58 protein-coding genes (1 of these 58 cut by a window edge) are annotated in these 55,968 nt (G+C 59.7%); 39 read left to right on the top strand and 19 right to left on the bottom strand.

Translation table 11 applies throughout. The features are described 5' to 3' along the window. Positions 1-536, top strand: the 3' portion of a protein-coding gene (locus AC13Q5_RS26710) for a zinc-dependent alcohol dehydrogenase family protein (protein ID WP_488503747.1). The gene continues 475 nt to the left of window position 1, outside the view; 536 of the gene's 1,011 nt are visible here — the last part of the coding sequence; the start codon falls outside the window, past its left edge; its stop codon occupies positions 534-536. 24 nt (positions 537-560) lie between these two features. Here AC13Q5_RS26710 and AC13Q5_RS26705 read toward each other — a convergent pair whose 3' ends face one another. Continuing rightward, complete coding sequence (locus AC13Q5_RS26705; protein WP_488503746.1) at positions 561-1,583, bottom strand: LacI family DNA-binding transcriptional regulator; 1,023 nt, start codon at positions 1,581-1,583, stop codon at positions 561-563. Between the two features lie 636 nt (positions 1,584-2,219). Here AC13Q5_RS26705 and kdpF point away from each other — a divergent pair. The 12 genes from kdpF (at position 2,220) to AC13Q5_RS26645 (ending at position 14,958) form a co-directional block, all read left to right on the top strand. Next, positions 2,220-2,309 carry a K(+)-transporting ATPase subunit F gene (kdpF, locus tag AC13Q5_RS26700; protein WP_041678183.1) on the top strand — a complete coding sequence of 30 codons (90 nt, stop codon included), beginning with the start codon at positions 2,220-2,222 and terminating at the stop codon, positions 2,307-2,309. Positions 2,310-2,336: 27 nt separating this feature from the next. Next, positions 2,337-4,040: a potassium-transporting ATPase subunit KdpA gene (kdpA, locus tag AC13Q5_RS26695; protein WP_488503745.1), complete on the top strand. Its 1,704-nt coding sequence runs from the start codon at positions 2,337-2,339 to the stop codon at positions 4,038-4,040. A 12-nt stretch (positions 4,041-4,052) separates the two neighbouring features. Continuing rightward, on the top strand, positions 4,053-4,214 hold the full coding sequence (locus AC13Q5_RS26690) for a hypothetical protein (RefSeq protein ID WP_159444778.1): 162 nt from the start codon (positions 4,053-4,055) through the stop codon (positions 4,212-4,214). Between the two features lie 48 nt (positions 4,215-4,262). Continuing rightward, entirely contained in the window at positions 4,263-6,350 is a 2,088-nt protein-coding gene (kdpB, locus tag AC13Q5_RS26685; RefSeq protein WP_075853139.1) for a potassium-transporting ATPase subunit KdpB, read from the top strand. Positions 6,351-6,362: 12 nt separating this feature from the next. Next, on the top strand, positions 6,363-6,968 hold the full coding sequence (locus AC13Q5_RS26680; RefSeq protein ID WP_075853140.1) for a K(+)-transporting ATPase subunit C: 606 nt from the start codon (positions 6,363-6,365) through the stop codon (positions 6,966-6,968). A gap of 59 nt (positions 6,969-7,027) precedes the next feature. Next, positions 7,028-9,739: a sensor histidine kinase gene (locus tag AC13Q5_RS26675; protein ID WP_075853141.1), complete on the top strand. Its 2,712-nt coding sequence runs from the start codon at positions 7,028-7,030 to the stop codon at positions 9,737-9,739. Further along, complete coding sequence (locus AC13Q5_RS26670; RefSeq protein ID WP_488503744.1) at positions 9,736-10,428, top strand: response regulator; 693 nt, start codon at positions 9,736-9,738, stop codon at positions 10,426-10,428. The genes AC13Q5_RS26675 and AC13Q5_RS26670 overlap by 4 nt, the downstream gene beginning before the upstream one ends. A gap of 99 nt (positions 10,429-10,527) precedes the next feature. Further along, the gene (locus AC13Q5_RS26665) at positions 10,528-10,983 is read left to right on the top strand and encodes a PTS sugar transporter subunit IIA (RefSeq protein WP_488503743.1); all 456 of its coding nucleotides are present in this window, start codon (positions 10,528-10,530) and stop codon (positions 10,981-10,983) included. Positions 10,984-11,145: 162 nt separating this feature from the next. Next, the gene (locus tag AC13Q5_RS26660) at positions 11,146-12,174 is read left to right on the top strand and encodes a sulfate ABC transporter substrate-binding protein (RefSeq protein ID WP_488503742.1); all 1,029 of its coding nucleotides are present in this window, start codon (positions 11,146-11,148) and stop codon (positions 12,172-12,174) included. A 6-nt stretch (positions 12,175-12,180) separates the two neighbouring features. Then, on the top strand, positions 12,181-13,038 hold the full coding sequence (gene cysT / locus AC13Q5_RS26655) for a sulfate ABC transporter permease subunit CysT (protein WP_075853145.1): 858 nt from the start codon (positions 12,181-12,183) through the stop codon (positions 13,036-13,038). Then, on the top strand, positions 13,028-13,900 hold the full coding sequence (gene cysW, locus AC13Q5_RS26650) for a sulfate ABC transporter permease subunit CysW (RefSeq protein ID WP_075853146.1): 873 nt from the start codon (positions 13,028-13,030) through the stop codon (positions 13,898-13,900). The genes cysT and cysW overlap by 11 nt, the downstream gene beginning before the upstream one ends. Positions 13,901-13,911: 11 nt before the next feature. After that, positions 13,912-14,958: a sulfate/molybdate ABC transporter ATP-binding protein gene (locus AC13Q5_RS26645; protein ID WP_075853147.1), complete on the top strand. Its 1,047-nt coding sequence runs from the start codon at positions 13,912-13,914 to the stop codon at positions 14,956-14,958. A gap of 3 nt (positions 14,959-14,961) precedes the next feature. Here the strand turns inward: AC13Q5_RS26645 and AC13Q5_RS26640 are convergent, their stop codons facing one another. The 3 genes from AC13Q5_RS26640 to AC13Q5_RS26630 form a co-directional block, all read right to left on the bottom strand. After that, on the bottom strand, positions 14,962-15,759 hold the full coding sequence (locus tag AC13Q5_RS26640; protein ID WP_488503741.1) for an NAD-dependent epimerase/dehydratase family protein: 798 nt from the start codon (positions 15,757-15,759) through the stop codon (positions 14,962-14,964). A gap of 103 nt (positions 15,760-15,862) precedes the next feature. Beyond that, positions 15,863-16,705, bottom strand: a complete 843-nt coding sequence (locus tag AC13Q5_RS26635; protein ID WP_488503740.1) for an endonuclease/exonuclease/phosphatase family protein — start codon at positions 16,703-16,705, stop codon at positions 15,863-15,865. Between the two features lie 123 nt (positions 16,706-16,828). Beyond that, positions 16,829-18,292: a phospholipase D-like domain-containing protein gene (locus tag AC13Q5_RS26630; RefSeq protein ID WP_075853150.1), complete on the bottom strand. Its 1,464-nt coding sequence runs from the start codon at positions 18,290-18,292 to the stop codon at positions 16,829-16,831. A 334-nt stretch (positions 18,293-18,626) separates the two neighbouring features. On the opposite strand from AC13Q5_RS26630, the gene AC13Q5_RS26625 reads away from it, so the two are divergent. From AC13Q5_RS26625 to AC13Q5_RS26605, 5 genes are all read left to right on the top strand, one after another. Further along, complete coding sequence (locus tag AC13Q5_RS26625; protein ID WP_075853152.1) at positions 18,627-18,896, top strand: DUF2934 domain-containing protein; 270 nt, start codon at positions 18,627-18,629, stop codon at positions 18,894-18,896. Between the two features lie 275 nt (positions 18,897-19,171). Next, positions 19,172-19,366, top strand: coding sequence for a hypothetical protein (locus AC13Q5_RS26620; RefSeq protein ID WP_488503739.1), 195 nt, complete (start codon positions 19,172-19,174; stop codon positions 19,364-19,366). Positions 19,367-19,404: 38 nt separating this feature from the next. Beyond that, the gene (locus tag AC13Q5_RS26615) at positions 19,405-19,719 is read left to right on the top strand and encodes a plasmid stabilization protein (protein ID WP_488503738.1); all 315 of its coding nucleotides are present in this window, start codon (positions 19,405-19,407) and stop codon (positions 19,717-19,719) included. A gap of 193 nt (positions 19,720-19,912) precedes the next feature. Continuing rightward, positions 19,913-20,650 carry a glutathione S-transferase gene (locus AC13Q5_RS26610; RefSeq protein WP_488503737.1) on the top strand — a complete coding sequence of 246 codons (738 nt, stop codon included), beginning with the start codon at positions 19,913-19,915 and terminating at the stop codon, positions 20,648-20,650. A gap of 3 nt (positions 20,651-20,653) precedes the next feature. Then, positions 20,654-21,220 carry a methyltransferase family protein gene (locus AC13Q5_RS26605; RefSeq protein WP_075853156.1) on the top strand — a complete coding sequence of 189 codons (567 nt, stop codon included), beginning with the start codon at positions 20,654-20,656 and terminating at the stop codon, positions 21,218-21,220. Positions 21,221-21,222: 2 nt separating this feature from the next. Here the strand turns inward: AC13Q5_RS26605 and ligD are convergent, their stop codons facing one another. The 3 genes from ligD to AC13Q5_RS26590 all read right to left on the bottom strand — a co-directional run bounded on the left by ligD (position 21,223) and on the right by AC13Q5_RS26590 (position 24,308). Next, positions 21,223-22,110, bottom strand: coding sequence for a non-homologous end-joining DNA ligase (gene ligD, locus AC13Q5_RS26600; RefSeq protein ID WP_488503736.1), 888 nt, complete (start codon positions 22,108-22,110; stop codon positions 21,223-21,225). Positions 22,111-22,200: 90 nt separating this feature from the next. Continuing rightward, the gene (locus AC13Q5_RS26595; protein WP_457891747.1) at positions 22,201-22,995 is read right to left on the bottom strand and encodes an SDR family NAD(P)-dependent oxidoreductase; all 795 of its coding nucleotides are present in this window, start codon (positions 22,993-22,995) and stop codon (positions 22,201-22,203) included. Positions 22,996-23,162: 167 nt separating this feature from the next. Continuing rightward, a complete protein-coding gene (locus tag AC13Q5_RS26590; protein WP_488503735.1) occupies positions 23,163-24,308 on the bottom strand; it encodes a glycosyltransferase family 25 protein in 1,146 nt (381 codons plus the stop codon). A 53-nt stretch (positions 24,309-24,361) separates the two neighbouring features. Between AC13Q5_RS26590 and AC13Q5_RS26585 the strand changes: the two genes are divergently transcribed. The 8 genes from AC13Q5_RS26585 to AC13Q5_RS26550 all read left to right on the top strand — a co-directional run bounded on the left by AC13Q5_RS26585 (position 24,362) and on the right by AC13Q5_RS26550 (position 33,042). Next, a complete protein-coding gene (locus AC13Q5_RS26585; RefSeq protein ID WP_075853160.1) occupies positions 24,362-24,757 on the top strand; it encodes a RidA family protein in 396 nt (131 codons plus the stop codon). 422 nt (positions 24,758-25,179) lie between these two features. Next, positions 25,180-26,868, top strand: coding sequence for an ABC transporter substrate-binding protein (locus tag AC13Q5_RS26580; protein ID WP_457880248.1), 1,689 nt, complete (start codon positions 25,180-25,182; stop codon positions 26,866-26,868). Positions 26,869-26,890: 22 nt separating this feature from the next. Further along, positions 26,891-27,874 (top strand): ABC transporter permease, encoded by a 984-nt coding sequence (locus AC13Q5_RS26575; protein ID WP_488503734.1) that lies wholly within the window; start codon positions 26,891-26,893, stop codon positions 27,872-27,874. After that, positions 27,871-28,773 (top strand): ABC transporter permease, encoded by a 903-nt coding sequence (locus AC13Q5_RS26570; RefSeq protein WP_488503733.1) that lies wholly within the window; start codon positions 27,871-27,873, stop codon positions 28,771-28,773. Before AC13Q5_RS26575 ends, AC13Q5_RS26570 begins: the two co-directional genes overlap by 4 nt. After that, entirely contained in the window at positions 28,770-29,585 is an 816-nt protein-coding gene (locus tag AC13Q5_RS26565; protein ID WP_488503732.1) for an ABC transporter ATP-binding protein, read from the top strand. Before AC13Q5_RS26570 ends, AC13Q5_RS26565 begins: the two co-directional genes overlap by 4 nt. Next, positions 29,582-30,508, top strand: coding sequence for an ABC transporter ATP-binding protein (locus AC13Q5_RS26560; RefSeq protein ID WP_488503731.1), 927 nt, complete (start codon positions 29,582-29,584; stop codon positions 30,506-30,508). The genes AC13Q5_RS26565 and AC13Q5_RS26560 overlap by 4 nt, the downstream gene beginning before the upstream one ends. Positions 30,509-30,521: 13 nt before the next feature. Beyond that, a complete protein-coding gene (locus AC13Q5_RS26555; RefSeq protein ID WP_488503730.1) occupies positions 30,522-30,992 on the top strand; it encodes a GNAT family N-acetyltransferase in 471 nt (156 codons plus the stop codon). Between the two features lie 22 nt (positions 30,993-31,014). Further along, entirely contained in the window at positions 31,015-33,042 is a 2,028-nt protein-coding gene (locus AC13Q5_RS26550; protein ID WP_488503729.1) for a beta-N-acetylhexosaminidase, read from the top strand. Between the two features lie 80 nt (positions 33,043-33,122). Here AC13Q5_RS26550 and AC13Q5_RS26545 read toward each other — a convergent pair whose 3' ends face one another. Further along, positions 33,123-34,343 carry an ROK family transcriptional regulator gene (locus AC13Q5_RS26545; RefSeq protein WP_488503728.1) on the bottom strand — a complete coding sequence of 407 codons (1,221 nt, stop codon included), beginning with the start codon at positions 34,341-34,343 and terminating at the stop codon, positions 33,123-33,125. Between the two features lie 278 nt (positions 34,344-34,621). Between AC13Q5_RS26545 and AC13Q5_RS26540 the strand changes: the two genes are divergently transcribed. From AC13Q5_RS26540 to AC13Q5_RS26525, 4 genes are all read left to right on the top strand, one after another. Further along, positions 34,622-34,870 carry a hypothetical protein gene (locus tag AC13Q5_RS26540; protein WP_075853168.1) on the top strand — a complete coding sequence of 83 codons (249 nt, stop codon included), beginning with the start codon at positions 34,622-34,624 and terminating at the stop codon, positions 34,868-34,870. Positions 34,871-35,396: 526 nt separating this feature from the next. Next, on the top strand, positions 35,397-36,152 hold the full coding sequence (locus AC13Q5_RS26535) for a gluconate 2-dehydrogenase subunit 3 family protein (RefSeq protein ID WP_075853169.1): 756 nt from the start codon (positions 35,397-35,399) through the stop codon (positions 36,150-36,152). A gap of 10 nt (positions 36,153-36,162) precedes the next feature. Continuing rightward, positions 36,163-37,929 carry a GMC family oxidoreductase gene (locus AC13Q5_RS26530; protein ID WP_488503727.1) on the top strand — a complete coding sequence of 589 codons (1,767 nt, stop codon included), beginning with the start codon at positions 36,163-36,165 and terminating at the stop codon, positions 37,927-37,929. Continuing rightward, positions 37,926-39,155 (top strand): c-type cytochrome, encoded by a 1,230-nt coding sequence (locus AC13Q5_RS26525; RefSeq protein ID WP_488503726.1) that lies wholly within the window; start codon positions 37,926-37,928, stop codon positions 39,153-39,155. Before AC13Q5_RS26530 ends, AC13Q5_RS26525 begins: the two co-directional genes overlap by 4 nt. Before the next feature lie 66 nt (positions 39,156-39,221). Here AC13Q5_RS26525 and AC13Q5_RS26520 read toward each other — a convergent pair whose 3' ends face one another. Next, positions 39,222-39,854 (bottom strand): lysozyme inhibitor LprI family protein, encoded by a 633-nt coding sequence (locus tag AC13Q5_RS26520; RefSeq protein ID WP_488503725.1) that lies wholly within the window; start codon positions 39,852-39,854, stop codon positions 39,222-39,224. 281 nt (positions 39,855-40,135) lie between these two features. Here AC13Q5_RS26520 and AC13Q5_RS26515 point away from each other — a divergent pair, with 281 nt between their 5' ends. After that, entirely contained in the window at positions 40,136-40,642 is a 507-nt protein-coding gene (locus AC13Q5_RS26515; RefSeq protein ID WP_488503724.1) for a hypothetical protein, read from the top strand. 107 nt (positions 40,643-40,749) lie between these two features. Here the strand turns inward: AC13Q5_RS26515 and AC13Q5_RS26510 are convergent, their stop codons facing one another. Continuing rightward, positions 40,750-42,018: an FAD-dependent monooxygenase gene (locus tag AC13Q5_RS26510; RefSeq protein ID WP_488503723.1), complete on the bottom strand. Its 1,269-nt coding sequence runs from the start codon at positions 42,016-42,018 to the stop codon at positions 40,750-40,752. Between the two features lie 39 nt (positions 42,019-42,057). On the opposite strand from AC13Q5_RS26510, the gene AC13Q5_RS26505 reads away from it, so the two are divergent. Both AC13Q5_RS26505 and AC13Q5_RS26500 read left to right on the top strand, forming a co-directional pair. Next, positions 42,058-42,540 (top strand): MarR family winged helix-turn-helix transcriptional regulator, encoded by a 483-nt coding sequence (locus AC13Q5_RS26505; protein ID WP_488503722.1) that lies wholly within the window; start codon positions 42,058-42,060, stop codon positions 42,538-42,540. Positions 42,541-42,712: 172 nt separating this feature from the next. Then, entirely contained in the window at positions 42,713-43,675 is a 963-nt protein-coding gene (locus tag AC13Q5_RS26500; protein ID WP_488503721.1) for a S1C family serine protease, read from the top strand. Positions 43,676-43,732: 57 nt separating this feature from the next. On the opposite strand, the gene AC13Q5_RS26495 is transcribed toward AC13Q5_RS26500, so the two are convergent. The 6 genes from AC13Q5_RS26495 to ltnD form a co-directional block, all read right to left on the bottom strand. After that, the gene (locus AC13Q5_RS26495) at positions 43,733-44,503 is read right to left on the bottom strand and encodes an SDR family oxidoreductase (RefSeq protein ID WP_488503720.1); all 771 of its coding nucleotides are present in this window, start codon (positions 44,501-44,503) and stop codon (positions 43,733-43,735) included. Beyond that, positions 44,500-45,486, bottom strand: coding sequence for a D-erythronate dehydrogenase (denD, locus tag AC13Q5_RS26490; protein ID WP_488503719.1), 987 nt, complete (start codon positions 45,484-45,486; stop codon positions 44,500-44,502). Before denD ends, AC13Q5_RS26495 begins: the two co-directional genes overlap by 4 nt. Before the next feature lie 99 nt (positions 45,487-45,585). Then, entirely contained in the window at positions 45,586-46,350 is a 765-nt protein-coding gene (locus AC13Q5_RS26485) for a hydroxypyruvate isomerase family protein (RefSeq protein ID WP_488503718.1), read from the bottom strand. 2 nt (positions 46,351-46,352) lie between these two features. After that, positions 46,353-47,003: a 3-oxo-tetronate 4-phosphate decarboxylase gene (otnC, locus tag AC13Q5_RS26480; RefSeq protein ID WP_488503717.1), complete on the bottom strand. Its 651-nt coding sequence runs from the start codon at positions 47,001-47,003 to the stop codon at positions 46,353-46,355. Then, positions 47,000-48,274 carry a 3-oxo-tetronate kinase gene (gene otnK / locus AC13Q5_RS26475; RefSeq protein WP_488503716.1) on the bottom strand — a complete coding sequence of 425 codons (1,275 nt, stop codon included), beginning with the start codon at positions 48,272-48,274 and terminating at the stop codon, positions 47,000-47,002. The genes otnC and otnK overlap by 4 nt, the downstream gene beginning before the upstream one ends. Positions 48,275-48,277: 3 nt before the next feature. After that, positions 48,278-49,186: an L-threonate dehydrogenase gene (gene ltnD, locus AC13Q5_RS26470; RefSeq protein WP_488503715.1), complete on the bottom strand. Its 909-nt coding sequence runs from the start codon at positions 49,184-49,186 to the stop codon at positions 48,278-48,280. A gap of 167 nt (positions 49,187-49,353) precedes the next feature. On the opposite strand from ltnD, the gene AC13Q5_RS26465 reads away from it, so the two are divergent. The 4 genes from AC13Q5_RS26465 (at position 49,354) to AC13Q5_RS26450 (ending at position 52,630) form a co-directional block, all read left to right on the top strand. Then, positions 49,354-50,376 carry a LacI family DNA-binding transcriptional regulator gene (locus tag AC13Q5_RS26465; protein WP_075853180.1) on the top strand — a complete coding sequence of 341 codons (1,023 nt, stop codon included), beginning with the start codon at positions 49,354-49,356 and terminating at the stop codon, positions 50,374-50,376. 174 nt (positions 50,377-50,550) lie between these two features. Beyond that, positions 50,551-50,964, top strand: a complete 414-nt coding sequence (locus tag AC13Q5_RS26460) for a hypothetical protein (protein WP_488503714.1) — start codon at positions 50,551-50,553, stop codon at positions 50,962-50,964. 301 nt (positions 50,965-51,265) lie between these two features. Beyond that, positions 51,266-52,090: a hypothetical protein gene (locus AC13Q5_RS26455; RefSeq protein ID WP_488503713.1), complete on the top strand. Its 825-nt coding sequence runs from the start codon at positions 51,266-51,268 to the stop codon at positions 52,088-52,090. 117 nt (positions 52,091-52,207) lie between these two features. Then, a complete protein-coding gene (locus AC13Q5_RS26450; RefSeq protein ID WP_488503712.1) occupies positions 52,208-52,630 on the top strand; it encodes a hypothetical protein in 423 nt (140 codons plus the stop codon). Between the two features lie 3 nt (positions 52,631-52,633). Here AC13Q5_RS26450 and ftrA read toward each other — a convergent pair whose 3' ends face one another. Continuing rightward, a complete protein-coding gene (gene ftrA, locus AC13Q5_RS26445; RefSeq protein ID WP_488503711.1) occupies positions 52,634-53,662 on the bottom strand; it encodes a transcriptional regulator FtrA in 1,029 nt (342 codons plus the stop codon). A gap of 89 nt (positions 53,663-53,751) precedes the next feature. On the opposite strand from ftrA, the gene AC13Q5_RS26440 reads away from it, so the two are divergent. Both AC13Q5_RS26440 and AC13Q5_RS26435 read left to right on the top strand, forming a co-directional pair. Then, positions 53,752-54,366 (top strand): glutathione S-transferase, encoded by a 615-nt coding sequence (locus AC13Q5_RS26440; protein WP_075853286.1) that lies wholly within the window; start codon positions 53,752-53,754, stop codon positions 54,364-54,366. A 135-nt stretch (positions 54,367-54,501) separates the two neighbouring features. Next, the gene (locus AC13Q5_RS26435; protein ID WP_488503710.1) at positions 54,502-54,894 is read left to right on the top strand and encodes a hypothetical protein; all 393 of its coding nucleotides are present in this window, start codon (positions 54,502-54,504) and stop codon (positions 54,892-54,894) included. 137 nt (positions 54,895-55,031) lie between these two features. Here AC13Q5_RS26435 and AC13Q5_RS26430 read toward each other — a convergent pair whose 3' ends face one another. Both AC13Q5_RS26430 and AC13Q5_RS26425 read right to left on the bottom strand, forming a co-directional pair. Continuing rightward, entirely contained in the window at positions 55,032-55,469 is a 438-nt protein-coding gene (locus AC13Q5_RS26430; RefSeq protein ID WP_488503709.1) for a VOC family protein, read from the bottom strand. A 195-nt stretch (positions 55,470-55,664) separates the two neighbouring features. Next, positions 55,665-55,886: a hypothetical protein gene (locus tag AC13Q5_RS26425; protein ID WP_075853184.1), complete on the bottom strand. Its 222-nt coding sequence runs from the start codon at positions 55,884-55,886 to the stop codon at positions 55,665-55,667. Positions 55,887-55,968 lie beyond the last annotated feature (82 nt).

Raw genomic sequence — 55,968 nt, 5'->3', positions numbered from 1 at the left:
CAGGCGACAGCGTCGCCATATTGGGCGGCGGTGTCATCGGCCTGCTCATGGTGCAACTGGCCCGCCTCGCAGGCGCGGACCAGATCATCCTGATCACGAGGCAGCTGTCGCGGCGCGAAGCGGCGTTGCGGCTCGGTGCGACACAGGCCCTCGATCCGACGGCGAGCGATGCGGTCGCCGCCGTCAAGGACGCGACCGGCGGTGGCGTGGATGTCGTCATAGAATGCGCCGGCGTTCCTGAAACGCTTCAGACCGGCGTACGGATGGCGCGGCGCGGCGGCGCTTTCATATTGTTCGGCGTAACGCCGGCCGGTCAGGAAGTGCCCGTGCCGCCATTCGATCTGCTCGTCAACGAGGTCGAGATCAGGCCAGCCTATCTCAATCCCTTCACTCATGCCCGCGCCGCCGCCATGGTGGCAAGCGGGATTCTGGAGCTGGATTCGCTTGTCACGAAGACGATCGGCCTTGAGGACGTTGCGGACGTCGTCGGCAGCGCACCATCAACTGGGGAGATCAAGGTCATCGTTCGGCCGTGAACGTCGCCTCCAGACCCTATCCATTCACTTGCGGACGGGGCCGGTGGAGTCGCGCTGGATCAAAGTGACGGATACTTTGATGATGGTCTTCTCTTCTCCGGCGTCTCGATCGGCCTGCTGTTCATCGATCAGGGCCTCTAGTCGCCGGACTGCCTGCTCGCCGACTCCACGGATCGGTTGGGCGATTGTCGTCAGTCGCGGAAAGACATATGCCGCCTCCGGCAGATCGTCGAACCCGATCACCGAATAGTCGCGCGGCACGGAAAAGCCGTGATCCTGAACGGCATGGATTGTGGCAATCGCCGATATATCGGTCGTACCGATGATGCCAGTCATTTCTGGTCGGGAAGCGACCAATTGCCTTGCAAGCGGATAGGCGGCGGCGAAACTATGCTCCTCGGCCATGGATATGGCAGCGGGGGTAATATCGTGCTCAGCCATCTCCTCTTTAATGCCACGAAGCCGAAGCTGGACCGGTTGACTGTGGGCAGGGGCGCCGACAATGCCGATTTTTCGATGACCGAGTTCGATCAGGTGGCGGGCCATCATCCGCCCGCCTTCCTCATGGTCGGCCATGACGGCATCGTCCGCTACTCCGGGAAGCTCGCGATCGATCGCGACGATCGGGATATGGGCTTCGCGCAGGGCCTCGAAATGCTCCGTGCTGCCGAAGGCGCTTGCGACGATGACGCCATCGACGCGTTGCGACAGCAACATGGAAATGTAGCGCGCCTCGTGATCGATGTTTTCGGCGGTGCTGCAGATCAAGGTCTGATAGCCGCGCTGGAACAATTCCTGCTCGATTGCATGGGCAAGGATGCCGAAGAAGGGCACGTCGATCGACGGCAGCATCAGCCCGACCATCCGGCTCGGCGCGCCGCGCAGCATGCGCGCACCTTTGCTCGGGGTATAGTTGAGCGTACGGATGGCCGCTTCCACGCGCTCCCGGAGTTCTGGAGAAGCATAGCCGCTGTTGTTCAGCACGCGCGAGACTGACGAGACCGATGTTCCTGCGAGTTTGGCGATATGTCTGATGCTGGTCGTCACTTGCTCGCGTTTCTTTGGCTTGCGGTCGAATGGTCGGGAGTGAGGCCGTCGGAGTACAGGCCAACTCATCCCCGGACTAAATCACCGCCGGGATGCTGCATCAAGCGCCATACATGCGGTCTTAATATTCCGCCATGTCAATCCTATCTATATTAGATTTGTCGCATATGATATGATGCAATCATGGAGAGTGGCTTATATCGCTGGAGCAGCCTGGAATTTGTGCGGGTAGTCCAGGAAATTCAATGAAATAGAAGCCGCATATCCATGAGATAGGCCTGATGCTTCAAGCGAATTCGGCAATGCAGGCAGGCATATGAGCATACTCGCAGGCAGTCATCACCCGCATCGGCATTTATAAGATTTTTATATCTTCCACTTCTCCGCCGTCTCGAACCTTAATGCGGTTCGGTCGCATATTGTGTGTGGAAGATAACCCCAAGTGATCTTCCTGGTCGGCAGGAAAAAGAGGCGCTCTGAATAATGGTGCTCTCCATCATTTCTGCATTCAACAATAACAATCAAGGAATCGCGATCGATGATGGACATTCTTCTTGTCGGGATCGGCGTTTTATTCTTCCTCCTTTGCGTCGCCTATACCAAGGCCTGCGACAGCCTCTAGTCGGAGAGACGGCAATGCTTCTCGATTACATTCTCGGTGGCGGCGTGACGATCTTTCTCACCGTCTACCTGGTCTATGCTCTCATTCGCCCCGAGCGCTTCTAACAGCGCTGGATAGGGAAAGTTACTTCCATGACCCTCAACGGATGGCTTCAGATCCTTATTTACATCGGGATCCTTCTCCTGCTCGTCAAACCGCTCGGCGGTTACATGACACGTGTCTTTACCGGCGAGCGCACCTTCCTCTCCTTCGTCCTCCGTCCTGTGGAACGGGGGCTTTATCGTTTGGCCGGCACGGATGAGCGCGAAGAGCAGCACTGGACGACCTATTCGGTCTCCATGCTGCTGTTCAGCCTTGCCGGTTTCCTGGTTCTTTACGCGCTGCAGCGACTGCAAGGCAGCTTGCCGTATAATCCGGCTGGCATGACCGCAGTCGGCCCGGAACTGTCCTTCAACACGGCAACGAGCTTCGTCACCAATACCAACTGGCAGAACTATGGTGGCGAAAGCACGATGTCCTACCTGGTACAGATGGCCGGCCTGACGGTGCAGAACTTCGTTTCCGCGGCAACCGGTATCGCCATCGCCATTGCGTTGATTCGTGCCTTCGCACGTGCCTCTGGCAAGGCGATCGGCAACTTCTGGGTCGATATGATCCGCGCGACGCTTTACGTGCTGCTACCGATCTGCATCGTACTGACGATTGCTTTCGTCTATCTCGGCGTACCGCAGACGCTCGGTCCCTATGTCAACGCAACGACGCTCGAAGGTGCGCAGCAGACGATCGCGGTCGGTCCCGTTGCTTCGCAGCTTGCCATCAAGATGCTCGGCACGAATGGCGGCGGCTTCTTCAATGCCAACTCGGCGCATCCATTCGAAAACCCGGACGCGATCTCCAACCTTATTCAGATGCTGTCGATCTTCGCCGTCGGCGCGGCGCTCACCAACGTCTTCGGCCGCATGGTCGGCAGCCAGCGGCAGGGCTGGGCGATCCTGGCTGCGATGGGTACGCTGTTTATCGCCGGCGTGATCGTCACCTATTGGGCTGAAGCGGCAGGCAATCCGCTTGTTCATGCGCTCGGCATCCAGGGCGGCAATATGGAAGGCAAGGAAGTCCGCTTCGGCATTGCTGCCTCCTCGCTCTTCGCAGTCATCACCACGGCGGCATCGTGCGGTGCGGTCAACGGCATGCTCGACAGTTTCACCGCGATCGGCGGCCTGATCCCTCTCATCAACCTGCAGCTCGGCGAAGTCATCGTCGGCGGCGTCGGCGCCGGCTTCTATGGCATCTTGATGTTCGTCATCATTGCCATCTTCGTTGCAGGCCTTATGGTCGGGCGCACGCCGGAATATCTCGGTAAGAAGATCGAAGCCAAGGAAGTAAAGATGGCAATGCTTGCCGTGCTTTGCCTGCCTGCCGGCATGCTGATCTTCACGGCAATATCCGTGGTATTGCCCTCCGCCGTCGCCTCGATCGCCAATGCAGGCCCGCACGGCTTCTCGGAAATCCTCTATGCCTACAGCTCGGCCGCGGCAAACAACGGCTCGGCCTTCGGCGGCCTGACCGGCAACACCCCCTGGTATAATACCACGCTCGGTATCGTCATGCTGATCGGCCGCTTCCTGGTCATCGTTCCGGCCCTTGCGATTGCCGGCTCGCTGATCAGCAAGAAGACTGTTCCTGCCTCGGCTGGTACCTTTCCGACGGATGGCCCGCTCTTCGTCGGCCTGCTCGTCGGTACGATCCTGATCGTCGGTGGCCTGACTTTCTTCCCGGCGCTGGCGCTTGGACCGATCGTCGAACATCTGTCGATGATTGCGGGCCAGACCTTTTAAGGGATGAGGGCCATGAGCCAACCGCTTCTAGGCAAACTTAGAAAAGTCATTGATCCACGCCCCTTCGATAGGGGGCGTGGCCCGGCCGGAATAACCTGCGCTTCCGACGCCATTTTGCTGGCGATGGTTGCCCTGTTTCTCGGTCTTGTCGTCTTCGGATTTTTAATCGGCTGATCGGCTGCGTTCCGATCTGACGTTTTCCTCTTCACGCTGGAGCCTCTTATGAGCCAGTTAAAATCAGCGAGTATTCTGGATTCTCGCATTCTCGTTCCGGCGATCGGCGCTTCGTTCAAGAAGTTGAACCCGCGCACGCTCGCCAAGAACCCCGTCATGTTCGTGGTCGCCGTCGTTTCGATGCTGACGACCGTTCTCTTCCTGCGCGACCTCGTCACCGGCGGCGGCAATCTTGCCTTCTCGCTACAGATCAATATCTGGCTGTGGTTCACGGTATTGTTTGCCAACTTCGCGGAGGCTGTCGCCGAAGGCCGCGGCAAGGCACAGGCGGATTCGCTGCGCAAGTCGCGCACCGAAACCCAGGCGAAGCTGCTCGTCGGCAACAGCCGCACCGACTACAAGATGGTGCCTGGCACCAGCCTCAAGGTCGGCGACATCGTGCTGGTCGAAGCTGGCGACATCATCCCCTCGGACGGCGAAGTTATCGAAGGTGTAGCCTCCGTCAACGAAGCCGCGATCACCGGCGAATCCGCACCCGTCATCCGTGAATCGGGCGGCGATCGCTCGGCCGTAACAGGCGGTACGCAGGTTCTGTCGGATGAAATTCGCGTGCGCATCACGGCCGCCGCCGGCTCGACCTTCATCGACCGCATGATTGCACTGGTGGAAGGTGCCGAGCGGCAGAAGACGCCGAACGAAATCGCGCTGAACATTCTGCTGGCCGGCATGACGCTGATCTTCGTGCTCGCGACCGTCACCATCCCGAGCTTTGCCGCCTATGCTGGCGGCTCGATCCAGACGGTCGTGCTCGTTGCGCTCTTCGTGACGCTGATCCCGACCACAATCGGCGCTCTGCTTTCGGCAATCGGTATTGCCGGCATGGACCGCCTGGTGCGCTTCAACGTGCTTGCCATGTCCGGCCGCGCCGTCGAGGCCGCCGGCGACGTCGATACGCTGCTCCTCGACAAGACCGGGACGATCACGCTCGGCAACCGCCAGGCGACCGCGTTCCGCCCCGTCCGGGGTATCAGCGAACAGGATCTCGCCGATGCCGCACAGCTTGCCTCGCTTGCCGACGAAACACCTGAGGGACGCTCGATCGTCGTGCTCGCCAAGGAAAAATATGCGATCCGCGGCCGTGACATGACGAGCCTGAAGGCGACCTTTGTTCCCTTCACTGCGCAGACCCGCATGAGCGGCGTCGACCTCGAAGGTTCGTCGATCCGCAAGGGTGCCGTCGATGCCGTCCTCTCCTATGTCGAAGGTGCTGCCAATGGCAGCCATGAGGGTACCGCCGTCATCTCCCGTACGTCGAGCGAAACACTGCGCGAACTGCAGGTGATCGCCGACGAGATAGCCAAGGCTGGCGGCACGCCGCTTGCCGTTGCCCGCGATGGCCGGCTGCTCGGCGTCATCCATCTCAAGGATATTGTCAAGGGTGGCATCCGCGAGCGTTTCGCAGAGTTGCGCCGCATGGGCATCCGCACCGTCATGATCACGGGCGACAACCCGCTGACGGCAGCAGCCATTGCCGCGGAAGCCGGCGTCGACGACTTCCTTGCCCAGGCGACCCCGGAGATGAAACTGGCGTTGATGCGCGAGGAGCAGTCCAAGGGCAAGCTCGTCGCCATGTGCGGCGACGGCACGAACGACGCGCCCGCACTCGCCCAGGCCGATGTCGGCGTTGCCATGAACACCGGTACGGTCGCGGCCCGCGAGGCCGGCAACATGGTCGATCTCGACAGCGACCCGACGAAGCTCATCGAGATCGTCGAAATCGGCAAGCAGCTGCTGATGACCCGCGGCGCCCTGACGACCTTCTCCATCGCCAACGATATCGCCAAGTATTTCGCCATCATCCCGGCGATGTTCATCGCCTTCTATCCGCAGCTGAAGATGCTGAACATCATGGGGCTGGCAACGCCGCAAAGCGCCATCCTCTCGGCTATCATCTTCAATGCGCTCATCATCGTCGCACTGATCCCGCTATCGTTGAAGGGGGTCCGCTATCGCCCGATCGGCGCAGGCGCGCTGCTCAGCCGCAACCTTTTGATCTACGGCCTCGGCGGCATCATCGTCCCCTTCATCGGCATCAAGGCCATCGACATGGCGATCACCGCCATCGGCCTCGCCTAAGGAGTTTCTCTCATGTTGAAACAAATCAGACCCGCCATCGTCATGATCGTCGCCACGACCGTCCTGACCGGTCTTGCCTATCCCCTTGCCATGACGGGCGTTGCCCAAGCGCTCTTTCCCCATCAGGCTAATGGCAGCCTGGTGGAGAAGGACGGCAAGGTGATCGGCTCGAGCCTTATCGGTCAGAATTTCACGGCGGATAAGTATTTCCACGGCCGCCCGTCTGCTACGACCGGCGCAGACCCGAATGACCCGACCAAGTCGGTTTCCGCACCCTACAATGCGGCCAATTCCGGCGGTTCCAATCTCGGTCCGACGAATTCGAGCCTGATGACACGCATCAAGGGCGATGCCGCAACACTGCAGGCGCAGAATCCCAACACGCCGGTTCCGATCGATATGGTGACGACATCCGGCAGCGGTCTTGATCCGCACATCTCGCCTGACGATGCCTATTTCCAGGTGCCGCGCGTCGCCAAGGCCCGCAACATGGACGAGGCCAAGGTCAAGTCGCTCGTCGACGCAGCCATCGAGCCGCGGGAGCTTGGCGTTCTTGGCGAGCCTGTCGTCAATGTGCTGGCATTGAACCAGGCGCTCGATGCTTCTATGACTCAATGAGTTGAAGGGGTTGAGACGGTTAGCGCCGTCTCAACCTTATCAGGAAAGACGACCCGCGAATGGCAGATGAAAGCCGCGACATGTTGAGCAGGCCTTCCCCCGATGCGCTTCTCGAAAAAGCGCGGGCCGAGACACGCGGGCGATTGAAGATCTTTCTGGGTGCGGCGCCAGGCGTCGGCAAGACCTATGAGATGCTGATGTCCGGCAGGGCGAAGATCGCCGACGGCGTCGATGTCGTGGTCGGCGTCGTTGAGACCCACGGCCGCCGCGAGACGCAGGCCCTGCTCGACGGGTTCGAGATCGTTCCGCGCGTCAATGTCGACTATAAGGGCAGGGCGCTTGAGGAGATGGATCTCGATGCCATTCTGAAACGCCGCCCCGAACTGGTGCTTGTCGACGAACTTGCCCATACCAATGCGCATGGCAGCCGGCATCCCAAACGCTATCTCGATGTCAAGGAGCTGCTCGAACGCGGGATCGACGTCTACACGACGCTGAATATCCAGCATGTCGAAAGCCTGAATGACGTCGTCTCGCAGATTACCCGCATCCGCGTGCGCGAGACGGTGCCGGATTCGATCATCGATCTCGCCGACGATGTCGAAATCATCGATCTCACGCCAGACGATCTCATCAAGCGGCTGCATGACGGCAAGGTCTATGTCTCGAAGACGGCTGAGCGGGCGCTCACCAACTATTTCACGCCTGGCAATCTGACCGCGCTGCGCGAGCTGGCGCTGCGGCGCACGGCGCAGCGCGTCGACGATCAGCTCCTGACCCATATGCAGGCGCACGCGATCCAGGGGCCCTGGGCTGCCGGTGAACGTGTGCTCGTTTCCATCGATCATCACCCGCGTTCGGCCGCGCTTGTCCGCTATGCCGCGCGCATGGCATCGCGCCTGCGCGCGCCCTGGGCTGCCGTCTATGTCGAGACCAACCGCTCGATTAGCCTGACTGAGGCGCAGCGCGACACGATTGCCGCAACGCTCCGGCTTGCCGAACAGCTTGGTGGCGAAGCCATTACCCTTCCCGGTCGCGAAGTGGCAGAGGAGCTGCTTCGCCATTCTGCCAGCAACAATGTCACCCATATCGTCATCGGTTCGCCAAAAATCGGCTCCTGGCGCGATTGGTCCCGCCGTTCCGTTTCCTATGATCTTATCCGCAGGGCCGGGGATATTAGCGTCCATGTCATTTCCGGCAGCGATGCGGATGGCGAGGCTGCAAGGCGTGGCGTCAAGGTGGCGCCTTCGCCGCCTCCCTTCCAGCTGCGTGGCTATGTTCTGGCAACGCTCTATGTCGCCATTGCGCTCGGTTTCTGCGTCATCCTCGATCAGGTGCTGGATGTGCGAAACCTCGCCCTGGTCTTCCTGATGGCTGTGCTGGCCAGCGCGGTAACGCAGGGCCTGCGCCCGGCGCTTTATTCCTGCATTCTTGGTGCGCTCGCCTTCAATTTCTTTTTCCTGCCGCCACGCTACACGCTGACGATCAGCGATCCGGAAAGCGTGCTCGCGTTCTTCTTCTTCCTCGGCGTCGCGGTCATTGCGAGTAACCTGACGGCGACGGTGCAGCGGCAGGCGGCAGCGGCAAGGCAGCGCGCGCGAACGACGGAAGACCTCTATCTCTTTTCGAAGAAACTTGCCGGCACCGGCACGCTCGACGATGTGCTGTGGGCAACCGCCTTTCAATTGGCCTCGATGCTGAAGCTGCGGGTCGTGCTGCTTCTGCCGGAGCACGGCACGATCGCGGTCAAGGCCGGCTATCCCCCTGACGATACGCTCGATGATGCCGATATCGCGGCGGCGCGCTGGGCGTGGGAGCATAATCATGCCGCCGGCCGTGGCGCAGACACGCTACCCGGCGCCAAGCGTCTTTATGTTCCCCTGCGCACCGGCCGTACCGCCGTCGGCGTCATCGGTCTCGACAGCGACCGTCGCGACGGTCCGCTTCTGACGCCGGAGCAGCAGCGGCTGCTCGATGCCCTTGCGGATCAGGCCGCACTTGCGATCGAGCGCGTGCAACTGGTTGCGGATGTGGACCGCGCCAAGCTGGCCGTTGAGGCCGATCGGCTACGCTCCGCACTGCTAACGTCCATTTCGCATGATTTGAAAACGCCGCTTGCGGCCATTCTCGGCGCGGCTGGAACGCTGCGCGACTATCTGGAGACGCTGCCGCACGAAGATCGCGTCGATCTCCTGTCGACTGTCATCGATGAATCCGAGCGCCTCAACCGCTTCATCGCCAACCTGCTCGATATGACCAAGATCGAGTCCGGTGCGATGGAGCCGAACTATGCCCTGCATTATGCCGGCGATATTGTCGGCAGCGCATTGCGGCGCGCTGCGAAGATCCTGATCCATCATCGCGTCGACGTGCAGATGCCCATCGATCTGCCGATGGTGAAGGTCGATCCGGTGCTGTTCGAACAGGTGCTGTTCAACCTGCTCGACAATGCCGCCAAATACGCGCCGGAAGGATCGGCGATCCGCCTCGAAGCCTGGGCTGATATCGACAATATCGTCTTCAGGGTCATGGATGAAGGGCTGGGCATTCCGCCTGCCGACCTCGAACGCGTCTTCGATACGTTCTATCGCGTGCGCAAGGGTGATCAGGTGCGCGCCGGCACCGGCCTTGGCCTTTCCATCTGCCGCGGTTTCATCGAAGCGATGGGCGGCACGATTGCTGCCGGCAACAGAACGGATCGGCAGGGGGCCGTCTTCACCATCCGCCTGCCGAAACCAACCGATGTCCCGAAGCTGGATGAGCTGAAATGAACACCACTGCCGTCAAGATCCTCGTCGTCGATGATGAGCCACCGATCCGTAAGCTGCTGCGCGTTGGCCTGGGTGCCCAAGGCTATGTCGTCAACGAGGCGCAGAACGCCGCATCGGCTCAGGCATCGGTCGACGAGGACCAGCCCGACCTGATCGTGCTCGATCTCGGTCTGCCGGACAAATCGGGGCAGGATCTGCTCCTGGAATGGCGTGAGGATGGAATTCAGATCCCCGTTGTCATCCTGTCCAGTCGCACCGACGAGGCGGGTATCGTCAAGGCGCTCGAAAGCGGTGCCGACGACTATGTGACCAAGCCCTTCGGCGTCAACGAGCTTGCGGCGCGCATCCGCGTGGCGCTACGCCATCGCCTGCAGCAGCAGGGCGAGAAGGCAATCTTCCAGACCGGCGGTCTGTCCATCGATCTCGTCAAGCGCATCGTCAAGGTCGATGGCAAGGAGATCAAGCTGTCGCCCAAGGAATACGACATCCTGCGCGTGCTTGCCCAGCATGCCGGCAAGGTGCTGACGCACCAGTTCCTGTTGAAACAGATTTGGGGGCCGGCGGCCGATGTGCAGTATCTGCGTGTCTATGTCCGCCAGCTCAGGCAGAAGATCGAAGAGGTGCCTGATCAGCCTCAATATATCACGACCGAGACAGGTGTCGGCTACCGACTGCGGGAGCCGGATTGAGGCGGCCGGGAACCAGAGCCGATTATCGAGGCGATTTGGCCTCGATCTTACGGCGATGAATGTCATTTCAGAATTTATTGCCCGACCTTGAGTGCGACCATGGACCTTTCCACCATCATTCTTCCCGAACATGTTTTTGTCGGCGTCTCTGCTCCGACCAAGTGGCGTGCGCTGCAGATATTGTCGTCGAAGGCGGCCAGTTGCTTCGGCCTGGATGAGACAATGGTGCTGCGGGCACTGGAGACACGCGAAAAGCTGGGCACGACCGGGATCGGCAACGGTGTTGCCGTTCCACATGCAGCCATTGTCGGCATGACGCGGCCGAGGGGGTTGATGGTGCATTTTGCCCATGCCGTTGATTTCGAGGCTATCGATGACGTGCCGACGGAATGGGCGTTCGTCCTGCTCTTCGGTGAGGCTGGCCGCAGCGACTATCTGAACGTACTCGCCGCGATCGCCAGGCGCTTGCGGACAGAAGGTGTCCTGACGGCGATGCGGCAGGCAAAGACTGCCGACGAACTCTATTCCGTATTCCTCTCCGACACCATTCTCTGACGATATCGCCCATCGCGCCCTGATAGTCATTCGGGAATGTGATTTCACTTTTCCCGATTCTATGGGATGCTGTTCTCCGTGGTTGCCTAAAACGGGAACTGTCTTCGTTACTTTATACGACCAAGTTGATAGGGTTTAAGGACAAACGAAGGGGGTGCATCCATGCAGACGATAAAGCTTTCTCGGCTTCTCGCCGCCGCAGTTCTGATCGGTAGTTTCTCGATTGCGGCCATCGCGCCGACCTGGGCGGCGGACAAGACGCTTCTCAATGTTTCCTACGATCCGACCCGTGAACTCTACAAGGACTTCAACACGGCTTTTGCCGCCAAGTGGAAGAAGGACACGGGCGAAACCATCAATATCAAGGCTTCGCATGGCGGCTCCGGCGCGCAAGCCCGCTCGGTCATCGACGGTCTCGATGCCGATGTGGTGACGCTGGCGCTCGAAGGCGATATCGACGCGATCGCCAAGGCAACGCACAAGATCCCGGCCGACTGGAAGACAAAGTTCCCGAATAATTCCGTTCCATACACCTCGACCATCGTCTTTCTCGTGCGCAAGGGCAATCCCAAGGGCATCAAGGACTGGCCGGATCTCATCAAAGACGGCGTTGAGGTGGTCACGCCGAACCCGAAGACCTCCGGGGGCGCCCGCTGGAACATTCTGGCCGCATGGGCCTGGGCCAAGCAGGCCAATGGCGGCGACGATGCCAAGGCACAGGAATATCTCACCCAGCTTCTGAAGCATGTGCCGGTTCTCGACACCGGTGCGCGCGGCGCAACGACGACCTTCGTTCAGCGTGGTCTCGGCGACGTTCTGCTCGCCTGGGAAAACGAGGCCTATCTCTCGCTCGACGAGCTTGGTCCCGATAAATTCGAAGTCGTGACCCCGTCCTTCTCGATCCGTGCCGATCCGCCGGTCGCCGTCGTCGACGGCAATGTCGACACCAAGGGCACGCGCAAGGTCGCGGAAGCCTATCTGAACTATCTCTACTCGGATGAAGGCCAGAAGATTGCGGCCAAGCATTACTACCGGCCGATCAAGCCGGAAGTGGCTGACCCCAAGGATATCGCCCGCTTTCCGACCTTGAAGCTCGCAACCATTGACGATTTCGGCGGTTGGTCTCAAGCTCAGCCGAAGTTTTTTAACGATGGCGGCATCTTCGATCAGGTTTACAAGCCGGGGCAATAAGACTGAATGCATTCTATAACCCGCAAACGGTGGCGGTTACGGCAGCCGAGCGTCATTCCGGGATTCGGATTGGCGCTCGGCGTTACCTTGGCTTGGCTCATCTTCATTGTTCTCATTCCGCTGTCGGGACTGCTGTGGAAAAGCAGCGCTCTCGGCTGGGAGAAATTCTGGGCTCTCGCGCTTGATGTGCGCACGCTTTATGCGCTGCGCATGAGTTTTGGCGGCGCCTTTATCGCGGCGCTGGTCAATGCCGTGCTCGGGCTCATTCTTGCCTGGGTCCTGGTGCGATACCGCTTTCCGGGTAAGCGCATCCTCGATGCGATGGTCGATCTGCCGTTCGCCCTGCCGACAGCGGTGGCCGGCATTGCGCTGACGACGCTCTATGCGCCGAATGGCTGGATCGGGCAGTTCCTGACGCCGCTCGGTATCAAGATCGCCTTTACGCCGGTCGGCATCGTCATCGCGCTGATCTTCGTCGGCTTGCCTTTTGTGGTGCGCACCGCACAGCCCGTCATGGAGGAGATCGACCGCGAGGTCGAGGAGGCGGCGGCGACGCTTGGAGCGTCGCGCTTCCAGACGATTACCCGTGTGCTCTTGCCAGGCCTTGCTCCTGCAGCCCTGACAGGGTTTGCGCTGGCATTCGCGCGTGCGGCCGGCGAATACGGATCGGTCATCTTCATTGCCGGCAACAAGCCTTATGTTTCGGAAATCGCGCCGCTGCTCATCGTCATTCGTCTGGAGGAGTATAATTATTCCGCGGCAACGGCGATCGCGACGGTGATGCTGTTCATTTCCTTCACTATGCTTTTGATCATAAACCTCATCCAGTCTTGGAGCAGAAGGAGATATGGCTATGGCGCATGATCTTTCTGCCGCAGCGGATACGGGTCATTCGGTCATCACCGAAAGCCGATTTGCCCGTATTATTTTCATCTCGATCTCGCTGGTCTTCCTGACGCTGATGGTACTTCTGCCGCTCGCGGCCGTTTTCGTGGAGGCTTTCCGCAAGGGGATCGAGACCTTCTTCGAAGCCCTCGTTGACGAAGAGACTTTCGCGGCCATCCGGCTCACATTGATCGTTGCCGGCATCAGCGTGCCACTTAACCTCGTCTGCGGCGTCGCTGCCGCATGGGCGATCGCCAAGTTCGAATTCAAGGGCAAGGCGTTCCTGACGACGCTGATCGATCTGCCGTTCTCGGTGTCCCCGGTCATCTCCGGTCTGGTCTTCGTGCTGCTGTTCAGTTCGAACAGCGCGCTTGGCCCCTGGCTGCAGAGCAACGGCATTCAGATCCTGTTTGCGGTTCCGGGCCTTGTGCTGGCGACGATGTTTGTCACCTTTCCCTTCGTTGCGCGCGAACTGATCCCGCTGATGCAGGAGCAGGGCAGTGCGGACGAGGAGGCGGCGCTTTCGCTCGGGGCCAATGGCTGGCAGACCTTCTGGTATGTCACACTACCGAACATCAAATGGGGTCTGCTCTACGGCGTGCTGCTTTGCAATGCCCGTGCTATGGGCGAGTTCGGCGCCGTCTCGGTCGTCTCGGGCCACATCCGCGGCGAAACCAACACGATGCCTTTGCAGGTCGAGATTCTCTATAACGAATATAATTTCTCCGGGGCTTTTGCCGTTGCCACGTTACTGGCTCTGCTTGCTCTGATCACACTGATACTGAAGACGTTGCTGGAAATGCGCTATAGCGAAGAGATCGCAGCCAGCCGGCGTCACTGAAGGAATTCTTGATGGAAGTTCGCGTTCAAAATCTGCGCAAGGAATTCGGTCGATTTCCCGCTCTGCACGATGTTTCCCTGGACATCCGCTCGAGCGAACTGATTGCGCTTCTCGGCCCTTCCGGCTCCGGCAAGACGACGCTGCTGCGTCTGATCGCCGGGTTGGAAACGCCGACGGAAGGCAAGATTTTCTTCGGTGAGGATGATGCTTCGCTGAAGACCGTGCAGCAGCGCAATATCGGCTTCGTGTTTCAGCACTACGCGCTGTTCCGGCACATGACGGTGCTCGACAATATCTCCTTCGGCCTCAAGGTCCGCTCGGCATCGCGTCGTCCGCCACGCGATGAAATTCGCCGGCGTGCCATGGAATTGCTGGAGCTTGTGCAACTGAAGGGCTTGGAGAAGCGTTATCCGACGCAGCTTTCCGGTGGTCAGCGGCAGCGCGTCGCGCTGGCGCGCGCCATGGCGGTGGAGCCGAATGTCCTGCTTCTCGACGAGCCCTTCGGCGCGCTCGACGCGCAGGTGCGCAAGGACTTGCGCAAATGGTTGCGGGAGATCCATGATCGAACCGGCCACACGACTGTTTTCGTGACCCACGATCAGGAAGAGGCGCTTGAGCTTGCCGACCGCGTCGTCGTGCTCAACAAGGGCGCCATCGAACAGGTCGGCACGCCGGACGAAATCTACGATACGCCGAATTCGCCTTTCGTCTATGGGTTCATCGGCCAGTCAAATCGCGTCAAGGTGCGCATCACCAGCGGCGAAATCTGGTTCGACGACAAACCGCTGGGGCTCAGCACGCCGCACGAACCGGACGGCGAGGCTCACCTGTATTTCCGTCCGCATGACATCGAACTGAGCGATGGCGATTCCGGCGCGATTGCTGGGCTGCTTGTCGCCAGCCGCCGCGTCGCGGGCACTCGCCATCTTGAGATTGATATCGGTCCCGAGCATGAGGGCATCGAGATCGAGTTGCCGCCGAACAAGGCCGATGCGCTGGATCGCAATCGCATCGCCTTCAGGCCGACCCGTTGGAAGCTGTTCCGCAACGGCGTCTGACGATCAGTCCTCGGGATGGCCGGACGAGGCGAAACCGCTCCCTTGGAAGATGACGGCCGGATCGTTGGGATCTTCCGGCGGCGTTCTTGACAGGATTTCCGCTCGCCATGGAGCGGCACTGTCGCGTGGCTTCCAGCCGAGGAAAGCGGCATTGCTGTTGTCCCACCACTGCTCGTCATTGTCGGAGGCGCCATAGACGATCGTGTGCCCCAGCCTGGGCGCGTCGAAAGCGCAGCCGCAAAGGGAGAGAAAATCCCGGACGCTGAACCATGTGGCGAGCATGCGCGTATTGCGCGGCTCGGGAAAGCACGAGCCTATGCGCACTGAAAGCGTTTCCTGGCCGAACTTGTCGAAGTAGAGGCTGGCGACCGCCTCGCCGAACACCTTTGACACGCCATAGAGCGAGTCCGGTCGGGTCGGCACCTTGTTGTCGATCCGCTCATCCCGGCGATAAAAGCCGATTGTATGATTGGAGCTTGCAAAGACGATGCGCGGCTTGCCGGCGGCGCGAGCGGCTTCATAGAGATTATAGAGGCCGAGGATATTGCCCTGCATGATCAGATCGAAGGGCTTTTCCACTGAGATCCCGCCAAGATGGATGATGCCGTCCACACCTTTCACCATCGCGTCGACGCCGCTGCGGTCGGCGAGATCGCAGGCGACGAAACGCTCGTTCGGGCGCAGGTCGCTTATCGGCGCGAGGTCGGACAATACGACATTCTCGGCGATCTGCGACAGAAGCGGCCGGATTGCCTGGCCAACGCCGCCGGCGGCGCCGGTCAGCAACAGAGTTTTCAGCATGATTGTCTCCCGGATCGGTCATTTCGGCGGGCAGACTATAAGATGGTCCTTCGCCCGTCATCACATATATCGGTGGGATCAACATGAAGGATGTCGATAATGTCTAGGCAGTCTGTGAATGCATCCGGGCGTCGACCTCGAGCGCTTCCAGGCTGACCACGGCCTTGATGGGCAGGTGATCCGATGCCACGCGCGCCAGCGGCGAGTCATGCACCTCGACAGCTGAGATCATGCCGCGACGGTTTGCCATGATGCGATCGAGCGCCAGAAGCGGCAGCGTCGAGGGGAAGCTCGGAACAGCGGGAGGCAATGGTCCAAAGGCGTTCTGAAAGGTATTGAGGGACGAGCGGTCGCCCAGACGCCACTCATTGAGATCGCCGAGAAGGATGGTGGGCGTCTCGCTGCCGTCGTTCATCAGGTCGACGATCAGGCGCGTCTGCTGCGCACGCGAGCGATGCAACAGGCCGAGATGTGCGGCAATGATCCTGAGGCTGCCGCCGCTCGCCAATTCCAGTTCGGCAATCAAGGCGCCGCGCGGCTCCAGCCCGGGCAGGTTGATCTGATGCACATCGCGAACCGTGCCCTGCTTGAAAAGCACGACATTGCCGTGCCAGCCATGCGCCTTGGTAACGCCGGCGATCGGCACCGGGATAAGACCCGTCTCGCGTTCGAGCCGGCGCAGATCGAGGATGCCGGTACGTTCTCCAAAACGCGTATCGGCTTCCTGCAGGCCGATGACATCGGCATCGATTTCATGGATGACGCGGCTTGTTCTTTCGGGATCGAAGCGGCGGTCGGCGCCGACGCATTTATGGACATTGTAGGAGGCGATCAATGTGCCTTCAGGGCGGTCCGGCTTGCCGCCGGCCGGTTTGGGGCGCGATTTCTTTCGGTTCTTCAGACTTTCCAGAATGCTCGCACGGAGACTTTCTTTCTTCTTTCGCATCTATCCGTCGACCGTTCCTTGATCAGACCATGTCGGGCACATGGGTAAGAGTATAAGAACCGATGGTTTGCCTTGTCATGTAAAAAGGCTGCGACAAAGGCAGATTGTATGGCAGTGCGACCGTCAGAGATAGGGTGAGCCTAGCCAAAGAACCTTCTCGATAAGCCTTACGATGAAAGGGCGTGCCCGAAGCTTTTCGAGATCGACCGGATGCGCCGTTTCGAGGATTGTGCCGATATGCGCATCGATCGTGCCGGCAAAGCCGCGATCGAGGACTTCAAGATCCACCTCGAAATTGAGCCGCAGGGAGCGTGGATCGAGATTGGACGAGCCGACATAGGCCCAGATACCGTCGATGGCTAAAAGCTTGGAATGGTTGAAGGCGCCTTCGGCGCGCCAGATACGGCAATAGTTCTTCAGCATCTGATCGAATTGTGCCGTCATGGCGCGGTCGACGAGCACGAGATTGTTGGCCGTCGGCACGATGATATCGACCTCGACACCGCGCCGCGCTGCCGTCACCAGTGCACTGATCAGTTCTCGATCCGGCAGAAAATAGGGCGACATGATGCGGATGGATTTGTGCGCCACCGAAAGCGCGCCGATCAGCATCTTGTGATTGGTCTCGACGCTGCGATCCGGGCCGGAGGCGACGACCCGCATGAAGACGGGCGCTCCGGGCTCGTTGGAGGGCGCGGCAATTCGCCATTCCTCGCCATTCAGGACTTCACCCGTTGTAAAGCGCCAATCCTCGGCCGCCGTATTGAAGAGATCGGCAACGGCGGGGCCTGTCACGCAGAAATGCATGTCGCGGGCGCTATGCTCGTGGGCGAATTCGCGTGTGAACCCCTGGCGGATATTCATGCCGCCGGTAAAGGCAACTCGCCCGTCGATGCTGAGGATCTTACGGTGGGTGCGCAGGTTGGCATAGGGCAGCCGGAGGCCGATGATGACGTTGCCATTGAAGACGTCGACCTGCACGCCCCCCTCGCTCAGATAGCCCATGATGCTCGGCACGGAATAGCGGGCGCCGACGGCATCGATCAATACGCGGACGCTGACGCCGCGTTTGGTCGCGGCAATCAGGGAATCGGCGATGCGAAGACCGATGGGGTCGCGATCGAAGATGTAGGTCTCCATCAGGATGCTGCGTTCGGCGCCGTCGATTGCGGCCTTCATCGCGGCATAGGCGACGTCGCCGCTCGTCAGCATCTCGATCGTGTTGCCGGTGCTCATCGTGTAGCGGACGACACGATCGCCGAGCGTCTTCATCGAACCGAAGCGATCACCGAACCGCCGCCGCACCTCAGCATCATCGGCGTCGAAGCTGGAGGGCTCGCCATTCGCATCCGTGCGAAAGAGCGCCTCGCGCTGCGAGCTGAGAGAGGCCCGGCGGATGCGATTGATGCCGGCGACGGCATAGAGCAAGGCACCGATGATGGGCGACAGGATGACGACACCGACCCAGCCGGTAGCCGCGCGGACATCCTCTTTGGTCATAGCTGCATGGATTGCAGCAGCGGCCCCCATCACGACGGACAGGACGGCGAGAATTTGGCCCCAATGGGCAGCCACGAGGTCGATCATGACGCAAGTATATCCTTGCCCGCAAAAGCTGCAATGAGTAGGCCTGCGATCGTCAAGATGTCATCAATAGCGGTGCGAAACCTCACCTTATTAGATATTTTTAATTGAACCCTGTTCTGACCAGCATCATACTTAGGGTGCTTCGGCTGCTTCGCTACCGTCCCCCACGGTAACTTCTGTTTCTTGTTTGAAGCGCCACTGCGGTTCGAGAGTCGAGACCAAAGAACGCTAGCCATAGCGTCTTGGCTGCTCGGGGGAGGCGTGAAAGCCCGCGTTTCAAGAACGGGCGTCGTTCATCAAAACCTTGTTCAATGATGCGAACGGAGAACAGCAGATGTTGGAATCTCGGGACGAATGGATCAAGAAACGCGCATACGCCATATGGGAAGAGGAAGGCCATCCTTCCGGACGCGACTTCGAGCACTGGGCGCAGGCGAGCAGCGAGCGCATCGCGCTTGAGAAAACGGCGGCAAACGGCGGTACGATCGACGTCAAGCCCAAGGCGAAGCGCAAGACGGCAGTCGCGGCGGCGGCTATTGCCGAGGAAAAGTTGGCCAAGCCGGCAAAGAAGGTATTGAAGAAGACTGCAGCCGCAAAGGCGTAGGATACGTCGGTTTCAGGGGTGTGGCGGAGATGAGAGCGGCTCGATGGCAACATCGGGCCGTCTCTCTTTTTCGAGACAGCAGCCGGCGGAATATTCGCAATAATTTCGGTGATTTGGCTCTCATCCGCGAAATAGTTGTCACACATCGGTGCTACGGATTGCGAAGGGAGTCCAGCAATGTGTCGCAGCTATATCGATGATCTGGAAATGACTGTTACGGAGATGGTCACAACGCGCTGTCCTTTGCGTTGTACCGACAGCTTGGGGGCGATACGATGATATCTCTCCTCGTGCTTGCCGCGCTCTACCTTCTGACGGCCTTGATCCTCATTCTGATCATCGATCGTTCGGTCGGCGTCTTTTTCCCGCCATCGGCCAAGCAACGCGCCACGACGCCGCATGGCCGCCGCTTCTGGGTGCTCTCGGTCCATCGCAATACGCCTGGCCAAATCTCGGAACCTTTTCCTTGACGACGGGTTGGTCTTTCTTTCCAGCAAGGAGAAAGATCATGCCTCGAGGAGACAAATCGGCCTATACGGACAAGCAGAAGCGCAAGGCGGAGCATATCGAGGAGAGCTATGAAGACCGCGGCGTTTCCCACGCGGAGGCGGAGCGGCGTGCCTGGGCGACCGTGAACAAGGAAAGCGGTGGCGGCAAGAAATCCGGCTCCGGTCGCGGCCATTCCGAAAATCACGAATCGTCTGAAAAGGGTGGCAGGATCGGCGGACGCGCCGCTGCAAACCGATCTGCTGCGGAGCGCTCTGCCTCTGCAAAGAAGGCCGCTGCGACGCGTAAGCGCCACGAGCACAACGCACATTCCTAGGTTACTGGCGAGAACTAGACGTGATCGTCGAGATTCGTCGTGTCGTTGCGATGAAGTTCATATCGTTTCTGGCGCACGTGCCTCGGCCTGTAATCGTCGATCGCCTCTTATTTTCTGCGCAGTCGACGCTAAATTGCAGACTTGCGGCGATCATCACGGCTGATTGCTCTCAGTTCCGGGGAGGGAAAATCGAATGGCCTACGAGCTCTATTATTGGGATGGCATCCAGGGGCGCGGCGAATTCGTCCGGCTGGCGCTGGAGGAGGCCGGCGCAGACTATGCCGATGTTTGTCGCGGCCCGGCAAGCAAGGGGCAGGGGATGCCCGCCATGTTCGCCATCATGGATAGTAAATCTGAGCTCGGCCTCCCATTTGCCCCACCGTTTCTGAAGGACGGGGATCTGATTATCCCGCATGTGGCGAATATCCTGATGTATCTTGGGCCGAAGCTCGGTCTGGCGCCGAGAGACGAGGGAAAGCGGCACGTGTTGAACGGCCTGCAGTTGACGATCACCGATCTCGTCGCCGAGGTACATGATACCCATCACCCGATCGCGACGTCGAAATATTACGAGGATCAGAAGCAAGAGGCCAAAGCGCGCGCTGCAGAATTCATCGAAAACCGCATTCCCAAGTTCCTCGGCTATTTCGAGAAAGTGCTGGAGCAGAACCCTGACGGGTCAAGCCATATTTTCGGCGGCGAATTGACCTATGTCGATCTCTCGCTGTTCCAGGTCTACGAGGGACTGCGCTATGCTTTCCCCCGTGCGACGGCACATCTGGATCGCCGATATCCGCATCTGACTGCACTGCATAAGGCTGTCATGAAACGGCCCAACATTGCTCGCTATCTTCAGTCCGATCGCCGTATTCCCTTCAATGAGAACGGCATTTTCCGGCACTATCCGGAACTGGATAGAGATATGGCGTGAGCGATGCTCATCTATCAATTCATTCCCGCATGCTGGATCGTCTGGTTGCTGATCTGGCTTTTCGCATCATTCGGCGTCAAGAAGAGCGTGCGTCAGGAGGATCCGCTGTCGCGACTCGGCAATACCGTGCCGATTTGGATCGGCGCTCTCCTGCTTGCGGTCAATCCGTCATGGCTAGGCCCTTTGCGGTATCGCCTCATCCCGCAAGACCTGACCTCCTATGCGATCGGTGCGGCCCTGACGTTCCTCGGTCTCCTCTTCGCGGTCTGGGCTCGCTATCACATCGGCCGAAACTGGAGTGGAGTGATTACGCTCAAGGAGGATCACGCGCTTATTCGCTCCGGTCCCTATGCGCTCGTGCGGCACCCGATCTATTCCGGCCTGATGCTGGCCATCATCGGCTCGGCAATTGCGCGCGGTGACATTGCAGCCGTCCTTGCGATCATCGCGGTGCTCTATGCCGTGCTGCGGCGCGTGCAAATCGAAGAAAGCTGGATGAATGAAACCTTCGGCTCGGCCTACGCCGACTATAAGGCCAGCACGCCGGCACTGATCCCGTTTCTGGTATAGTGTCAGATCTTGAGCGGCGACGCGGCCTTGAAAAAATCCTCCCAGGGATCGCCACTCGATTGGCCAAGGCGCGATGCCGCATTCCCGACGGTGACGGATGCCGGCCCGATCTTGCCATCCAGTTCCTCCCAACCGACCGGCATCGAAACCGCAGCACCCTTTCTTGCGCGCGTCGAATAGGGCGCCACGGCGGTGTTGCCCCGGCCGTTGCGCAGGTAATCGAGGAAGATGTGGCCTGTCCGCTTTGCCTTGCTGGCAACCGACAAATATGCCTCTGGGCTATCGGCGCTCATGGCATGGGCGATCGCTTCGGCCGCATCCTTGATATGAGGCCAGGTCGCCTGCGACTTGACGGATGCGACCACATGCAATCCCTTGCCGCCGGAAGTCTTGACGAAGGAGTTTAGGCCCAAGATGGAGAAACGCTCCCTTATCTCTTTCGCAGCGATCACGACCTTGCCCCAGGCAACGTCTTCGCCAGGGTCGAGATCCATGATGATCATATCGGGCTTTTCCCAATGATCCGTCGTCGTGCCCCAGGGATGTATTTCAAGCGCCGCCGACTGGACGAGGGCGGCAAGACCGTCGAAATCCCTGATCTTCAGGAATTTCGCGGTGTCCTTATCCTCGGGATCGGCGATTTCCTCGATATGTGGATTGATCCCCTTCCAGGCATGTTTCTGGAAGAAGCGTGGTCCATCGATACCATCCGGGCAGCGCAGCAGAGCTAAGGGACGGTTGACGACGAAAGGTGCCATACGCCGCCAGACCAAGGCATAATAATCAAGAAGGTCTTGCTTGCTGATCTGGTCCTCGGGCCAGTAGATCCGTTCTGGATGCGTCAGTTCCACCGATGTTTCGATGTCATTCTGAATGGGCGTCTTTGCCATCTTGCATGCGCTCCATTTTTGCGACGCGAAAGGCGTCGCACCGGACAAGACTAGCATTGCCCGGTGCATAAAGTCGATCGTCAGCCGATCTTACGGCATGAGCTGGCCGCCATTGACCTCGATGATCTGGCCGGTGATGTAGCCGGACAGCGTCGGCGAGGCGAGGAATAGGTAGGCGCCGACACAATCTTCCGACGTGCCGACAAAGCCCATGGGGATCGTCTTGCGCTGCAACTCCATCTGCTCGTCGTTGGTATAGCGTTCGTGGAACGGCGTTGCGATGACGCCGGGCGCGACCCCATTGACGCGGATCTTGTCGTTGACGAATTCCTTGGCATGGCCGTGGGTGATGGTGGAGACGAACCCCTTGGAAGCTGCATAGAGGATCGCGCCGTTGCCGCCGCCGTTACGAGCGGCGATTGAGGTCGTGTTGATGACGAAGCCGCCTTGCTTCTTGAGATGAGGATGAGCGGCACGGGTCGCCGCAAGCACGGAACGGGCGTTGAGGTTCATCACCCGCTCGTAATGCGCATCCGTCATATCGGCGGTCGGAAGCCGCCCGAGCATGCCGCCGGCATTGTTGACCAGGCCGTCGAGGCCACCCAAAGCTTCGGCTGCGTCCTTCACCACGCGTTCGGTCTCTCCATCCTGCGAGACGTCGCCCTGGATGAGATGGACTGTCCCACCACTGGCCTTGATTTCATCCGCCAGCTTTTCCGCCGGCTCGCGGCTCGCATTGAAGTGCAGGCCGATCTTCATGCCCTGTGCGGCAAAGGCGCGTGCCACGGCAGCGCCGATGCCGGTCGAAGCACCTGTGATCAATACTCTCTTGCCGGCAAGATCGGGAATGCGAATGGACGCAAGCGATTGCGCGAGTTCTGCCATGACGACTCCTCCTGAACGTCAACCAATCATATGACGAAATGTGCCTTTGTCTTATCAGGGTCGGGGACGAAAAGGCAATCATGCCAAGCACGACAAAAGGACGCGAGACCTGCCTGCTAGGTGATGGACATGGGGTGAAACTCGATGACGGCGGTGGTTGGCGGATTTCACCGTGGGTCGCCGATCCGCGTGATATTGAGCAAGTTGAGAACGCCTGCGTCCGTCTTGTTGCGCGTGTCTCGCATGGCTGAGGCGCGGTCCTGCAAGCGGAGGTTCGTCAATCGCCATAGCCGAAAGAAAAGCCGGCTCGCTTCGACGAAGGCCCGATAGGGCATCACGGTCAGATAATGCGCTCGAGATCGATGGTAGCGTCGCCGCTGCGATTCGCCTTGGATCTGCGATGGCAGCCCGAGTTGCTGATTGATGGGAACTGGCGTCACGAAAGCCGAATTGAGACCCTGGAAGAATTCAAGATCGAAGGCCAGATCGAACGGTAGACGCATCGGCAGAAGTTTTTCGGCGAACCATCGGGCGGCCCGCCGATTGATGATGTAGGCACCCGATCCCTTTTCCCGGGTCAGCGCGATCGCCAGGTTGCGGTTTTCGGTGAGTCTGAAGACATCGAACTTCCTGCCGCAGCTGACGGTCGACAGGCGCAGGATATCCCACTGCTCTGCCCGCCTGAGCGCAGCGTCGAGAATGTCGATGATATCGGGCGGGAATTCGAGATCGTCCTCAAGGACAAGAGCGAATTCGCTTGGCGAGGCAAGTAGCCGCCGGGCACATTCCACATGGCTCAGGTAGCAGCCGACCTCTCCCGGATTGCGCCGACGCCCGTGCATGAAACGAAACGCGAATTCGCTGAATTCCGGCGTGGGAAAATCGATAGAGCCGCCGTCGACTGCCGGCACGCGTTCGAACTGAAGACCGATTTGCCCGAGCCTTGCTCGCATTGCAGCCAAACGATCATCCGCGCGGTCCAGATTGATCAAGAATATTTTCAGCAAAGCAGCGACCAGCCCTGTGTCGTTCATGCCTTCATCCACTTCAACATCGACGCAGCAGCGCCGCTTTCCTGAGATGAGCATGTCCAGTTCAGCTGACAGCAGCCTTACAGGCGGCGCGGAGTGGAATTTATCATTATAACTAATTGAAATAGCAGTAATTTTTGAAAATGATAAAGTTCTTGGTTTGGCTAAGCTGCCTTTGGATAGTTCGAAACTGCCCGCCCGATGGCGCGAAACGATCTGGCGTGACGTCCTGGCCGCGGCTAATGAAGGCGCCAGGGGAGTCGGGCGATTGAGCTTCTTCACGAAGGAAGCGATAGCGATGCGGCTTTCGACAACAGAGAGAGACCAAACATATCATGAGCAAGAACAAGCTGATCCGTTTCGATGTCGCCGACAACCAGGCTGGCGGCCAGCGTCGCCCCTTCGCAAAGGCCGTCAGGGCAGGAGATTTCGTCTATGTCTCGGGCCAGGTTCCGACGATCAACGGTGAAATCGTCACCGGCAATGTCGTCGTACAGACCGAGCAGGTCATCGCCAATATCAAGGATGTTCTTGCTCTTGCCGACTGCACGCTCGAGCATGTGGTAAAGGTCAATGTGTGGCTGGATGATGCTCGTGATTTCTCGAGCTTCAACTCCGTCTTCGAAAAGCACTTCATCGATCATCCGCCGGCGCGCTCGACCGTGCAATCGCCGATGATGGTCGACGTGAAAGTCGAGATGGACGTCATTGCGTATAAGCCCCTCGACTGAGCGAACGCCATTCTTGCCTCGATTGCGGTGCGTCCGTTGTCGCATCGCAGTCAATCTTGCGTCCATTCTGCCGCATACGTGGCGACGCGATTCGAAAGACTAATCTTCCGAACATCTGGTTCTTAAACCCCCACGCCAGTAGCGTGTCTGCTCCGGCATCGCAGATGCGGTTTTCTTTTTCCCGACTTTTCACTACGCCGCGGATCACTCGTGACCGCAGCGCGGGGATTGCTGCCACCAGGCCGCGGCCTCGATATCTCCGCGCAATTATCGGTAGCGATGGTCCGTGTTTCGGTCATCAATGACATTTCCGCGCCCCTCCAATCAATGCCTGTTGATTTCCAATCAGCGATTGACGAGTCCCAAAACTCACGATTAAATCAATTTGATTGACTACTCCAAAACAGCAAGAGGGGCTGAAAATGGAAATGAGGAAAAAGTCATTGCGCAATCTATTTCAACGGACGTCATTAGCAGCGGCGCTTGGTGTTTCGCTGGCATTCGGTGCGGGCGCTGCTTCTGCGGCCGAATCCGTGCTGACGATGCACATCGAGGAGCAGACCAGCTGGGTCAGCAACTTCAACCCCTTCGATCTGGCCGGTCGTCGCCAGAGCACGATGGATTTCATCTACGAGCCGCTGGTCATCTTCAACGCCAATGATGGCGGCAAGCCGGTCTGGCGCCTAGCGACCAGCTACAAATTCTCCGATGATCTCAAGTCGATTACCTATGAGCTGCGTCCCGGTGTGAAATGGTCGGACGGCCAGCCGCTGACCTCGGCCGATGTGAAATACACGATCGACCTGATGCTGAAGAACCCGGCCGTCGATACCGTCGGTGTCGGCCAGACCGTCGCCTCCGTCGAAGCGCCGTCGCCGACAGAGGTAAAGATCAACCTCAAGGCCGTGAACTCCGAATTCCCGGAATCGCTCGCCGATCTCGCCGTCGTGCCCGAGCATATCTGGAAGGACGTTGCCGATCCGGTCGCCTTCAAGAATGAAAAACCCGTCGGTTCCGGACCGATGACCGAAGTTCGCCGCTTTACGCCGCAGGTCTACGAGCAGTGCCGCAATCCGAACTACTGGGATGCCGCGTCGCTGCATGTCGATTGCCTGCGCCTGCCGCAGATTTCCGGCAACGACCAGATGCTGGCGCTGCTGCCGGAAGGAACGGTGGACTGGATCGGCTCGTTCCTGCCGCAGATCGACAAGACCTTTGTCGCGCTCGATCCGCAGCACAACGGCTACTGGCAGCCCCCGGCGGAAACCGTTGCCTTCGAGATGAATTTCAAATCGACGAATGCCGGCAATATCGAGGCCTTCAAGGATCTCAATTTCCGCCACGCCTTCAGCCTGGCGATGGACCGCAAGTCCATGGTCGATATCGCCGGCTTCGGCTATCCGGTTGTCAACCTGCATGCCAGCGGCCTGCCGCCGCGCTTCGAAAGCTGGCGCAACAAGGCTGCCGAAGGCGACAAGGACGTCTTCATGGGCTTCGACACCGGCAAGGCGAACAAGATCCTCGACGATGCCGGTTACAAGAAGGGTGCCGACGGCTTCCGCACCACGCCGAGCGGCAAGCCGATCACCTTCCCAATCATCGTGCCGAATGGCTGGACCGACTGGATCGACGCCGTGCAGATCGCCGTCGAAGGGCTGCGCGCCGCGGGTATCAATGCCTCCGTCGCCACGCCGGAATACGAACAGTGGCGCAAGCAGCTTCTCGACGGCAGCTTCGATGTCGTCATGAACTCGCGCGCCGATAGCGCCACCCCGTTCCAGGGCTACTATCAAAGCCTGTCGACAGCCTATGCCGGCAAGCTCACCGTCGCAGCGCCGCGCTACTCCAACCCGAAGCTCGATGCGCTCTTCGATCAATATCTGAAATCGTCTTCCGATGACGATCACAAGAAGATCTTCAACGACATTCAGGTTGTCATCGCCGATGATTTCCCGGTCGTTCCGGTCTTCAACGGTCCGACCTGGTACCAGTATTCCAGCAAACGTTTCACCGGTTGGGTCACGGACAAGGATCCGGTGATGAACCCGGAAAACCACGACAACAACCGCATGCGTCTCATGCATCTGCTGCGTCTGAAGCCGGTCCAATAAGACCACAGCGAAGGAAGCAGACATGCGTGTTTCGAGCCGGCGCCTTGGCGTCTATGCGGTGGCTTTGGCCTTCGCGATCGTCGTGAACTTCATTCTTCCCCGGCTTATGCCGGGGAGCCCCGTCGATGCCATGGTCGCCCAGCTCGGGCCGCGGGCCACGCCCGCGGCGGTCGAGGCGATCAAGGCCCGCTTCGGCGAGATCGATCAACCGATCATGATGCAGTTCCTCGATTATCTCAAAGGCCTAGCCACCTTCGATCTTGGCGTTTCGGTCAAATACTATCCGCAGACGGTGGTCCAGGTGTTGAGCCGGGCCACTCTGTGGACCATCTTCCTTGTGGTAACGGCGATCATCTTTTCGCTGTGCGTCGGCGTCGTCCTCGGCGCGATCGCGGCCTGGAGGCGCGGCGGGCGGTTCGATACGGTCGTATCGCCTTTTGCCGTCATCCTGTTCTCGATACCGCCGGTCATCGTGGCGCTTACGACCTTGTTCGTCTTCGCCGTGTCGCTGCGCTGGTTCCCCGTGGGATACGCCTATGATCCCAATCTCGATCCGGGCTTCAACTTCACCTTCTTTGGCAGCGTCTTCGTGCATGCCATCCTGCCGGTCCTGACGCTGTCGCCATTCCTCATCGGCGAGTTTCAGACGACGATGCGCTCATCCATGATCGTCGTGCTCGGCGAGGACTATGTGACGATGGGCCGAGCCAAGGGGCTGAGCAATCTCGCCATCATGTTCGGCTATGGCGCTCGCAACGCGCTCTTGCCTGTCCTCACCAATCTCGCGCTGATACTCGGCGCCGTGTTCGGCGGCTCGATCGTCACCGAGATCGTCTTCAACTATCCGGGTCTCGGCCTGACGCTGTTTACCGCCAGCGTGGCGCGCGACTATCCCGTCATCCAGGGCCAACTGCTGCTGATGACGCTTGCGACCCTCGGCGCCAATTTCCTGGTCGACATCCTCTACGGTCTTGTCGATCCGCGATTGAGGGAGACAGGCCGATGAGCTTCTCCTTCCGAACCATTTTCAGCCAGAAAAAGGCGCTTGTCGGCTTCGTCATCGTTGCGGCTTTATGCCTGATGGCGATCTTCGCGCCGATCATCGCACCTGGCGAGCCCGGCGCCCGCGTCGGCCGCTCGCACCAGCCACCATCCGTCGAGCATGTTTTCGGCACGACGAAGATGGGCCGCGACGTCTACAAGCAATTCGTCTGGGGAGCGAGGAGTTCGCTTTCCGTCGGCTTTGCCACGGGCATTGCGATTACCGTGCTCGGCACGGCCATCGGCCTCATTGCCGGTTATACCGGCGGCAAGACCGACGCGGCACTCGACCTTGCCACCAATGCCGTGCTGGTCATCCCGAACATGCCGCTGCTCATCCTGCTCGCTTCCTTCGCGGGCACGGTCGGGCCGATAACCATCATGACTATCATCGCCTTGACGTCCTGGCCATGGGGAGCGCGCATGACGCGCTCACAGACGATGGCATTGCGCAACCGCGATTTCGTCACCGCCGCCAAGATGATCGGCGAGCCGGCCTGGCGCATCATCTTCGTCGAGATCCTGCCCAATCTGACGCCGCTCATCGGCATCAACCTGGTCGGCAGCATCATCTATGCGATCGTCGCCCAGACCACGCTCGAATATCTCGGCTTCGGCGATCCGCTGAAGGTCACTTGGGGCACCATGCTCTACAACGCCCAGAATGCATCGGCCATCATGGTCGGCGCCTGGTGGGATATCGGCATACCGGCCATCGGCATCGCGCTGACGGGGCTCGGTCTCGCGCTGATCAACTTCACCTTCGATGAAATCGCCAATCCGCAACTGCGTTCCGGTCCGGCCTTGACCCGCTGGTTCCGCCTGACGCGTGCCCGCAATCGCATGATGAGGTCAGGCCAATGAGCGACAATCTGCTTGAGATCGAACACCTCGACATTGATTACCTGCTCGACAGGGGCGATTTCCGAGCCGTGAAGGACGTGTCCTTCAATATCGGACGCGGCGAGATCTTCGGTCTTGCCGGCGAATCCGGCTGCGGCAAGAGCACGATCGCCTATGCGATCACGCGGCTTTCCAAGGCGCCGGCCTGGATCAGCGGTGGCAGCATCCGGCTCGACGGGCAGGATCTGCTCACAATGCCGGAAGGCGATCTGCAGAAAATTCGCTGGAAGCGCATCGGCATGGTGTTCCAGAGCGCCATGAATTCGCTCAATCCGCTGATGCGGGTCGAGGCGCAGTTCCACGATGTGCTGCATCGCCATACCGGATGCTCACGCCAGGAATCGCGTGCCCGCGCTGAAGAGATGTTCAAGCTGGTCGGCATTCCCTCGCATCGCGTCAGCGATTACCCGCACCAGTTCTCCGGCGGCATGCGGCAGCGCATCGTCATCGCCATCTGCCTGGCGCTGCGTCCCGAACTCATCATCATGGACGAGCCGACGACGGCGCTCGATGTCGTCGTGCAGCGCGAGATCCTGGAACAGGTTCTCGATCTGCAGCAGACCTACGGCTTTTCGGTGCTGTTCATCACCCATGACCTGCATCTGATGGCGCAGCTTTGCCATCGCATCGGCGTCATGCTGAAGGGCGAGCTGGTCGAGGTCGGCGATGTCGCTCAGGTCAGCCAGTCGCCGGTTCACGAGTACACGCGCAAGCTCTGGAATGCGATCCCGCGGCTTCCAGCCAGCGCGCACACCCCCGGAGTTTTCGCATGAAATCGCAGATACAGGCCGTAACTGCAGAACCCGTCATCCGGCTGGATGGCATACAGCGTCATTTCGGCTCCGTGCACGCATTGAAGAGCGTTTCGTTTTCGCTGTTTGCGGGAAAGGCGCTGGCATTGGTCGGTGAATCCGGCTGTGGCAAGACCACCTGCGCCCGCATCATCGCCCGGCTCGATAAGCCGACGGCCGGAAAGCTCCTCTTTCGCGGGCAGGACCGTACCGCACGCGGGTCGGGCAAGGAGGAGCGGATGTACCGAAAGGATGTCCAGATGGTCTTCCAGGACCCGTTCTCCTCGCTCAATCCGGCTTTCACGATCAATCATCACATCGCAAGGCCGCTGCAATTGCATGGCGAGGACAAGCCGAAGGCCGAGCGGGACGATGATATATCGAAGCTGCTCGAGAGCGTCGGTCTCGATCCGTCCATAACGCGCCAGAAGTTCCCGCACGAACTGTCCGGCGGCCAACGTCAACGTGTCAATATCGCCCGTGCGCTTGCGGTTTCTCCGAGCGTACTGGTGGCGGACGAGCCGACTTCGATGCTCGATGTTTCGATCCGCAAGGATATTCTCGACCTGCTGGCCCGGGTGAAGCGGGAAAACGATCTCGCCATGCTCTACATCACCCATGATATCGCAACGGCGGCGCATGTCGCCGAAGAGATCGTGGTGATGTTTGCCGGCCAGATGGTCGAGTGGGGCGAGAGCAATGCCGTTCTTGCCAGTCCGAAGCATCCCTATACGCAGCTTCTGCTTTCGGCGGTGCCGGATGGCGGCCGCAGGTTTGTGACTGGTGGCAGCGCTCGCTTCCTCGAACAGGCGGAAAAGATCCGCTCGCTCAGTAGACCGATCTCGACCGAGGTCGAGCAGATCGGTCCTAACCATTTCATGCGTGCGCTCGTCGCATCGAATTAGAAGGATTTCTGCCTTGGATTACCTGGTCAATCTATCGACCCTGCCGGTCGACACGCAATCGCCTGAGCGGATGGCGAAGGCAGGCGTCACCATCCGGCGCGCGCTGCCGCCGGAGTTGCGGCTCATCACGGGCTGGGTGGCCGAACGTTTCAGCCAGGGCTGGATGAGCGAGACGACCGTCGCGATGACGCGTCAGCCGCCGACATGCTTCATCGCCACCCGTAGTCAGGAGCTTGTCGGCTTTGCCTGCCACGAGGCGACGGCGCGCGGCTTCTTCGGCCCGACCGGCGTCGCCGAAAGCGTTCGCGGCCTCGGCATTGGCCGCGCGCTGCTCTTCGCCTGCCTCAATGATCAGAAGGCCATGGGCTACGCCTACACCGTCATCGGCGATGTCGGCCCATCGGAATTCTACGAGAAGACGGTCGGCGCGATACAGATCCCCAATTCCGCTCCCGGCATTTATGCCGGCATGCTCAAGCTTTGAACAATCCCTTCAGGAAGAGAGAATGCTCATGTCCACACCGCGATCCATGGCTCTGCGGCTTGAAACAACATGGAACCCGCCAGCCGACGGCAAGGAGTTTTCCTATGTCCTGCGGCTGAAAAACCTGTCCTCGGAGCCGCTTCCGGGCTTCGCGCTCTGCGTCAGCGGGCCCGGCCGCGTCGATCCGGCCGGCGTCGTCGAAGGTGCGACGGTGACGAAACGGCTTTCCAATTTCACCGAATTTCAGCCGCCGGAGGGGTTTGTGCTGGCTGGCGGCGAGACGTGGACCATCACAGTTCACGCCTTGAGCTGGCCGTTCCGCCACTGGACGGATGGCGCCACCAGCGCCTATCTCGCGCTGCCCGATGGCACCGCCGTATCGCTCGCCGCTGAACCGACACGCACGTCGTCGAGCAATGCACCGTTGAAGCGCGGCGCCGAAATCTATCCCGTTCCGGCCAATCCCCCCGTTCCGCTGTCGATCATTCCCTGGCCGAACCGCGTTACCGTTTCTTCCCGCCGTCCGCTGCCGGCAGGCTTTGTGCTCAAAGCCGATACGCCTGCAGGACAAGCGGCGGCTGAAAGCTTCACGGCGCTTGTCGAACATCTTTTCGCAGCGGAAGGCCTCGTGCGTCCGGAAGCCGAAGGGGCGGCAACCGTGGTCCTGCGCCAGACGGAAGGTCTTGGTCCTGAGGCCTACAGGTTGGAGTTTTCACCGGAGATCGTCACCGTCGAGGCAAACACCCAGACCGGCTTCGTCTATGGCCTTGTGACCATCGGCCAGATCTGGCGTGGCGCGCGTTTGCATCCGCAGGCTTTCTACTTCCCCGCCGCAGGCGAGATTGTCGATGAGCCGTCCATGAGCTGGCGTGGGCTGCATCTCGATGTCTCCCGCCAGTTCTATGGCTCGGCCGAAATCAAGAAGCTGATGGCGGTTCTTGCCTGGAACAAGTTGAACCGTTTCCATTGGCACCTGTCGGACGACGAATCCTGGCGTGTCGAGATTGATGCCTATCCGGCATTGACGGAGATCGGCGCATGGCGCGGCCACGGCCTGCCTTTACCGCCGCTTCTCGGCTCCAGTCCGGCCCGCACCGGCGGCTATTACACCAAGGCGGCCGTGCGCGAGATCGTCGCTCACGCCAAGGGCCTCGGCATCGAGATCCTGCCGGAGATCGACATGCCCGGCCATTGCTATGCCATGCAGCAGGCGATCCCCGAACTTCGTGACCCGAACGAAGCCGGCAGCTATTATTCGGTTCAGGGCTTCCCGGACAATTGCATCAATCCGGCTCGCGAGAAGACCTATGAGGTGATCGAGACGATCCTCTCCGAGCTGATTGAGCTCTTCCCGTTCAAGACCATCCATATCGGTGCCGACGAAGTGCCGCTGGGCGCATGGTCCGGATCGCCGGAGGCTTTGGCGCAGCTGCGCGAACTGGCTGGCGACGAGATTGCGGATGCACATGCCAAACGCCTGAATGTCGTCACGAACACGCATGGGGCCGACGATATTCATGGCTCCGGCGCGGCCGTCCTTCAGGCCGAGTTCCTGGAGCGCATCCAGGCGTTTCTTGCCTCGAAGGGCTGTGTCACCGGCGGCTGGGAAGAAGCGGCCCACGGCGACCGGATCGACAAGGACAAGAGCTATCTCTGCAGCTGGCGCAATGTCGAAGTGGCGGCCGAGCTTGCAGGACGCGGCTATGAGATCGTCGTCTGCCCGGGCCAGGTTTACTATCTCGACATGGCGATGCGCCCCGATTGGGACGAGCCGGGCGGCAGCTGGGCCGGCTATTCCGACGCGGAGAAGATCTACACCTTCGATCCGGTCGGCGGCTGGACGGATGTGCAGAAGGAAAAGCTTCGCGGCATCCAGGCCTGCATCTGGTCGGAACCGATGACCGACCGCGCCGTCTTCGACCGGCTCGTCTTCCCGCGTCTTTCGGCACTGGCGGAAACAGGGTGGACCAAACCCTCGGCTAAATCCTGGGAGCGCTTCAAGGCGCTTGCCGGCACCATGCCGCTGCTTTACGGTCTGCATCAATTTTGACAGCTTGATGTATGGCCTCAGGCGCGGCCGGTGCCGGTCGCGCCTGAGTGAACTTGACGGATGCAAGTCGGGGCATTTGCCTAGCCTATGACGGCGCTATGTGTCAGCGGTTTCTGCAGGACATCGAATTGAGGATTGGTCTCTGAGAAGATCGGTAAGGCAGCCGCGCCGAGAATGGCAGTATCCTTGCCGGTCGCGCCGATCATCAGGCGCGGAATGGTGCGCTTTTCCGTCGGGTTCACCGGAATATGCAGCGGCTCTACGCGCTCGGCCAGTCCGATTATGAGGGATGTTGGCGCGCTGCCGCCAAGCACGATTGTCTGCGGATCGAAGGCCAGCTCGAGAAAATCGATTGTCTGTCGCAGTGGCTGCGCCGCCTGTTCCAGCCAGACCTGCAGGCCATGACTGTTGGCTGTGACCATCGCGTCCAGCTCATCAGGGTCCAGTTCCTGCGCATCCTCGATGCCGAGACATTCGTAAGCGACGGATGGCGACACGTAACGATCGAGGCAACCGCGCTTGCCGCAGGTGCAGAGCCTGCCATGTGGCTCGACGATGATATGACCGATTTCGCCGGCATTGGCACGGCTGCCCTTGTAGAGATGGCCATCGAGAAACATGCCGGCGCCAATGCCGCCGTCACCCGCCAGAAAGAGATAGACGAAACTGCCAAGGCCACGGGCAACGCCATAGAGCCGCTCGCCGATCGCCGCTGCCGTGGCATCGTTTTCGACAAGCACGGGCAGGTCGATCAGGCGTTCAAGCTCGCTTGCAACCGGGAAATCCTGCCAGCCGGGCAGATTGAGTGGACTGAGCGAGGTTACGCCGCCATCGGCATAGCGTCCGGGCAAGGCGATACCGACACCGAGCAGCCGATCGCGATCAAAGGAGAAGGCTTCCTGCAGATCCCTGACGATCTGGGCAAGGACCGGCATCGCCTCGGTCGGTCCTGGCCTGTCTACATGGCATTCGATGCGAGCGCAGACCGTGCCGGAGAGATCGGTCAGCACGCCGGCCGCACGCTGGCGGCCAAGTTCCAAACCGATGGAGTAGGCGCCGGCCGGATTGATCATGTAGGGAGTAATCGGCTGACCGCGGGCGATCTTCTGCGCCTCCATCGGCATCAGCAGATGTGAACGCGCAAGTTCCTCCACGATGTTCGAAACCGTCTGTGTGGTCAGTGCCGTCATGCGGGCAATGGAGGCCCGCGACATCGGTCCATTGGTGCGGATGGCTTCGATCACGACGCGCCGATTGTGAGATTTGGCCTGTTCGAGATTCGTGCCAGAGATAGTTTTCATGAGAGGACGGTGGAGCACTCAGTTCGTGTTGCTGGTTGTCGCGCTTTGCCATTGCGTGAGGTGAGAGTGGCCGCATGACATTGCTTGCCCCTACATGGGTAGTTTCCATCCTTTTGTCGATCGATTCAAGACGCGATCGACAAGGCTTTCGCCCTTTGCCGGGGAAGACATAAGGCTTTTTCTTTTCGTTGGATGATTGGTGCATATCTTTACTCCGGCAGTCATTCCGTTAGACTCAACTAACCCGGTCTTTTGCCGGGATAGCGCGGAGGAATTCGATGATCAGACTGCTCGGAATCGCCATTGTTTCGACCTGCATTGCCGGCAGTGCGATGGCGGCAGATGCCACATGCAAAGCCCAGGCCGCCGACAAGAAGCTCGCAGGCGCCGCTTTGACGAGTTTTACCAAGAAATGCGAGAAGGATGCCGCAAGCGCCTGCGATACTCAGGCGGCATCGAAGAAGCTTGCTGGCGCCGCCAAGACGAGCTTCGTCAAGAAATGCACATCCGACGCAGTCGGCAGTTGATCGCCAGTTTTTAGGATTTCTCAAAGGACTCCGGCCGTCGCTCGCGGCCGGAGCGAACGGATCGGTCATTACCGCGATGACCTGGCGCGCTTGTGTCGAGATGCCTGCCTTCCTGTCATTTGCCGGTTGTGATCGACAGGGTTTATTTCTCCCGATCGCCATCCAGAACTTACGCCTTGTTAAGCTCGCAGTGCTCGCGATCGCAACCAAGGGATAAGTAAAGCCTGGTTAACCATCGTTGATCTTCCCAGCACTGGTAAGGTGGCGATGGGCAGGTGAGTTTCTCGCTCTTTTTCCTTAAAAATCAACTGGAAGGCTCAAGTTCTCAAAGTCGTTTGGTCGATTTTGATTCATATTATGTATGGGATTCTTCATGTAGGCATGTATACTGAGGGTGGAATCGGCGCCCTGCCGATTTTGCATCCCTGCCGGGCGCCCTGCGCTGGATGATTGCAATGGCGGCCGGTGGCGTTTCCGACGTTCGACCGAACATAGCCTGTATCATCTTGCCAATCGGGAGCCCCCAGTGTCCGAACTCTGTCCCAAGCGCCAGTCGCGGCGCCATTTCCTTTCCTCTGTTGCCCTGACCATCCTTGCCGGAAGCGCCGGCCCGGTATTGGCTCGATCATATCAGGGCGGCAATCTTCCCTGGACCTCCTATGCGGCCGATCCGCCGCGGCAAGTCATGCCGGGCGGCTGGAAGTTCTTCACCGAGCAGGAAGCGCGCACGATCGAGGCGATCGCGGATCGGATGATCCCGGCCGACGAACTCAGTATTGGCGGCAAGGAAGCGGGCTGTGCCGTCTATCTCGACCGCCAGCTTGCAGGATCCTACGGCAACTCCAGCCGGCTCTATACGCAGGGACCATTCCTGCCCGGCCTGCCGACGCAAGGCTATCAGGGCGCAGACAATCCGGCGCAGATCTATCGCAAGGGTCTGGCGGCGATCGACGCCTATTTGAAGCAGAACAAGGGCGGGAAGGCTTTCGCCGATCTTTCGCTGGAAGAGCAGGACGGATTCCTGACGGATCTGGAGGCCGGCAAGGTCAAGCTCGGCAACAATGTCGACGGCAAGGCCTTCTTCAACGTCATCCTCGGCAATGTCATGGAGGGATTTTTTGCCGACCCGGTTTATGGCGGCAACAAGGACATGGCTTCGTGGAAGATGCTGGGTTTCCCCGGCGCACGCTACGATTATCGCGACCATGTCAGCAAATTCAATGAGCCCTATCCGCATCCGCCGATTTCCATCGCAAGCCAGCCATTCTGGGCGGAAAAATAGGAGGCCAGCCATGACGAAGATACTTCCGCGTAAAGATGTCGTCATTGTCGGACTCGGTTGGACCGGCGCCATTCTCGCCCATGAACTGACCGAACAGGGGCTGGATGTGCTTGCGATCGAGCGCGGACCTTGGCGCGATACCGCGACTGACTTCAACATCGGCTATGTACAGTACGAGCTGCGTTACGGCATACGCCGCGACCTCTTCCTGCAGCCGCGCGTCGAAGCGATGACGATGCGCAACAATCTCTCGCAGACGGCGCTGCCGATGCGCGATTACGGTTCCTTCCTGCCCGGCAATGGCGTTGGCGGGGCGGGTGTGCATTGGAACGGCCATACCTGGCGTTTCTGGGACAGCGATTTCGGCATCAAATCCCATCTGACCGGGCGCTACGGCGCGTCGAAGTTCGATGGTCTTCAGCTTCAGGATTGGGGCGTGACCGGCGAGGAGATGGAGCCCTTCTACGACAAGTTCGAATATCTGGCCGGTATTTCCGGGAAGGCCGGAAACATCAAGGGCCAGATCCAGAACGGCGGCAATCCCTTCGAGGATCCGCGTGCGCGGGATTATCCGTTGCCGCCGATGCAGATGAGCTATGCGCCAAGCCTTTTTGCAGAGGCTGCGCGCAAGCTCGGTTATCACCCGTTCCCGACCCCATCGGCGAACTTGTCGAAGGCCTACATCAATCCGCTTGGGATCGCGATGGGCGAGTGTACGCTCTGCGGCTTCTGCGAACGCTTCGGCTGTGCCAACTATTCCAAGGCCAGTGCGCAGACGACGATCCTGCCCGTCTTGATGAAGAAGAGGAATTTCGAGCTGCGCACGGACAGCGAAGTGCTGCGCATCGATCTCGACGGCTCAGGCAAGATGGCCAAGGGCGTCACCTATGTCGACACTTCTGACGAGGAGTTCTTCCAACCGGCCGATATGGTGCTGCTATGCGCCTACGGTCTTCACAATGTGCGCCTGATGCTGCTGTCCGGTATCGGCAAGCCCTATGATCCGAACAGCGGCGAGGGCGTTGTCGGGCGCAATTACTGTTATCAGACCAATGCTGGCATGCAGGTCTTCTTCGACGACAAGAATTTCAATCCCTTCATCGCCTCCGGTGCGCTCGGCCAGACGGTCGACGATTTCAACGGCGATGCCTTCGATCATGGGTTTGTCGATTTCGTCGGTGGGGCCGGGATCAACTGCATCCCGACCAACGGCAGGCCGATCGCCATGCGCCCCGTGCCTCCCGGCACGCCGCGCTGGGGATCGAAATGGAAAGCGGCGACCACCCAGGCCTACAAGAGCACCATGACCTACAGCTCGCAGGGCTCGAGCTATCCGACGCAGGGTAATTATCTCGATCTGGATCCGACCTATAAGGATCGTCTCGGGCGGCCATTGCTGCGCATCACCTTCGATTTTCCGGACAATGATCTGAAAATGTCCAATTATGTTTCCGATCGGATGGAGGATATCGCCAAGACGCTGGGTGCGCGTCAGTACAATGGCGCGCGACGCAAGAAGGGCTGGGATTCGGTACCCTATCAGAGCACGCACAATACCGGCGGCGCGATCATGGGGGCCGATCCGAAGACCAGCGCGGTCAACCGCTATCTGCAGAACTGGGATGTGCCGAACCTGTTCGTCATCGGTGCCTCCGCCTTTGCGCATAATGCCGGCAAGAACCCGACGGGAACGGTCGGCGCTTTGGCCTTTGTCGCAGCCGATGCGATCCGCAACACATATCTCCGCAACCCCGGCGCGCCCCTGGTTTCAGCATGATGAAGAAACTCTCCATTCTCTTCGCATTCGGCGTCCTCTCGGCATCCGCCAGCGCCGCTCTTGCAGACTCCACCGATCTAGCGGATCGCGTCATCAATGGCCGCTATCAGGCAGTTCTCGGCGATTGCGCCGCCTGCCACACGAAGCAGGGCGGTCAGCCTTTTGCCGGCGGCGAGCCCCTACAGACGCCCTTCGGCGCTCTGGTGCCGCCGAATATCACGCCGGACAAGGAAGCCGGCATCGGCAATTGGAGCGAGGTCGATTTCATCCGCATGATGAAAACCGGCACCGGCCATAATGGCATCCGCCTCTATCCGGCCATGCCCTATCCGGCCTATAGCAAGATGTCGGACAGGGATCTCTCCGACATGTGGGCCTATCTGACCACGCTGCAGCCGGTGAAGAACAAGGTCGTCGCCAACCAGCTGCCCTTTCCGCTCAATATCCGGCTATCCATGTGGGGGTGGAATCTCCTCAATTTCGATCCTGCACCTTTCGTGCCAGATGAGAAGCAGACGGCCGAGTGGAACCGTGGCGCCTATCTCGTGCAAGGGCCGGGCCATTGCGGAACCTGCCATTCGCCCAAGTCCTTTCTGGGGGCCGACAAGGACTCTCAATTCCTGCAGGGCGCTTCGCTGCAGGGCTGGTATGCCAGCAACATCACCGGCGACCCGCATATCGGCATCGGCGCCTGGAGCGAGGACGAGATCGTCACCTATCTGAGGACGGGTTCCACGGATAAGACGATCGCTTCCGGCCCAATGGCGGAGGCCATCGCACAGTCGACCTCGCAGATGAAGGATGCCGACCTGAAGGCGATTGCGGTCTATCTGAAGAGCCTCTCCGCTAGTTCGTCGGCTAAGCCTGCGCCGCTGAAGGCCGATGATGGGCGCATGGTGGCGGGTGCTGCCATCTATCATGACACCTGTTCCGCCTGCCACGGCATGGATGGGAAGGGCGCCATGCCACTGTTTCCGGCGCTGGCCGACAACAGCCTCGTCCAGCAGCCAAGTGCCGAGACGCTTGCCCATGTCGTTCTGGCGGGAAGCCAGGCTGTTTATACCTCGTCGAAACAAACGACCCCGGCCATGCCATCATTCGCCTGGAGGCTTAGCGATCAGCAGGTCAGCGACGTGCTGACCTATGTCCGCAACAGCTGGGGCAATGCGGCTGCCCCCGTCAGCGCGGGCGATGTCAGCAATATAAGGGGAAGCGCTCAGGACTAGCGGAATCCACAGTTGCGGGCAGGGATTGCGCCAGGGGGCGCGATCCTCGCTTGGCGTCAACTAATGTCATTGTTTGCGGTAGGTGCCCTGCAAGGTCACCCCGGCGGCGAAATCGCAAACACCCGCCTGCGACACACGCCAGGTCTTCGCATTGAGGCGATCGAGGTCGATCTTGCACGCGTCCCTGGAAAGCTCGGCGTGTTCCTTCGCCAGCGGAACGACGCCGTCGATACCATCGGCATTGACATCGCCGGCATCTGCGCCGCCCGGGCCGACATAGGTCGAGGCGAGCGAAACTGCGAGGAGTCCATCGACCGGCCCGAAGACGGCAAGGTGGCCCTCGTTGCCATCGGCGCTATTCGACTGGAAATCCGTCGACACGCTTTGCCCGCCCTTGGTCACCTGAAGGGAAGCAATCTGATCGTCATAGGCCTGTCGGGCGCATGCCGCATCGCTGCAGGACTGCACCTTCGTAATCCAGCGCCGTTGCCGTTCGCGAATCTTGTCGGCATCATCGTGCTTCAGCGCGGCCGCATAGAGATCCCTCACCATCGCATCGCGGGCAAGCAGCGATTTGTCCTGGCAGATCATGTGGTCGCTCGGCGAGCCCGGCTTTGCGCAATCGATCCCTGCGGCTTCGACGGGTACAGCAAATAGGCCGATGATGATCACCGCCGAGGCGGATCTCGAAATTCTCATGGGATACCTCCTTCTCCGATACCCCAGCTAACTATGCCTGCGTGCAGCTTCGTAAAGGCCATCTCGGCGTCTACGGCCAAACTGGACAAATATTGCGCCAGCGTTTGAAGATTGCGGGCATCCGCTAGAGCCGGATGATTTTAGGTCTGTTCGACCTAGAATCTGAATCCGCTCTAGCATCAAAGAAGTAAAGCGTGATGTCGTCCGAAAACCACGTACACTTTTCGGCATCACGCTCTAGTTTCGACGGTCTGAACATATGGAGGTTGATGGGAGGTCACATGGAGGGTGAAGCACAACTGCCCGGCAGGATCACATTCCTGATCGTCGGTTCCATGTTTCTTGCCGTCTGCGTCGCAATGGGAGCTTTGGCGATCTACCTCTATCAGACCTATGCGAACGCGACGGCCATGGCGGCGTGCACGGTCTTTTCCTGGGCGTTCGGCAGCATGGTAGTTTCGATGGCACTCGTGCTTCTGACCTCAGGAAATACGACCAAAGGCAAGGTCGGCACGAGGAGGGGGCAGGTGACGATCAGCCTCGGTAACACGTTGCCGGGCTCCAACCGTCACATTGCCGGCGATGGTATCGAGGCCAAAGGCGAGGCGAGGACACGCATCACAAGCGTTCTACCCTCACTTTTTCTGATCGTGTCTTCATTTGGTTTGGCCCTGCTCGGCCTCTTCCTCTTCGGGCACCATCGACTCGATCTGGTCGGATCGGGAATGTTCATTGCGGTAGTGTTCTACATTGCGAATTGGAGTAGGCTCGCCTGGCCGCGCACCTAACTTCGTCGTATCGGCAGGGTCGCGGGATTGAACGAGACTATACCTCTCAGCCGGCTACTCCACCTCTTTACGATCGGCTTTCGGCCGTCACCGGGCCGAACCGCACGTCAGGCAGCATCTTTGCGACCGCCTTCGACCGGATGGTTTTCCTCCAGCGGATCGAGATCGACGCGATATGCGAACAATTTGCGGCTGGCCCTGACGCTCATCGGAATGAACAGAGGCAGAAGCAGATCTCGCAGAAACAGGCTAAGCCGACTGTTTTTCCGTTTTCTGGAAGCATTTTGCCGGGTGAGCTTCACCACGCGGGCGATGCGCGGCCGCCGCAGCGCCTCATAACGGGCAAAGGCCGCGCCGTAGTCGAGCGTATCTGCGAGACAGGATGATAGGACCACGGCATCCTCTATGGCCATCGACGCCCCCTGGCCGGCATGCGGGCCGATGGCGTGTGCTGCGTCGCCGAGCAGCACAACGCGCCCGTTCGACCAGATCGGAAGCTGCGGCATATCGAAGATGGGATAGCCGCGCTCGATCCTGTCGACCGCGTGCAGGATCGATCTGTTGGGCTCGGGATCGGCCGCGTGCATCTGGCGAACGTGAGCGGCGAGCGCCTTCGGTTCCAATGTGCGCACGGCATCGGGCGTGTCGGCGGGGAAGGAATCGAACCAGTATACGGGGTTGGATGCCGTCTTGAGGTAACCGAAGAAGGCCTTCTCTCCGAAGGTCATGCGCATCACTCCATCCGTATCCGGTATGTCCGCATCGAGGATACCGCCCGTGCCGATCAGGCCGGTAAATTGCGGTAGGGGATAATCCGGAAATATTTGCGTGCGGACGAAGGATCGCAGCCCATCGGCGGCGGCGAGCAGGTCAACGGCAAGACCGGCACCTTCCGAGAAGTTGAGCGTTACGGCGTGCGCATGATTGTCGACCTTGGTCACGCGCCGGCCAAATTGCGTGACGATGCCCTCGGCCTCACACTTCCCGATCAGGATGCCGGTCAGAACGCCGCGCTTGATGGTGACGGCGGGCGTGCCGAATGTCGCCAAATGGTCGCTCTGGTCGACGAGTGCGAGCCTTTTGCCGCGTGCGTTGCAGAGCTCAATGGCACGGGTTTCCAATCCTTCGCTCAGCACTGCGTCGTGGCAGTCCACCGCCCGCAGGGCATTCATGCCATTGGAGGCGAGCGTCAGGAACTCGCCTTCGGACAAGGCGGCCTCTCTGGTGCGGGCTTCGAACAATATTGGACGAAAGCCGAGCTTTGCCAGCCGGAGCGCGAGCACAAGCCCGCCAATGCCGGCGCCGCATATGCCGATCGTCACCTCCGGGCTTGCTGCTCGATTAATGGTTGCAGCACGGTCTTCAATGGGGCACATTGGTTCCTCCTTCAAATAGTTTGATAAATGAATTATTCGATGATCGAACAAAAGTCAAATGAAGATGAGCAGCGCCTTGTCGAAGCCATCAGCCTTGCCTGCATGCGCTGGCAGGAGGCGACCGAGAGCTTCGACGAAACCTTTGGCAAGCTGCATGGGCTGAACAGCGCCGAGCGGCGCTGCCTCAGCGTGATCATGCGCGCGCCGCAACCTGCGAACGCCGTCGCCAAGGCCATCGGTCTTGCGCCTCCCTCGGTTACGGCGTTGATCGATCGTCTTTCGGCGCGCGACCTTCTCCACCGCGTGCCAGATCCGAACGACCGACGTCGTGTGCTGGTGGCGCCATCCGAGAAGGCGATCAGGCTGGGACGCGAAGCCTATGGTCCTATCGAAGAGGCCGGCGCGCAGATGCTCAAGCAGTTTTCCGAGGCGGAAAAGAAGGTGGTCCTGCGGTTCGTCACGCAAGCCATCGCGATGCAGGAACGGGAGCTCGAGCGGCTGTTGCAGCAGGAAAAGAGCTGATCTCAGTTGTCGGAAGGTGAGGCGAATGTGTGCGTTCGGTTGGCTCTTGAACTCGATAGGGCGACATCTCATTTGAATAGTCACCACTTCAATCTGTCGAACTGACAGCCTCCTGCTTCCCAACAGTTGCTGCCGGTCCTCGTAGCGACGCGCCTGCGTCGGAGGAGTTTTCATGGGCTTCATTGATCGCGACATCCAGCCGTCATCCGATGCTGGGCTGCTGGATGCCTATTCCCAATCGGTATCAGGTGCCGTTGATCTCGTCGGTCCGGCCGTCAGCCGGATCGAGCGTTTGGGCGGCCGCGCTGGCCACGGGTCCGGCTTTGCCATTTCGCCGGATGGCTTGGTCGTGACCAACAATCATGTCGTTGACGACGCAAAGGCCGTGCGCATCAAGACCCCTGAAGGGGCGACCGTCGAGGGACGGGTGCTCGGGCGCGACCCGGATACCGACCTCGCGCTCATCCGTGCCAATGACTGGCCCGGTAATTGGGCGAAACTTGGTGATTCCAAATCGCTGAAGCGCGGCCATATCGCGATTGCCATCGGCAATCCGCTCGGCTTCGAATGGACCGTCACGGCGGGCATCGTCTCGGCGCTTGGGCGCTCGATGCGCGCAGCAAGCGGTCGCTTGATGGAAGACATCATCCAGACGGATGCGGCCCTCAACCCCGGTAACTCCGGCGGTCCGCTGGTGTCATCTGCCGGCGAGGTGATCGGCGTCAATACCGCCGTCATCCAGGGTGCGCAGAGCATCGCATTCTCGGTTGCTTCAAACACGGCCAAGCATGTTGTGTCCGAGATCCTGCGCTTCGGCCATGTCCGGCGCGCCTATATCGGCATCGCCGCCGATACGGTCGAGCTGCATCGGCGCATCGCGCTCGAGGCTGGCGTTACGCATTCGACGGCCGTGCGTCTGCGTCGCGTCGAAAAGGATAGTCCAGCCGAAAAGGGCGGCTTGCAGGAGGGCGACTATCTGCTTGCCATCGACGGCCATGCGGTATCAGGCATAGACGATGTCGTCCGGCTGCTCGACGGTGACAAGATCGATACGGAGATCGAGATCTTGATCTTCAGCGTCGGCGGTCTGATCGAACGAAGGCAAGTCAAGCCTTCGGCGCGCCCGGCTATCTAACGAATAGCCCAAACCATAAAGACGGCAGCATCGTACGCACGATGCTGCCAATCTCTTTTACCCTCTGCCCACAAGCGGCATCTTTGTCGCCATGACGGTCATCGAGAGAACGTTGGCGTCGAGTGGCAAGGTTGCCATGTAGACGACAGCGCGTGCGACATGCTCTGCCGAGATCGTCGGCTCCGCCGCGGTCTCGCCATTTGCCTGCAGCACGCCGCCGCTCATCCGCGCCGTCATCTCGGTGGCCGCATTGCCGATATCGATCTGGCCGCAGGCGATATCGAAGGGACGGCCGTCGAGTGCTGTCGATTTCGTCAAACCGGTGATCGCGTGCTTCGTGGCCGTATAGGGTGCCGAATGCGGCCGCGGCGTCGTTGCCGATATCGAACCGTTGTTGATGATGCGGCCGCCTTGCGGCACCTGGGCTTTCATCAGGCGGAAGGCCTGCTGTGTGCACAGGAACGCGCCGGTCAGGTTTGCGCCGACAATGGCGTTCCATTGCTCGAAGCTCAGCTCTTCCATCGGCACGGCCGGCAGTCCCATGCCGGCATTGTTGACCAGAAGGTCGAGGCGGCCGTAGCGGTCTGCGATCGCATCGAAAAGGCTGCGAACTGACGCGGGGTCGCTGACATCGGCCGCAACCGCAAGAAATTCCGCCTCGGTTTCCTCGCAGAGCTCGCGGGCCGCCTTTTCGAGAACATCAGCCCGTCGCCCCGAGATGACGACCTTGAAACCTGCCGAGCCGAGCGCCTTGGCAATGGCCCGGCCGATACCCGTGCCGCCGCCGGTCACCAGCGCGATTGCGTTTTGCGATGACACTTCCGTCATGCAACTCTCCCTTCCAATTCGTCTTCGATGTGCGCCTGCAGGATCTCGTCAAAGCTTTGTTCGGCCTTGAAGCCGAGCGCGCTCGCGCGCTTCGCGTCGAATTGGGTCGCCCATCCCGAGACGATGCGTTCGATCACCGGATCGGGCTCGCGGCGGATAAGCGCAACCGCCTTGTCGCCGCCGACACGGCGCAGGGCATCGATCTCGTCGGAAACGAGCGCCGAAAGTCCGGGCATGGTGAGGTTGCGCCGCGGCCCGACCTTCGCGGTATCGAGCGTTGCGGCGTGCATGAAAAAGCCGACCGCTGCTCGTGGGCTTGCAAACCAGTGCCGCACCGTATCGCTGACAGGCAGGATGGCTGGTCTTCCGACAAGCGGCTCGCGCAGGATGTTCGAAAAGAAGCCGGAGGCCGCCTTGTTTGGAGCGCCGGGCCGAACGCAAATGGTCGGCAGTCGGATCCCGATGCCGTCGAAAATGCCGCGGCGCGAATAATCGGCAAGCAGGAGCTCGGCAATCGCCTTCTGGGTGCCGTAGCTCGTCAACGGTGCGGTCAGGAATTCGTCGTCGATGATATCGGGGAAGGGCGTGCCGAACACGGCGATGGAGGAGGCGAAGATGACGCGGGGGATATAGGCGGATTTCAGGCCCTGCTGGCGAATGGCTTCGAAGAGTGACCGCGTGCCGTCGAGATTGACCGTGTAGCCCTTGTCGAAGTCGGCCTCGGCCTCGCCGGAGACGATGGCGGCGAGATGGAAGATCATATCCGGGCGGTCTTCGATCAGCTTTTCCGCAACGCCTGATGTCGCAAGGTCGATCGTCAAAGCCTTGGATATGGATGCAAGCTCTTCCGGCACCGCCGGCTTGAAGGCATCGACCAGTGTGAGGCGGTCGATGGTCCGGCCGAGAATTTCCGGCTCGGCGGCAATACGGTTGATAAGCTTGCGGCCGACCATGCCCGCAGCGCCCAAAATCAAAACATGCATATCGGCGTTTCCTCCCAATAGGCTGATATCAGTGTTCGGGAGAATTCCCGAGTGAATGTCTGTGGTGGCACTCAGGCATCCGGGATGCCGGCCTTTGCTTCATTTGTACGCTTGCAGCCAGGCAAGCCCGGCATCCGTCGTGGTCGCCGGCCGATACTCCACGCCGATCGGCTTGTCATAGCCAAGCTTTTCCAGGAACTGCAGAATGTGACGGTAATCGATTTCTCCGTGATCAGGTTCGCGCCGGTCCGGAACGGCGGCAATCTGAATATGGCCGATTGCGGCTAGATGCGCCTGCAGCCTGTGTGTCAGGTCGCCCTGCATGATCTGGAGGTGATAGCAGTCGAACATCAGCTTGAGGTTATCGGCGCTGACCGCAGCTATGATGTCGAGCGCCTGATCCGCGGTCTGCAGGAAGTAACCCGGCGCGTCGCGGTGATTGAGCGGCTCGATCAGCACGGTCACCCCCACCTTGCCGGTGCGTTCGCAGGCATAGCGGAGATTGGCGATGAAGGTGGCCCGGGCCTCTTCGCCGCGGGCCTTGCCAGCCATCACATGCACGTTCGGTGTGCCGATGGCGGCTGCATAATCGATCGCCTGATCGATGAGGTCGCGGGCTTCTTCCTCTCGCCCTGAAATGGCGGCAAGACCATTGTCGCCAGCCGCGACATTGCCGCGGGCGGTGTTGAGGCCGAGCATGGGAAGGCCGGTTTCCTGCAATGCCTGACGCACGGTCTCAGCGGGCGTGTCATAGGGATAGTGGCATTCCACGGCGTCGAAGCCGGCGGCCTTGGCGGCGCGGATCGCGTCGGGGAGGGAAAGCTCCTGCCACAGGAAACCCAGATTGGCGGAAAAGCGCGTCATGTTCAGTCCCACTCCACGTCATAGGTACGAACGAGATCGGTGATTTGGGCATCCGACAGCAGCGAAGGATTGGCCCCGCGCGTCAGCATGGCAAGCTTTGCCGTCTCCTCCAGTTCTTCTATCGCATAAACAGCCGCTTCCAGATCCCTAGCGGAGACGACCGGTCCGTGTGCCGCCAGCATCACGGCGCTGCGCTTGCCGGCAAGGCCGCGGATGGCATCACCCATGGCCGGATCACCCGGCATGAAATAGGGCAGCAGCTTTACCTTGCCGAGTTTCATGATCGAATAGGCGGTCAGGGGTGGCAGCATGTTGTCGGCATCGACGTCAGGCAGGATCGAAAGCGCAACCGAATGGCTGGAATGAAGGTGGACGACGGCGCCTGTTTTTTTTGGCCGTGTCTCGTAGAAGGCAGCATGCAGCGGCATTTCCTTCGTCGGCTTGTCTCCGCCGATTAGGCGTCCTTCGCTGTCGAAAAGCGACAGGCGCGCGGGATCGAGGCGTCCGAAGGAGCTGCCCGTCGGGGTCACCAGCAGGCGCCCGTCGCTGAGACGCGCGGAGATATTCCCGGAGGAGCCAGCTGTCAGGCCGCGATCGTAGAGCGACTTGGCCATCATGCATATATGTTCGCGCAGTGCTGCTTCTTCGCTCATGCGGTCTCCAATCGGTCGAAAGCATCCGTGAAGAAGTCTTCGCCGCCAAAGTTTCCCGATTTCAGTGCAAGTGCGATCTGCCTTCCATCGACCGCCGCGAAGGTCCATGGGACACCGGGCGCAATTTCCGGGCCGATCGCCAGATGCGTGACGCCGAGCGCCTGCGTAATTGCGCCCGAAGTCTCGCCGCCGGCGACGACGAAGCGGCGTGTGCCGCAATCGAAGGCCTCGTGGGCGATCTCGGAAAGTGCGTCTTCGACCACTTGGCCAGCCTTATCCCGCCCCAATCGCTCCTGTGCCCGCCGCACCTCGTCGGGCTCGGCGGTGGCGTAAATCAGCTTCGGTGCATCGGGGGACTGTTGACGCAGCCACTCCAGCGCAGCGCCGGCGCCTTGCTGAGCCAGCACGATAGGATTGAGCCGCAAGCTGGCGACTTTGCCGGCATAATGGGCAACCTGCCGGCGCGTCATGGCGGAGCAACTGCCGGATAGGACGATCGAACCGCCGGCGACCTTTGGCAGTGCCTGGCGATGTTCGGAGAGGCTGGCGAGACCCTGCTTGATGTAGAATTGCGGAAGCTGGCCAGCAATCGCGCTGCCGCCCGTCAATAGCGTCATGTGGAAGGATGCTGCAGCAATCGTGCGGAGATCATCGTCGCAAACGGCATCGACGATCACATGCCGGATATCGTCGCCGTGGAGCTGTTCCAAGCGCGTCTTCAGCGCTGCCGCACCCTTCGAGACGACGTTGCGATTGGCAAGGCCGACCGCACTCGCCACCTGCGGCGTCAGAAGCCGCACAAGACTGGAATCGCGCATCGGCGTCAGCGGATGGTCCTTCATCGGACTCTCCGACAGAAGCTGCTCGCCGACAAAGAGATGACCCATGAAGACACTGCGTCCGTTTTCCGGAAAGGCCGGGCAATAGATCGTCTGGGCAGCACCCGTCTCGGCCATCAGCATCTCAGCGATAGGACCGATATTGCCTTCGGCGGTGCTGTCGAATGTCGAGCAGTATTTCCAGAAGAAGCGGCTCGCGCCGGCTTCCCTCAGCCATGCCAGCGCCCGATGTGCCTGTTTAACGGCGACCTCGACCGGCGAAGTCCGGCATTTCAAGGCGATGACCTCGAAGGCGGCTATCTCGCTCCGATCGCGCTTCTCCTGCGGAATGCCGATCCGCAGCGAAACGGGCAGTCCGCTGCGCGCCAGCAGTGCGGCAAGATCGGTCGCCCCGGTGAAGTCGTCGGCGATGCAGCCAAGCAGGAGCGCCATTGTCTAGTCCTTTACTCCGGGAAGGCTGGCGCCGCTCTTGGCGGCGAGGATTTTTGCGACGGCGGCGTCGTCTTCAAGGCCGAAACCTGCTTGCGATGCTTCCTCGAAGAGATCAAGGGCGGCGGCAGCGAGTGGGGTAACAGCACCGGCTTTGCCGGCCTCCGACGTCACGATGCCGAGATCCTTGACGAAGATATTGACCGCCGATCGCGGCGTATAGTCACCGGATACGATGTGCTCGCCGCGATTTTCGAACATCCAGGACGAGCCGGCCGATACGCAGATCACATCATAGAGCGTTTTCAGATCGATGCCGGCCTTGGCGGCAAGCGTCATGGCCTCGGCCGTTGCGGCGATGTGCACGCCGGCCAGCAGCTGATTGATCATCTTGACCTGCGAGCCGGCGCCGGGGCGATCCCCCAGCCGGAATACCTTGGCCGAGATGGCGTCGAGCACCGCTGACGCCTTATCGAAGGCCTCGGGTGTGCCGGATGCCATGACGGTGATCTCGCCTGAAAGCGCGCGGACATGGCCACCGGAGACAGGGGCGTCGATGACGAACATGCCGGCTGCCTCAAGCTTTTCGGCAATGGCTGTCGTCGCACTCGGTGCCATGGTGGCGCAGAGCAGGAATGTGGTCGAAGGACGAGCAGTTTCCAGCGCGCCGCTCTGCCCGAATAGGACATCTTCGACCTGCTTGCTGTTGACGACATAGACAAGGATCACGTCAGCGTCCTCAGCGGCAGATGCCGGCGTCGTGCAGGGCGTGCCGCCGCTCTCGGCAAGACGGGTGAGAACCTCGCTGCGGACATCGCAGCCGCGTACGACAAAGCCCGCCTTTAGAAGGGATAGGGCAGCGCCCCAACCCATGGATCCCAGGCCGATGACGGCGGTCTTCTTCGTGTTCAACACGCTGCTACCTCTGCAATTTTTGGCTATGTTACCGATACCGGTATCGATAACAAGCCTCAATTTTCCGGTAATTGTCAATAGGCGGATGTTTGCCTTTTCCAGGAAACATTCTATGAAGAGGAGCGGCATCGTGCCAGCCGCCATGGTTCATCGAGGGTTGCTTGGGGATGCGCAAACCCACTCTGGAAGAAGTCGCGATCGAAGCGGGCGTGAGCAAGATGACGGCGTCGCGTGCGCTTCGGGGCGTTGCCGATGTCTCCAGCGAGACGCGCGACAAGGTTCTCGCTGCGGCAACGCGGATGAACTATGTCGGCAACAGGCTGGCACTCTCGCTATCCTCGCAGCGCACAAACCTGGTTGCTGTCGTCGTCCCCAGCATGTCGAACATTGTCTTTCCGGAGGTGCTTGCCGGCATTTCCGCTGGGCTTGACGGCTCCGGCATGCAAGCCGTGTTCGGCATATCCGACTATGATGTCGCCAAGGAGCGCGAGATCATCCGCGACATGCTCTCCTGGCAACCCTGCGCCATCATCGTCACCGGGCTCGATCAGCCGGAAGAGACGGCGGATCTGCTCCGCCACGCCAATATTCCGGTCATCCAGCTCATGGATCTCGACGGCACGCCGATTGATTTCAATGTCGGTTTGTCCCATGGCGCGGCGGGAGAGGGTATGGCCGAAGCGTTGATTGCGGCTGGGCGAAGACGGTTCGGTTATGTCGGCAGCGCTCTGGCTCGGGATCTGCGTGCGGGCAAGCGCAAGGCTGGCTTCGAACGCGTCCTGCATGCCCATGGTCTGGGGTTTGCCGAACAGCAGATCGATGATGCATTTTCCTCGATCGCGCTTGGAAAACAGCTGACGACGACCATGCTCGCGGCGGTGCCGGATCTCGATTGCATCTATTACTCCAACGACGACATGGCGAGCGGCGGGCTGTTTGCCTGCATGGAGCTGGGCGTTGCAGTTCCAAAGAAGATCCTGATTGCCGGTTTCAACGGGCTGGATCTGGTCGGTTCGCTGCCTGCGCCGATCGCAACGTCCCGCTCGCCCAGGCGCGCTATCGGCGAGGTTGCGGCACAATTGGTGCGCCAAGCGGTCATGAGCAACCGCGATGCGATGCCGAAAACCATCGTGTTTACGCCGACAATCGCGGGAATTGACGGTTATGGAGCGGCTGGCAGCGCTTCCTGAGATCTCTTCATAATTTTTCTCTGCCGACGACGCGATGAAAGTCCAAGCCTTGCCAGCGCGCGATGGCGACCAATATCCCTTTCGTTGATTGCTTGAACTCGGAAACAGTGACGTGCTGTGACCGCCTCTTTCGCTCGGCACGATGTGCTCTTCTCAAGCAAAGGATCTTCGAAAATGCGATTCCTCCAGGCTGTGATTTTCGCTTTTGCCGCCAGTGCCATATCCGCAATTTCCTCGGGTGCATGGGCCGTTGGTTTCAAAGATATCGTCATTTCGACTAAGGAGGATTCGGATGCTGCTCAAAGCAGCTTTGCTCCCGATACGCCGAAGATTTTTGTGTCAGCCCATCTGACGAAGGACGTGCCGTCGGGGAGTGATGTTAACATCGCATGGGTTGCCGTCGACACCGGGGGAGCGGCGCCACCGAATTACAAGATCAACAGTGTCAATCTGCATATCGGTTCGCTGACCAACCATGTGAAATCCTCGATGACGAAACCGAACAATGGTTGGCCCGTCGGGAGCTATGAGATCGAGTTTTCCGTCAACGGCAAAGTGATGGAAACGACTGATTTCACCATCAAGTAAACCGCACATACAGCGACGGTCGGCAAGAGAATCTGCATCCGTTGTCCGACTGGCGGAAAAGGAAAAGTTCGCCGGAAGCGATCATGTTCAGATAAACGATCGCCGGGAATGACTTTGACGGCATTTCGGCTTCGGCCAGTTAGGCTCCGAGGTCTCCATGAGGGTGCCGGGCATTGCAAACCTAAGCTTGGCAATAAGATTTCCCGAAAAATTCACGGTTTGGAAACATTCGGAAAACGGTAAGGCAAAACGATCGGATAGACCGACCGAGAGTTTACCTTATTGGGGAGTCCGATTGCCGATGTTCCTTACCAATCCGTGGCGACGGGAAGAGTTGAGCCATATCGTTGTCACCACCTTCAATGAAAAGGGTTATCGCGAATACGGCAAGAAATGCATCGAGACCTTCCTCGCTTGCTGGCCAAAGGACGTCTCTCTGGTCGTCTATGCCGAGGATGTCGAAATCGAGGAGAAGGACCGCCGCCTTCTGGTATTCGATCATTGCAAGGCTTTGCCCCGGCTGCGCGATTTTCGCGAGGCCCACGGTGACAATCCACAGGCAAATGGATGGATTCCGTCACGCAATGGGCTGGTACGTGACTTCCGCTGGGATGCCGTGCGCTTTTCTAACAAGGTCTTTGCGGTTGCTGATGCCGTCAGACGCTATCACAACATGGTCGACCAGCTGATATGGCTCGATGCCGATACCGTGACCCACAGAGCCATTCCGAAAAGCTTTCTCGATAGGATAGCGCCGCGTGGAAATCAGCTTGCCACCTATCTGAACAGGAGGATTTATCCCGAATGCGGATGGGTTGGATACAATCTACGCCATCCCGCAACATTGACCTTTATCGACCGCTTCGAAGGTGCCTATTCCTCCGGCTATTTCCTGACCATGAAGGAAAGCCATGACAGCTTCGTCTTCTGGAAAGTGCTCCAGCAGATGGAGCGAGACAAGGAAGCCAGATTCAGGCGGCTCGGCTCGCGTCTGACGAAAACCCATGTCTTCATCAACAGCGTCTTGGGCGGTTATCTGGATCATCTGAAGGGCGACAGGAAGGCTGCCGGAAGGAGCCGCCGTCGGGATCTCAAATGGCATCGCCGCGAGCCATGGTGGCAATGATTTCCGACCATTTGTGGCAGTGAAAACTTCGCGCCTATGGGGTGGCGGCACAGACGATCAAGTTGTTTCCTGGCGTGCATGGTACTAATCTGAGTAGCATTGAAGGATTGGGAATTCATGCACGACGATTCGATCCTGCCGACAGAGATCGCTGTTTCACTTGGCCTGATATGCAATATAGGCGCTCCGCTTCTGGCCTTTTGGGTGGCGGGGAAATTGCCTCGGTTTCGCCTCTGGATTCATGGTGTCGCTTTCGTTGCTATCCTTGCCTCGCCGTTGACGGCGATGATCCTCGGCCTGCCTGATCTGCTCCCTGAAGAGGAAGAAAGCTCGGGCGCTCGCTTTGCATTTCTGCCTCTGATCGTCGAAGCAGCCATCATCGTGCTGCTCTATTGTCTGGCGGGCGCGATGCTTCTATCTCAATCCGTCCATTCGGCAATCACGGACTGGCACGGCGGAGGCAGGCTTTCGCGGACGGCCCCTCGCCGCGCGGTCGGGGCTGGCCTTACATCTCCAAAGGCTCCAAAACGCGATAGATGATGGCTATTGTTTAGTCGAGGACGCGGCTTCGTGCTCGCCACCGGCGCTGCGGAAACGCGATCGATAGGCTGTCGGTGACAATCCGACGCTTGCGCGAAAATGATGACGGAAGTTCGTGGCGCTTCCCAGGCCGACATGCATTGCAATGACCGAAACGGGAAGGCCTGTTTCTTCCAGAAGCTCGCGCGCTCGAGCCAGACGTTCGTTCTGAAGCCATTCTCCCGGTGCAATTCCCATCGCCTCGCGAATATGGCGATGCAGGCTTCGCACGCTTATGCAAGCTTCCTCCGCCATGCGCTGGACACTCCATTGTTGTGCGAGGTCTCCCCGGATCACATCCAGCAACGCAGATAGCCGCGTGGTACTACGTGCTGCGACCGGCCGCTCGATGAACTGCGTTTGGCCGCCTTCGCGATGGGCGGCGACGACAAGGCGCCGGGCCACGCTATTGGCAGCCTTGGCGCCAAAATCCTTGCGCACGACATGAATGCAAAGGTCGAGCCCGGCAGCACTGCCGGCCGATGTCAATATGTCGCCTTCATCGACATAGAGGGAATGCGGCTCGACATCGATGTCCGGATAGGCGGCGGCAAGCCTTCCGGCATGATGCCAGTGGGTCGTGGCGCGTCTACCGGACAACAGGCCGGTTTGAGCCAGCACGAAGGCGCCTCCGCAGATCGACACCAGCCTTGCGCCCTTGGCGTGAGCTTTCCGCAGCGCTTCTAGGAGCAGCTCGGGCACAACGGCGTCTGGTCCGCGCCACCCCGGTATGACGATCGTATCCGCCTGATCGAACAGCTCAAGGCCGCCGTCCGAATTGACGGTAAGGCCGCCGGCAGCTCGAATGAGCCCGGGTTCCACTACCGCGGTCATGCAGCGATACCAGCCCGAACCCATTTCCGGGCGCGACAATCCGAACACTTCGAAGGCGCATCCGAATTCGAACGTGCAAAGTTGGTCATAGGCGGCGATGATGACAAGCGGATTGGCGTTCTTTGGCATGATCCTTGCGGTAATGGCTTTTTCGGCCACTGGCAATGGCCATCCGCCCACGACTACTATTCCTCATCGGGTCACGGCGCGGTCCTTGCGCTTGCACGAAGAAAGAGATGGTGGTGGATATGAGACTGATCGGAATGCTGGATTCGCCTTTTGTCAGGCGCGTGGCGATATCGTTACGTGCGCTCGATATAGCATTTGTGCATGAGCCGCTTTCTGTCTTCAGCGCTTTCGACGCTTTTGCCGGCATCAATCCGGTCGTGAAGGCGCCGTCGCTCGTCACGGATGATGGAACCGTTTTGATGGATTCGAGCCTGATACTCGAGCATGCCGAACGCATTGCAGCGCCCGGACGCAGCCTCATACCCCTCGATCCGCAGGCTCATTCCCGGTCTCTGCGGATCATCGGTCTTGCATTGGCGGCGTGCGAGAAGACGGTTCAGATCGTCTATGAGCATAATCTGCGCCCCATGGAAAAGCAGCATCAGCCCTGGCTCGATCGGGTTCACGGTCAGCTTGCGGCGGCATATCGCTTGCTGGAGGCAGAGATGCCGCAGGCCGGTTCCTGGCTTTTTGGTACACGGCCGCTCCAGGCAGATATCACCAGTGCCGTCGCGCTTCGCTTCACCCGCGAGATGTTGCCTGATGTCCTCGATGTGAATGCCTGTCCGCGCCTTCATGTGCTCTCGGCTCGCGCTGAGGAGAGGGATGAGTTTCGCGCCTTTCCTTTCAGCTGAGGCATGTTGCGCAAAAGCGCTGCGATCTTGCCACAGAGCGGCGCTCAATCTGGCTCCGGCTGTGTTCAGGCAGAGTTCATGCGAATCGGCGTATCTCTATCCCCGTCTAAAAGACAGGAAATGGGGGTAAGGGAAATGCTTGAAGGTTTGGTACGGATTTCGCGTGTTGCCGTGGTCGGATTGGCCGCGTTGCAACTGATGACGTCTGTCGCTTCGGCGCAATATTACGGCGGCGATGACGGCGATGCACCGCCGCCGCCCTGGCAGCGCGACCAAGGTCGGGACTGGAGAGGTCCGCCGCGCGGCTGGGACCGTGATCGTGATCGTGATCGTGATCGTGACAGGGGCTGGGATCGTGATCGCGGCTGCGACAGACGCGATCTCATGCGCGCCGCGCGGGCGGAAGGCTTCCGTCGCATCGATTCGATCGACAGCAACGGCCGGCGCATCGTTGTCCGCGGCTGGAACGATGGCGGTCCAGACCGCATGGTCTTCGGCAATCGGCGCGGCTGCCCGGTTATCGACTGACGCTCAAAATAGAGCACAAGCGGAAGCCGAGTGTGGATCGGCCTCCGCCTACATCACGGCAGCGCATGCTTTCGACTGGCTGAAAGCTATGCGTTTGCCGCGACCTTCGAATTTTGCGATAGTTTTGTCGCGCGCTTTTAAGCGGCGGCGAATTTCTTCTTTGCAGCCGTGATGCTGCTGACTTGCTCAGATGTGGCGGATATTTTGGTGTCGGCGCTCTGCTGCTTGACCAGAAACTGCCAATATATGCCCCACGGATCTCTCACAAGGCCACGATCGTCTGGACGGCTTTTCCCTAGCGCATAACGCAAACGGTCCGCCTCGTCCTGTGACGCACACTCGACGGTGATGGAAGAACTATGCTCTGAGCGGTCGAATGGCCCTGCCTCGAAACCCATATAGGCGCGATTTCCAAGTGTGAAACCTGCAAACTTTACGCTGCCGGCTGGTCCATTGAGATTGTCGGTGAGAATATTTGAGACCCATCCTGCTGCCGAACCCGGGATAAGCGACGTGTAAAGTTCTATCGCTGTTTCCATGTCATGCTGAAACCAGAGATGTTGCCTGATCTTCATCGTGACCCGCTTTCTACAAATCTTGCCTAGATGGGGCAGGGCATGAAGGAAGCATGCTGACTGCTTGTCGAGTAAAATTCATGCCGCCGGTGAACCGCCTTCTTGTTGTTGTTAGCGGTGTCACCGACGGCATGCTGAAGAGCTGCTTCCAACCGTTCGTGCTCACCCCTGCGGAGCGCGGACGGACGCGGAATACTATTTCTCAGCAACTCTACCAGCGAGAGCCATCACATAGTCATCGGCAATATCGGCCAAGGTCAAAGCGACTTCCGGCTCGTTCCAACCTGCGGTAAGCGCCATTTGAACGAAGTCGCGGAAGGCCACTTCAAGAACCTCTTCGCGCTCGACCGCGCGGTATGAGTCATTGACGGGATGCTGAGGCTTGCTGATCTCTATTGTCTGGCGAGTAGATACCATTGCTGTTTTTCCCTAAGACTTGCTCCGGTGGACGCAGGGTACATTTACCAAACACCAGAGCTTTGGTGCCCAAACGACTATT

The organism is Martinezella sp. CNPSo 3964, assembly GCF_057784375.1.
This window is presented reverse-complemented; position numbering and strand designations above follow the sequence as displayed.

Coding starts and splice junctions, on each gene's coding strand:
- AC13Q5_RS26525 (WP_488503726.1), top strand. CDS start 37,926: ATGATGAAGAAACTCTCCATTCTCTTCGCATTCGGCGTCCTCTCGGCA.
- otnC (WP_488503717.1), bottom strand. CDS start 47,003: ATGAGCGAAGAAGCAGCACTGCGCGAACATATATGCATGATGGCCAAG.
- AC13Q5_RS26645 (WP_075853147.1), top strand. CDS start 13,912: ATGGAAGTTCGCGTTCAAAATCTGCGCAAGGAATTCGGTCGATTTCCC.
- AC13Q5_RS26640 (WP_488503741.1), bottom strand. CDS start 15,759: ATGCTGAAAACTCTGTTGCTGACCGGCGCCGCCGGCGGCGTTGGCCAG.
- AC13Q5_RS26635 (WP_488503740.1), bottom strand. CDS start 16,705: ATGCGAAAGAAGAAAGAAAGTCTCCGTGCGAGCATTCTGGAAAGTCTG.
- kdpA (WP_488503745.1), top strand. CDS start 2,337: ATGACCCTCAACGGATGGCTTCAGATCCTTATTTACATCGGGATCCTT.
- AC13Q5_RS26690 (WP_159444778.1), top strand. CDS start 4,053: ATGAGCCAACCGCTTCTAGGCAAACTTAGAAAAGTCATTGATCCACGC.
- AC13Q5_RS26665 (WP_488503743.1), top strand. CDS start 10,528: ATGGACCTTTCCACCATCATTCTTCCCGAACATGTTTTTGTCGGCGTC.
- AC13Q5_RS26485 (WP_488503718.1), bottom strand. CDS start 46,350: ATGACGCGCTTTTCCGCCAATCTGGGTTTCCTGTGGCAGGAGCTTTCC.
- AC13Q5_RS26630 (WP_075853150.1), bottom strand. CDS start 18,292: ATGATCGACCTCGTGGCTGCCCATTGGGGCCAAATTCTCGCCGTCCTG.
- AC13Q5_RS26605 (WP_075853156.1), top strand. CDS start 20,654: ATGCTCATCTATCAATTCATTCCCGCATGCTGGATCGTCTGGTTGCTG.
- AC13Q5_RS26570 (WP_488503733.1), top strand. CDS start 27,871: ATGAGCTTCTCCTTCCGAACCATTTTCAGCCAGAAAAAGGCGCTTGTC.
- cysW (WP_075853146.1), top strand. CDS start 13,028: ATGGCGCATGATCTTTCTGCCGCAGCGGATACGGGTCATTCGGTCATC.
- AC13Q5_RS26440 (WP_075853286.1), top strand. CDS start 53,752: ATGAGACTGATCGGAATGCTGGATTCGCCTTTTGTCAGGCGCGTGGCG.
- AC13Q5_RS26435 (WP_488503710.1), top strand. CDS start 54,502: ATGCTTGAAGGTTTGGTACGGATTTCGCGTGTTGCCGTGGTCGGATTG.
- AC13Q5_RS26585 (WP_075853160.1), top strand. CDS start 24,362: ATGAGCAAGAACAAGCTGATCCGTTTCGATGTCGCCGACAACCAGGCT.
- kdpB (WP_075853139.1), top strand. CDS start 4,263: ATGAGCCAGTTAAAATCAGCGAGTATTCTGGATTCTCGCATTCTCGTT.
- AC13Q5_RS26520 (WP_488503725.1), bottom strand. CDS start 39,854: ATGAGAATTTCGAGATCCGCCTCGGCGGTGATCATCATCGGCCTATTT.
- kdpF (WP_041678183.1), top strand. CDS start 2,220: ATGCTTCTCGATTACATTCTCGGTGGCGGCGTGACGATCTTTCTCACC.
- AC13Q5_RS26610 (WP_488503737.1), top strand. CDS start 19,913: ATGGCCTACGAGCTCTATTATTGGGATGGCATCCAGGGGCGCGGCGAA.
- cysT (WP_075853145.1), top strand. CDS start 12,181: ATGCATTCTATAACCCGCAAACGGTGGCGGTTACGGCAGCCGAGCGTC.
- AC13Q5_RS26615 (WP_488503738.1), top strand. CDS start 19,405: ATGCCTCGAGGAGACAAATCGGCCTATACGGACAAGCAGAAGCGCAAG.
- AC13Q5_RS26450 (WP_488503712.1), top strand. CDS start 52,208: ATGCACGACGATTCGATCCTGCCGACAGAGATCGCTGTTTCACTTGGC.
- AC13Q5_RS26455 (WP_488503713.1), top strand. CDS start 51,266: ATGTTCCTTACCAATCCGTGGCGACGGGAAGAGTTGAGCCATATCGTT.
- otnK (WP_488503716.1), bottom strand. CDS start 48,274: ATGGCGCTCCTGCTTGGCTGCATCGCCGACGACTTCACCGGGGCGACC.
- AC13Q5_RS26495 (WP_488503720.1), bottom strand. CDS start 44,503: ATGACGGAAGTGTCATCGCAAAACGCAATCGCGCTGGTGACCGGCGGC.
- ligD (WP_488503736.1), bottom strand. CDS start 22,110: ATGGCAAAGACGCCCATTCAGAATGACATCGAAACATCGGTGGAACTG.
- AC13Q5_RS26550 (WP_488503729.1), top strand. CDS start 31,015: ATGCTCATGTCCACACCGCGATCCATGGCTCTGCGGCTTGAAACAACA.
- AC13Q5_RS26565 (WP_488503732.1), top strand. CDS start 28,770: ATGAGCGACAATCTGCTTGAGATCGAACACCTCGACATTGATTACCTG.
- AC13Q5_RS26460 (WP_488503714.1), top strand. CDS start 50,551: ATGCGATTCCTCCAGGCTGTGATTTTCGCTTTTGCCGCCAGTGCCATA.
- AC13Q5_RS26595 (WP_457891747.1), bottom strand. CDS start 22,995: ATGGCAGAACTCGCGCAATCGCTTGCGTCCATTCGCATTCCCGATCTT.
- AC13Q5_RS26670 (WP_488503744.1), top strand. CDS start 9,736: ATGAACACCACTGCCGTCAAGATCCTCGTCGTCGATGATGAGCCACCG.
- AC13Q5_RS26505 (WP_488503722.1), top strand. CDS start 42,058: ATGATCGAACAAAAGTCAAATGAAGATGAGCAGCGCCTTGTCGAAGCC.
- AC13Q5_RS26530 (WP_488503727.1), top strand. CDS start 36,163: ATGACGAAGATACTTCCGCGTAAAGATGTCGTCATTGTCGGACTCGGT.
- AC13Q5_RS26425 (WP_075853184.1), bottom strand. CDS start 55,886: ATGGTATCTACTCGCCAGACAATAGAGATCAGCAAGCCTCAGCATCCC.
- AC13Q5_RS26625 (WP_075853152.1), top strand. CDS start 18,627: ATGTTGGAATCTCGGGACGAATGGATCAAGAAACGCGCATACGCCATA.
- AC13Q5_RS26510 (WP_488503723.1), bottom strand. CDS start 42,018: ATGTGCCCCATTGAAGACCGTGCTGCAACCATTAATCGAGCAGCAAGC.
- AC13Q5_RS26560 (WP_488503731.1), top strand. CDS start 29,582: ATGAAATCGCAGATACAGGCCGTAACTGCAGAACCCGTCATCCGGCTG.
- AC13Q5_RS26675 (WP_075853141.1), top strand. CDS start 7,028: ATGGCAGATGAAAGCCGCGACATGTTGAGCAGGCCTTCCCCCGATGCG.
- AC13Q5_RS26500 (WP_488503721.1), top strand. CDS start 42,713: ATGGGCTTCATTGATCGCGACATCCAGCCGTCATCCGATGCTGGGCTG.
- AC13Q5_RS26660 (WP_488503742.1), top strand. CDS start 11,146: ATGCAGACGATAAAGCTTTCTCGGCTTCTCGCCGCCGCAGTTCTGATC.
- AC13Q5_RS26540 (WP_075853168.1), top strand. CDS start 34,622: ATGATCAGACTGCTCGGAATCGCCATTGTTTCGACCTGCATTGCCGGC.
- AC13Q5_RS26620 (WP_488503739.1), top strand. CDS start 19,172: ATGATATCTCTCCTCGTGCTTGCCGCGCTCTACCTTCTGACGGCCTTG.
- AC13Q5_RS26580 (WP_457880248.1), top strand. CDS start 25,180: ATGGAAATGAGGAAAAAGTCATTGCGCAATCTATTTCAACGGACGTCA.
- AC13Q5_RS26575 (WP_488503734.1), top strand. CDS start 26,891: ATGCGTGTTTCGAGCCGGCGCCTTGGCGTCTATGCGGTGGCTTTGGCC.
- AC13Q5_RS26680 (WP_075853140.1), top strand. CDS start 6,363: ATGTTGAAACAAATCAGACCCGCCATCGTCATGATCGTCGCCACGACC.
- AC13Q5_RS26430 (WP_488503709.1), bottom strand. CDS start 55,469: ATGAAGATCAGGCAACATCTCTGGTTTCAGCATGACATGGAAACAGCG.
- AC13Q5_RS26465 (WP_075853180.1), top strand. CDS start 49,354: ATGCGCAAACCCACTCTGGAAGAAGTCGCGATCGAAGCGGGCGTGAGC.
- AC13Q5_RS26515 (WP_488503724.1), top strand. CDS start 40,136: ATGGAGGGTGAAGCACAACTGCCCGGCAGGATCACATTCCTGATCGTC.
- AC13Q5_RS26545 (WP_488503728.1), bottom strand. CDS start 34,343: ATGAAAACTATCTCTGGCACGAATCTCGAACAGGCCAAATCTCACAAT.
- denD (WP_488503719.1), bottom strand. CDS start 45,486: ATGCATGTTTTGATTTTGGGCGCTGCGGGCATGGTCGGCCGCAAGCTT.